Annotated in this window: 51 protein-coding genes (1 of these 51 cut by a window edge); 24 read left to right on the forward strand and 27 right to left on the reverse strand. The window is 74.6% G+C overall.

The features are described 5' to 3' along the window. The first annotated feature begins 151 nt into the window (after positions 1-151). The 3 genes from ABZS80_RS23885 to crtI are packed head-to-tail and all read left to right on the forward strand — an operon-like array spanning position 152 to position 3587. Positions 152-964: a carotenoid biosynthesis protein gene (locus ABZS80_RS23885; protein WP_355059114.1), complete on the forward strand. Its 813-nt coding sequence runs from the start codon at positions 152-154 to the stop codon at positions 962-964. Next, on the forward strand, positions 961-2088 hold the full coding sequence (locus tag ABZS80_RS23890; protein WP_355059116.1) for a glycosyltransferase family A protein: 1128 nt from the start codon (positions 961-963) through the stop codon (positions 2086-2088). The genes ABZS80_RS23885 and ABZS80_RS23890 overlap by 4 nt, the downstream gene beginning before the upstream one ends. 11 nt (positions 2089-2099) lie before the next feature. Further along, a complete protein-coding gene (gene crtI / locus ABZS80_RS23895; RefSeq protein ID WP_355059118.1) occupies positions 2100-3587 on the forward strand; it encodes a phytoene desaturase family protein in 1488 nt (495 codons plus the stop codon). Between the two features lie 36 nt (positions 3588-3623). Here the strand turns inward: crtI and ABZS80_RS23900 are convergent, their stop codons facing one another. Both ABZS80_RS23900 and metF read right to left on the reverse strand, forming a co-directional pair. Continuing rightward, complete coding sequence (locus ABZS80_RS23900; RefSeq protein WP_355059120.1) at positions 3624-4313, reverse strand: CDP-alcohol phosphatidyltransferase family protein; 690 nt, start codon at positions 4311-4313, stop codon at positions 3624-3626. 44 nt (positions 4314-4357) lie between these two features. After that, a complete protein-coding gene (metF, locus tag ABZS80_RS23905; RefSeq protein ID WP_151465600.1) occupies positions 4358-5275 on the reverse strand; it encodes a methylenetetrahydrofolate reductase [NAD(P)H] in 918 nt (305 codons plus the stop codon). A gap of 228 nt (positions 5276-5503) precedes the next feature. On the opposite strand from metF, the gene ABZS80_RS23910 reads away from it, so the two are divergent. Then, positions 5504-5950 carry a helix-turn-helix transcriptional regulator gene (locus tag ABZS80_RS23910; RefSeq protein ID WP_355059122.1) on the forward strand — a complete coding sequence of 149 codons (447 nt, stop codon included), beginning with the start codon at positions 5504-5506 and terminating at the stop codon, positions 5948-5950. Beyond that, the gene (locus ABZS80_RS23915) at positions 5947-7029 is read left to right on the forward strand and encodes a polyprenyl synthetase family protein (RefSeq protein ID WP_151465861.1); all 1083 of its coding nucleotides are present in this window, start codon (positions 5947-5949) and stop codon (positions 7027-7029) included. Before ABZS80_RS23910 ends, ABZS80_RS23915 begins: the two co-directional genes overlap by 4 nt. Before the next feature lie 39 nt (positions 7030-7068). Here ABZS80_RS23915 and ABZS80_RS23920 read toward each other — a convergent pair whose 3' ends face one another. Next, on the reverse strand, positions 7069-7416 hold the full coding sequence (locus ABZS80_RS23920; RefSeq protein WP_355059255.1) for an Rv2175c family DNA-binding protein: 348 nt from the start codon (positions 7414-7416) through the stop codon (positions 7069-7071). 188 nt (positions 7417-7604) lie between these two features. Here ABZS80_RS23920 and pknB point away from each other — a divergent pair, with 188 nt between their 5' ends. Both pknB and ABZS80_RS23930 read left to right on the forward strand, forming a co-directional pair. Next, positions 7605-9584, forward strand: coding sequence for a Stk1 family PASTA domain-containing Ser/Thr kinase (gene pknB / locus ABZS80_RS23925; RefSeq protein ID WP_355059125.1), 1980 nt, complete (start codon positions 7605-7607; stop codon positions 9582-9584). Beyond that, entirely contained in the window at positions 9581-10465 is an 885-nt protein-coding gene (locus ABZS80_RS23930) for a deoxyribonuclease IV (RefSeq protein ID WP_355059127.1), read from the forward strand. The genes pknB and ABZS80_RS23930 overlap by 4 nt, the downstream gene beginning before the upstream one ends. 123 nt (positions 10466-10588) lie before the next feature. On the opposite strand, the gene ABZS80_RS23935 is transcribed toward ABZS80_RS23930, so the two are convergent. The 3 genes from ABZS80_RS23935 to ABZS80_RS23945 form a co-directional block, all read right to left on the reverse strand. Further along, entirely contained in the window at positions 10589-11563 is a 975-nt protein-coding gene (locus ABZS80_RS23935; RefSeq protein WP_355059257.1) for a GntG family PLP-dependent aldolase, read from the reverse strand. Between the two features lie 104 nt (positions 11564-11667). Beyond that, positions 11668-13074, reverse strand: a complete 1407-nt coding sequence (locus ABZS80_RS23940; RefSeq protein WP_151465666.1) for a class II 3-deoxy-7-phosphoheptulonate synthase — start codon at positions 13072-13074, stop codon at positions 11668-11670. Between the two features lie 114 nt (positions 13075-13188). Beyond that, positions 13189-13683, reverse strand: a complete 495-nt coding sequence (locus ABZS80_RS23945; protein ID WP_355059129.1) for a hypothetical protein — start codon at positions 13681-13683, stop codon at positions 13189-13191. Positions 13684-13752: 69 nt separating this feature from the next. Between ABZS80_RS23945 and ABZS80_RS23950 the strand changes: the two genes are divergently transcribed. Continuing rightward, positions 13753-14910 carry a helix-turn-helix domain-containing protein gene (locus tag ABZS80_RS23950; RefSeq protein WP_355059131.1) on the forward strand — a complete coding sequence of 386 codons (1158 nt, stop codon included), beginning with the start codon at positions 13753-13755 and terminating at the stop codon, positions 14908-14910. 69 nt (positions 14911-14979) lie between these two features. On the opposite strand, the gene ABZS80_RS23955 is transcribed toward ABZS80_RS23950, so the two are convergent. Further along, positions 14980-16620, reverse strand: a complete 1641-nt coding sequence (locus tag ABZS80_RS23955) for a glycosyl hydrolase family 18 protein (protein WP_355059133.1) — start codon at positions 16618-16620, stop codon at positions 14980-14982. Between the two features lie 143 nt (positions 16621-16763). Between ABZS80_RS23955 and ABZS80_RS23960 the strand changes: the two genes are divergently transcribed. Next, entirely contained in the window at positions 16764-17255 is a 492-nt protein-coding gene (locus ABZS80_RS23960; RefSeq protein ID WP_355059135.1) for a glutathione peroxidase, read from the forward strand. An 81-nt stretch (positions 17256-17336) separates the two neighbouring features. Beyond that, a complete protein-coding gene (locus ABZS80_RS23965; protein ID WP_355059137.1) occupies positions 17337-18629 on the forward strand; it encodes a DUF1343 domain-containing protein in 1293 nt (430 codons plus the stop codon). Positions 18630-18675: 46 nt separating this feature from the next. On the opposite strand, the gene ABZS80_RS23970 is transcribed toward ABZS80_RS23965, so the two are convergent. Next, positions 18676-19479 (reverse strand): SGNH/GDSL hydrolase family protein, encoded by an 804-nt coding sequence (locus ABZS80_RS23970; protein ID WP_355059139.1) that lies wholly within the window; start codon positions 19477-19479, stop codon positions 18676-18678. A gap of 205 nt (positions 19480-19684) precedes the next feature. Between ABZS80_RS23970 and ABZS80_RS23975 the strand changes: the two genes are divergently transcribed. Both ABZS80_RS23975 and ABZS80_RS23980 read left to right on the forward strand, forming a co-directional pair. Beyond that, the gene (locus tag ABZS80_RS23975; protein ID WP_355059140.1) at positions 19685-20398 is read left to right on the forward strand and encodes an HAD-IA family hydrolase; all 714 of its coding nucleotides are present in this window, start codon (positions 19685-19687) and stop codon (positions 20396-20398) included. A gap of 23 nt (positions 20399-20421) precedes the next feature. Then, on the forward strand, positions 20422-21369 hold the full coding sequence (locus ABZS80_RS23980; protein WP_355059141.1) for a threonine/serine dehydratase: 948 nt from the start codon (positions 20422-20424) through the stop codon (positions 21367-21369). Between the two features lie 34 nt (positions 21370-21403). Here the strand turns inward: ABZS80_RS23980 and ABZS80_RS23985 are convergent, their stop codons facing one another. The 5 genes from ABZS80_RS23985 to ABZS80_RS24005 all read right to left on the reverse strand — a co-directional run bounded on the left by ABZS80_RS23985 (position 21404) and on the right by ABZS80_RS24005 (position 24982). Further along, positions 21404-21754 (reverse strand): DUF2203 domain-containing protein, encoded by a 351-nt coding sequence (locus tag ABZS80_RS23985; RefSeq protein ID WP_151461223.1) that lies wholly within the window; start codon positions 21752-21754, stop codon positions 21404-21406. A 55-nt stretch (positions 21755-21809) separates the two neighbouring features. Then, a complete protein-coding gene (gene proC, locus ABZS80_RS23990) occupies positions 21810-22628 on the reverse strand; it encodes a pyrroline-5-carboxylate reductase (protein WP_355059143.1) in 819 nt (272 codons plus the stop codon). 75 nt (positions 22629-22703) lie between these two features. After that, the gene (locus tag ABZS80_RS23995) at positions 22704-23732 is read right to left on the reverse strand and encodes a 6-phosphofructokinase (RefSeq protein WP_355059259.1); all 1029 of its coding nucleotides are present in this window, start codon (positions 23730-23732) and stop codon (positions 22704-22706) included. Positions 23733-23910: 178 nt separating this feature from the next. After that, the gene (locus ABZS80_RS24000; RefSeq protein ID WP_355059145.1) at positions 23911-24414 is read right to left on the reverse strand and encodes a pyridoxamine 5'-phosphate oxidase family protein; all 504 of its coding nucleotides are present in this window, start codon (positions 24412-24414) and stop codon (positions 23911-23913) included. Positions 24415-24484: 70 nt separating this feature from the next. Continuing rightward, entirely contained in the window at positions 24485-24982 is a 498-nt protein-coding gene (locus ABZS80_RS24005) for a polyadenylate-specific 3'-exoribonuclease AS (RefSeq protein ID WP_355059261.1), read from the reverse strand. 244 nt (positions 24983-25226) lie between these two features. Between ABZS80_RS24005 and ABZS80_RS24010 the strand changes: the two genes are divergently transcribed. Next, entirely contained in the window at positions 25227-25919 is a 693-nt protein-coding gene (locus ABZS80_RS24010; RefSeq protein ID WP_091268212.1) for a Crp/Fnr family transcriptional regulator, read from the forward strand. A 60-nt stretch (positions 25920-25979) separates the two neighbouring features. Here the strand turns inward: ABZS80_RS24010 and ABZS80_RS24015 are convergent, their stop codons facing one another. Next, positions 25980-26213: a hypothetical protein gene (locus ABZS80_RS24015; protein ID WP_151461220.1), complete on the reverse strand. Its 234-nt coding sequence runs from the start codon at positions 26211-26213 to the stop codon at positions 25980-25982. Positions 26214-26352: 139 nt separating this feature from the next. On the opposite strand from ABZS80_RS24015, the gene ABZS80_RS24020 reads away from it, so the two are divergent. After that, the gene (locus ABZS80_RS24020) at positions 26353-29829 is read left to right on the forward strand and encodes an adenylate/guanylate cyclase domain-containing protein (RefSeq protein ID WP_355059263.1); all 3477 of its coding nucleotides are present in this window, start codon (positions 26353-26355) and stop codon (positions 29827-29829) included. Positions 29830-29831: 2 nt separating this feature from the next. Here the strand turns inward: ABZS80_RS24020 and ABZS80_RS24025 are convergent, their stop codons facing one another. Continuing rightward, the gene (locus tag ABZS80_RS24025; RefSeq protein WP_355059147.1) at positions 29832-30524 is read right to left on the reverse strand and encodes a lysophospholipid acyltransferase family protein; all 693 of its coding nucleotides are present in this window, start codon (positions 30522-30524) and stop codon (positions 29832-29834) included. Positions 30525-30720: 196 nt separating this feature from the next. Here ABZS80_RS24025 and ABZS80_RS24030 point away from each other — a divergent pair, with 196 nt between their 5' ends. Both ABZS80_RS24030 and ABZS80_RS24035 read left to right on the forward strand, forming a co-directional pair. Next, positions 30721-31566 carry a DUF308 domain-containing protein gene (locus ABZS80_RS24030; protein WP_355059149.1) on the forward strand — a complete coding sequence of 282 codons (846 nt, stop codon included), beginning with the start codon at positions 30721-30723 and terminating at the stop codon, positions 31564-31566. A gap of 174 nt (positions 31567-31740) precedes the next feature. Continuing rightward, the gene (locus ABZS80_RS24035; RefSeq protein WP_355059151.1) at positions 31741-33156 is read left to right on the forward strand and encodes a trehalose-6-phosphate synthase; all 1416 of its coding nucleotides are present in this window, start codon (positions 31741-31743) and stop codon (positions 33154-33156) included. A gap of 8 nt (positions 33157-33164) precedes the next feature. On the opposite strand, the gene ABZS80_RS24040 is transcribed toward ABZS80_RS24035, so the two are convergent. From ABZS80_RS24040 to ABZS80_RS24065, 6 genes are all read right to left on the reverse strand, one after another. After that, positions 33165-33989 carry an alpha/beta fold hydrolase gene (locus ABZS80_RS24040; protein WP_355059152.1) on the reverse strand — a complete coding sequence of 275 codons (825 nt, stop codon included), beginning with the start codon at positions 33987-33989 and terminating at the stop codon, positions 33165-33167. Continuing rightward, positions 33986-35389 (reverse strand): NAD(P)-binding domain-containing protein, encoded by a 1404-nt coding sequence (locus ABZS80_RS24045; protein WP_355059154.1) that lies wholly within the window; start codon positions 35387-35389, stop codon positions 33986-33988. Before ABZS80_RS24045 ends, ABZS80_RS24040 begins: the two co-directional genes overlap by 4 nt. 254 nt (positions 35390-35643) lie before the next feature. Further along, positions 35644-36345, reverse strand: a complete 702-nt coding sequence (locus ABZS80_RS24050; RefSeq protein WP_151461213.1) for an endonuclease/exonuclease/phosphatase family protein — start codon at positions 36343-36345, stop codon at positions 35644-35646. 1 nt (position 36346) lies between these two features. After that, positions 36347-37294: an ROK family glucokinase gene (locus ABZS80_RS24055; protein WP_151461212.1), complete on the reverse strand. Its 948-nt coding sequence runs from the start codon at positions 37292-37294 to the stop codon at positions 36347-36349. Positions 37295-37365: 71 nt separating this feature from the next. After that, positions 37366-38079 carry a hypothetical protein gene (locus ABZS80_RS24060; RefSeq protein WP_355059157.1) on the reverse strand — a complete coding sequence of 238 codons (714 nt, stop codon included), beginning with the start codon at positions 38077-38079 and terminating at the stop codon, positions 37366-37368. 41 nt (positions 38080-38120) lie between these two features. Then, entirely contained in the window at positions 38121-38576 is a 456-nt protein-coding gene (locus ABZS80_RS24065) for an SRPBCC family protein (protein WP_355059159.1), read from the reverse strand. Positions 38577-38765: 189 nt separating this feature from the next. On the opposite strand from ABZS80_RS24065, the gene ABZS80_RS24070 reads away from it, so the two are divergent. From ABZS80_RS24070 to ABZS80_RS24090, 5 genes are all read left to right on the forward strand, one after another. Then, a complete protein-coding gene (locus tag ABZS80_RS24070) occupies positions 38766-40571 on the forward strand; it encodes an AMP-dependent synthetase/ligase (RefSeq protein WP_355059161.1) in 1806 nt (601 codons plus the stop codon). A gap of 14 nt (positions 40572-40585) precedes the next feature. Further along, positions 40586-42277 (forward strand): GAF domain-containing sensor histidine kinase, encoded by a 1692-nt coding sequence (locus tag ABZS80_RS24075; protein ID WP_355059163.1) that lies wholly within the window; start codon positions 40586-40588, stop codon positions 42275-42277. 7 nt (positions 42278-42284) lie between these two features. Beyond that, positions 42285-42953 carry a response regulator transcription factor gene (locus tag ABZS80_RS24080; protein ID WP_007072219.1) on the forward strand — a complete coding sequence of 223 codons (669 nt, stop codon included), beginning with the start codon at positions 42285-42287 and terminating at the stop codon, positions 42951-42953. Positions 42954-43164: 211 nt separating this feature from the next. Next, positions 43165-43977, forward strand: a complete 813-nt coding sequence (locus tag ABZS80_RS24085; protein ID WP_355059165.1) for an SAM-dependent methyltransferase — start codon at positions 43165-43167, stop codon at positions 43975-43977. Continuing rightward, on the forward strand, positions 43970-45760 hold the full coding sequence (locus ABZS80_RS24090; RefSeq protein ID WP_355059167.1) for a bifunctional diguanylate cyclase/phosphodiesterase: 1791 nt from the start codon (positions 43970-43972) through the stop codon (positions 45758-45760). Before ABZS80_RS24085 ends, ABZS80_RS24090 begins: the two co-directional genes overlap by 8 nt. Before the next feature lie 6 nt (positions 45761-45766). Here the strand turns inward: ABZS80_RS24090 and ABZS80_RS24095 are convergent, their stop codons facing one another. Then, a complete protein-coding gene (locus ABZS80_RS24095) occupies positions 45767-46441 on the reverse strand; it encodes a response regulator transcription factor (protein WP_355059169.1) in 675 nt (224 codons plus the stop codon). After that, positions 46393-47691 carry a sensor domain-containing protein gene (locus ABZS80_RS24100; RefSeq protein WP_355059171.1) on the reverse strand — a complete coding sequence of 433 codons (1299 nt, stop codon included), beginning with the start codon at positions 47689-47691 and terminating at the stop codon, positions 46393-46395. Before ABZS80_RS24100 ends, ABZS80_RS24095 begins: the two co-directional genes overlap by 49 nt. 154 nt (positions 47692-47845) lie before the next feature. On the opposite strand from ABZS80_RS24100, the gene ABZS80_RS24105 reads away from it, so the two are divergent. Beyond that, positions 47846-49954 (forward strand): MMPL family transporter, encoded by a 2109-nt coding sequence (locus tag ABZS80_RS24105; protein WP_355059173.1) that lies wholly within the window; start codon positions 47846-47848, stop codon positions 49952-49954. Positions 49955-49996: 42 nt separating this feature from the next. Here the strand turns inward: ABZS80_RS24105 and ABZS80_RS24110 are convergent, their stop codons facing one another. The 4 genes from ABZS80_RS24110 to ABZS80_RS24125 form a co-directional block, all read right to left on the reverse strand. Next, on the reverse strand, positions 49997-51121 hold the full coding sequence (locus ABZS80_RS24110) for a glycosyltransferase family 4 protein (RefSeq protein ID WP_355059175.1): 1125 nt from the start codon (positions 51119-51121) through the stop codon (positions 49997-49999). After that, positions 51118-52377 carry a M48 family metallopeptidase gene (locus ABZS80_RS24115; RefSeq protein ID WP_355059177.1) on the reverse strand — a complete coding sequence of 420 codons (1260 nt, stop codon included), beginning with the start codon at positions 52375-52377 and terminating at the stop codon, positions 51118-51120. Before ABZS80_RS24115 ends, ABZS80_RS24110 begins: the two co-directional genes overlap by 4 nt. 108 nt (positions 52378-52485) lie before the next feature. Then, entirely contained in the window at positions 52486-52695 is a 210-nt protein-coding gene (locus tag ABZS80_RS24120) for a hypothetical protein (protein ID WP_262282588.1), read from the reverse strand. A gap of 132 nt (positions 52696-52827) precedes the next feature. Beyond that, positions 52828-54228, reverse strand: a complete 1401-nt coding sequence (locus ABZS80_RS24125; protein ID WP_355059179.1) for an NYN domain-containing protein — start codon at positions 54226-54228, stop codon at positions 52828-52830. Between the two features lie 127 nt (positions 54229-54355). On the opposite strand from ABZS80_RS24125, the gene ABZS80_RS24130 reads away from it, so the two are divergent. Continuing rightward, entirely contained in the window at positions 54356-56113 is a 1758-nt protein-coding gene (locus tag ABZS80_RS24130) for a DEDD exonuclease domain-containing protein (protein WP_355059181.1), read from the forward strand. Between the two features lie 129 nt (positions 56114-56242). Next, positions 56243-57190, forward strand: partial view of a RelA/SpoT family protein gene (locus tag ABZS80_RS24135; RefSeq protein ID WP_355059265.1) — the 5' portion only. The gene runs 843 nt beyond the window's last position; the window shows 948 of its 1791 coding nt (coding positions 1-948); its start codon is at positions 56243-56245; the stop codon falls past the right edge of the window.

Consider the following 57190-nt stretch of genomic DNA (forward strand, 5'->3'; position numbering starts at 1 on the left):
GCGAGCCCCGCAGTCGCGACCCGAGGGGACGCCGTGAGCGCGAGGAGTGAGCCGGGCTTGCGAGCCCCGCAGTCGCGAACCGAGGGGACGCCGTGAGCGCGAGGAGTGAGCCGGGCTTGCGAGCCCCGCAGTCGCGAACCGAGGGGACGCCGTGACGTGGGGCCGGCTGCCCTGGGCGCTGCTGGCCGTCCTGGTCCTGGCCCAGATCTGCTACCCGCTCACCGGCGGCGCCACCCGGGCCGGGCTCACCGTGGCCACGGTCGGGCTCGGCTGGCTGCTCTCCGTCGGCCACGCCCTGCTCACCCGGGGCACACGCACCGCGCTGGCGCTGGTCGCCGTGGCCACCGGCGGCGGCTTCGCGATCGAGGCGCTCGGCGTGGCCACCGGCTTCCCGTTCGGCAGCTACGACTACTCCGGCGAGCTGGGCCCGAAGCTGGCGGGGGTGCCGCTGGTCATCCCGCTGGCGTGGACCTGGATGGCCTGGCCGGCCTGGCTCGCCGCGGTCCGGCTCACCCGCTCCCGCCCGGCCCGGGTCGCCCTCGCCGCGGTCGGGCTGGCCTCCTGGGACCTCTTCCTCGACCCGCAGATGGTGGCCGAGGGCTACTGGCGCTGGCGGGACGCCGTCCCGGCCCTGCCCGGCCTGCCCGGCATCCCGGTCAGCAACTACCTCGGCTGGCTGCTCTTCGCGGTGCTGCTGACGGCCGCGCTGCGCCCCCTCGCCGGGCCGGCCGTCGACCGCACCGACGCGCGGGACGCGCCGATGTTCGCGCTCTACCTGTGGACGTACGCCTCCAGCGTGCTGGCGCACGCGGTCTTCCTCCGGCTGCCCGCCTCGGCGGCCTGGGGCGCGGCCGGGATGGCGGTGGCCGCCGTGCCGCTGGCGGTGACGCTGCTGCGCGCCCGCCGGCGCCGCGCCGGTGACGGGGTGGCGGAGCCGACCCCCCGGGTCGACGCGCCGGCATGATCCCCGCGCTGGTCCTGGCCGCGGCGGTCGCCGTGCTCACCGCGCACACCGTCGTCAACGCCACCGCCTGGCTGCGCCGCCCCGACGCCGGCCCGGTCGAGGTCACCGAGGCGGTGGCGGTGCTGCTGCCACTGCGCGACGAGGCCGACCGGGTCACCCCGTGCCTGCGCGCGCTGCTCGCCCAGCGCGGCGTGCCGGAGCTGCGGATCGTGGTGCTCGACGACGGCTCGACCGACGGCACCGCCGACGTGGTCCGCGCGGTGGCCGGCGACGACCCGCGGGTCACCCTGCTCACCGGGGTCGCCCCGCCGCCCGGCTGGCTGGGCAAGCCGCACGCCTGCTGGCAGCTCGCCACCCGCACCGGCCCGGCCCCGACCGTGCTGGCCTTCGTCGACGCCGACGTGGTGCTCAGCCCGTACGCGGTCGCCCGGGCGGTGACCGGGCTGCGCGCGGCGGGCGTGGCGCTGCTGTCGCCGTACCCCCGGATCCTGGTGCGGACGGCGGCCGACCGGCTGGTGCAGCCGCTGCTGCAGTGGTTGTGGCTCACCTTCCTGCCGCTGCGCGCCATGGAACGCTCGCCGCGGCCGTCGCTCGCGGCGGCGGGCGGGCAGTTCCTGGTCGTGGACCGGGCCGGCTACCTGCGGGCCGGCGGGCACGCCGCGGTCGCCGACCGGGTCCTGGAGGACATCGAGCTGGCCCGGGCCGTGAAGCGGTCCGGCGGCCGGATCGCCCTGGCCGACGGCTCCCGGCTGGCCGCCTGCCGAATGTACGACAGTTGGCCGCAGCTGCGCGACGGCTACAGCAAGTCGCTCTGGGCCTCCTTCGGGCACCCGGCCGCCGCCGCGGTGGTGGTGGCCCTGCTGCTCCTGCTCTACACCGCTCCCCCGCTGGTCGCGCTCGGTGCCCTGGCGGCCGGCGCGCCGGTCACGGCCGGGCTCGCGCTGGCCGCCTGGCTGCTCGGCGTCGCCGGCCGGGCGGTCAGCGCCCGGGCCACCGGCGGGCGGGCGTGGCCCGACGCGCTGGCACACCCCGTGTCGGTCGTGGTCCTCGGTTGGCTGACCTTCCGGTCGTACCATCTGCGGAAGCGACGCCGGCTCACCTGGCGGGGTCGCCCGGTCGGCTAGGAGGGGGCGGCATGGCGCGGATCGTGGTCATCGGCGCCGGCGTGGGCGGCCTGGCCGCCGCCGCCCGGCTGGCGGTCACCGGGCACGAGGTCACCGTCCTCGAACGGGCCGACACGGTCGGCGGCAAGCTCGGCCGGCACCGGCACGACACCCCCGAGGGGTCGTGGCACTTCGACACCGGGCCGAGCCTGGTCACCCTGCCGCAGGTGTTCCACGACCTGTTCGAGGCGACCGGCGCGAAGCTCGACGAATACCTGGACCTGGTGCCGCTGGACCCGATCGTCCGGCACGTCTTCCCCGGCGGCGGACCCGCCCTGGACTCCTGCGCCGACCCGGCCGAGTTCACCGCCCGCGTCGGCGCGGCGTTCGGCGACCGGGCCGCCGCCGACTGGCAGCGGCTCTGGCGGCGGGCCGGCCGGGTGTGGGCGGCCTCGCACCGGGACGTGCTGCGCCGCACCGTCGACTCCCCCCGGGACCTGGCCGGGCTGGCCTGGCGGCTGGGCGACCTCGCCGCCATCGGCCCCGGCCGCAGCCTGCGCGGGCTGGGCCGCCGGCACCTGTCCGACCCGCGGCTGCGGATGCTGCTCGACCGCTACGCCACCTACACCGGCGCCGACCCGCGCCGCGCCCCGGCCGCGCTGGTCGCCGTCCCCTACGCCGAACTGGCGTACGGCGGCTGGTACCTGCGTGGCGGGCTGGCCACCCTGGCCGACGCGCTGCTGGCGCGCTGCCTGGACCTCGGCGTCGTGGTGCGCACCGGCGCCACGGTCACCCGGATCGACTCGGCCGGCGGCCGGGTCCACGGCGTACGCCTCGCCGGGGTCGCCGCCCCCGTCCCCGCCGACGTGGTGGTGGCCAACGTCGACGCGCTGACCGTCTACCGGGACCTGCTGCCCACCCCGCGCCGGCTGGCCGCGCTCACCGACCGCAGCCTGGCCGGATTCGTGCTGCTGCTCGGCGTCCGCGGCGACTCCGGGCTGGCCCACCACACCGTCTTCTTCCCCCGCGACCACGACGCCGAGTTCGACGCGGTCTTCGGCGACCCGGGGCGGGGGGTCCGTGCCCGGCCCGCGCCCGACCCGACCGTCTTCGTCACCGTGGCCGACGACCCGGCGGTCCGCCCGGCCGGGCACGAGGCGTGGTTCGTGCTGGTCAACGCGGCCCGCCACGGCACCGCCGCGGGCGCGGTCGACTGGCGGCGGCCGGGGCTGGCCGAGGCGTACGCCGACCGGATCCTCGACGTGCTCGCCGAGCGGGGCGTGGACGTGCGGGACCGGCTGGTGTTCCGGGAGATCCGCACCCCGGCCGACCTCGACGCGGCGACCGGCGCGCCGGGCGGGGCCATCTACGGCACCGCGGGCGGCCTGCTCCGCCCGGCCAACCGGGGCCCGGTGGCCGGGCTCTGGCTGGTCGGCGGCTCCAGCCACCCCGGCGGCGGCCTGCCCATGGTCACCCTGTCGGCGGAGATCGTCGCCGACGCCATCGGCCCGGCCTGGTAGGGCGCGGCCGTCGGGCCGGCGTGGATCGGACCGGGGTCAGTCGGCGTCGACCAGGGCGCGGCGGACGGCGGAGAGCAACTGGCCGAGGCCGAAACCGGCCAGCAGCACCCAGACCGTGGTGGCCATGGTGATGGTGCCCGAGGTCAGATCGGTGTCGATCAGCCCGGTGAGCCCGGCGACCACCAGCCCGACCAGGGCCACACACACCCGGGTGGGGCGTTCCCCCACGGTCACCGCCCCGATCTCCCGCATCCCGGCCGACACCGCCCGGGCGCGCACGTACTCGTGCAGCCAGGACAGCCCCCCGGCCGCGGCAACCAGCGCGCCGGGGGCGCCGAGCAGCCAGAACGCGGTCAGCCAGGCGGCCTCGCCGAGCCGGTCGGCCACCGAGTCGTAGACGTAGCCGAGCCGGGTGGTGCGGTTGGTGGCCACCGCCACCGCGCCGTCGACGCTGTCCGCCACCGCCGCGAGCAGCACGAACAGCGCGCCCAGGAACGGCCCGTCGCCGGCCCGCCCCACCAGCAGGGGTACGCAGAGGCAGAGCAGCACCCCGACCACGGTCACCGGGGTGGGGCCGACCCGCAGCCGGCCCAGGATGTAACCCACGTGGTAGGCGAAGCGCAGCCAGGCGCGGACCACCGGCGCGGCCACCCGGGGGTCGAAGCCGCCGTGCAGGCGCGCCCACGCGGTCGCGTACTGGTCCCAGTTCAGCTGTGTGCCCACCACGGATCAACCGTAGAAGGGCCGTGGCGGTGTCGTGGGCCGGGTGCTCACACCCACGCGTCGGCGCGCAGGCGCTGCCAGACCTCCCGCGTGGCGGTGGACCGGTTGAGGGTGATGAAGTGGATGCCGGGCACGCCCTCGTCCAGCAGCTTCGCGCACATCTCGCTCGCCTGCTCGATGCCCAGCCGGCGGACCGCCTCCGGGTCGTCGGCCACCGCGGCGAACCGCTCCGCGAGGGCCGGCGGGAAGGGCGCGCCGGAGAGCTGCACGGACCGCTCGATGGTGCCCAGCTGGGTCACCGGCATCACCCCGGCCAGGATCGGGGTGTCGCAGCCGGCGGCGGCCACCCGGTCCCGCAGCCGCAGGTAGTCGTCGGCGTCGAAGAACATCTGGGTGATCGCGAACTCGGCGCCGGCCCGGCACTTGCGGACGAAGTGCGCGGTGTCGCTGGCCACGTCGGGCGAGCGGGGGTGCTTGTAGGGGAACGCGGCCACCCCGACGCTGAAGTCGCCGGCGTCGCGCACCAGCCGGACCAGCTCCTCGGCGTACCGCACGCCCTCCGGATGCTTGATCCACTCGCCGCCCGGGTTGCCGGGCGGGTCGCCGCGCACGGCCAGCACGTTGCGCACCCCCACCGAGGCCAGCCGGCCGATGACGTGCCGCAGCTCGGCGACCGAGTGGTCGACCGCGGTGAGGTGCGCCATCGGCAGCAGGGTGGTCTCGGTGGCGATCCGCTCGGTCACCGCGACCGTGGTGTCCCGGGTCGAGCCGCCCGCGCCGTAGGTGATCGAGACGAACGAGGGACGCAACGACTCCAGCTCGCGGATGGCCTGCCAGAGCAGGCGCTCCCCCTGCGGGGTCTTCGGCGGGAAGAACTCGAAGGAGAAGGTGGGCCGGGCGTCACGGATCAGCTCCCCGATGGCCGGCTGGGGGTTGGGGAGGACCGAGGGAAGACCGAGCGCCACGGACCGACTGTAACCGGCCGGTCCGGGCCGACCCAGGATCTTCCCAGCCCGCGAGCACGAGGGCGGCGGAGCGTCGTACCCCGGGGGTAGAACGGGGGCAGCGCGGTGGGGCCGGCCGGTGGCCGGTCCCGGGGGGCCCGCGCGGGGGTCGCCACGATCGGCGACGCACGGTCCGGCACCGCCGGGCGTCCGCGTCGCCACCCCCGCCGTCGCCCCCGGGAGGACCCGATGACCCCGTCCCCGCCACCCGGCCCGCGCCTGCTCGGGCCGCTCCTGGCCGAGCTGCGGGCCGCTCGCGGCTGGAGCCAGCAGCGGGTCGCCGCCGAGCTGTGCGCCGCCGCCGGCGTGCCGACCCTGACCCGCCACGAGGTGTCCCGGTGGGAGCGGCAGCGCCGGCTCCCCGGCGACTTCTGGTCCGGCTGGCTGGCGGTGGTCCTCGGGGTGCCGGGCGAACTGCTCGCCGAGGCCGCCGCGCGCAGCCGCCGCCTCCCCCGGCCCGCGGGCGCGGCTGCCGCGCCGGGTGGCCCGCGCCGGCCGGTCCCGCGCCGCCGGGCGGGCGTGACCGCCGCACCGGGTGGCCCGCACCGGCCGCCGGCCCGGCCCAACGTCACGCGCGGCACGCCGGGACGGGGGTCGGGCGTGAGCGGCGGGGACCGGCTAGCGTCGTCGGCGTGACCCACGCTGCTCCCGTGTCCCCCGTCGACCGCGCCGGCCTGCGCCAGCGGATCGACAAGGCCCTCACCGAGTTCCTCGCCGGCCAGCGCGGCTGGCTGACCACCCTCGACGACGGCCTGGTGCCGGTCGCCGAGGCCATCGAGGCGTTCGTGCTGGGCGGTGGGAAGCGACTGCGCCCGGCGTTCGGCTACTGGGGCTACCGGGGCGCCGGCGGGGTCGACTCCGACCAGGTGGTCGCGGCCCTGGCCGCGCTGGAGTTCGTGCAGGCCAGCGCGCTGATCCACGACGACCTCATGGACCGGTCGGACACCCGCCGGGGCGAGCCGGCGGTGCACCGGCGGTTCGCCGCCCGGCACCGCGCGGCCGGCTGGAGCGGCGACCCGGACGGGTTCGGCGACGCGGCGGCCATCCTGCTGGGCGACCTCTGCCTCGTGTGGTCCGACGAGCTGCTGCACTCCGCCGGTCTGGACCCGCGCACGGTGGCCCGGGCCCGGCCGGTCTTCGACGAGATGCGCACCGAGGTGACCGTCGGGCAGTACCTGGACGTGCTCACGCAGGCCACCGGCGACACCTCGCTCGAACGGGCCGGCAAGGTGGCCCGCTACAAGTCGGCGAAGTACACCGTCGAGCGTCCGCTGCTGCTCGGCGCCGCGCTGGCCGACGCGCCGGCCGAGGTGCACGCGGCCTACTCGGCGTACGGGCTGCCGCTGGGCGAGGCGTTCCAGCTCCGCGACGACGTGCTGGGGGTGTTCGGCGACCCGGAGCGCACCGGCAAGCCGGCCGGCGACGACCTGCGCGAGGGCAAGCGGACCTACCTGGTGGCCGCGGCCCTCGAGGCGCTCGACGACGCCGGCCGGGAGCTGCTGCTCGGCGGGCTCGGCGATCCCGGGCTGGACGCCACCGGGGTGGCCCGCCTGCGCGAGCTGATCACGGCGAGCGGCGCGCTGGAGCGCACCGAGCGGCGCATCACGGCCCTCACCGAGAGCGCCCTGGCCGCCCTGACGACGGTGGACCTGGACACCGAGGCCCGCCAGTCCCTGGTCGACCTGGCGATCGCCGCCACCCGCCGCACCGACTGACCCCGACCCGCCCCCCGGGCCCCGGGGGGCGGGTGGGGGTCAGAAGCCCAGGGCCTGGGCGCGGCGCTTGACCTCGCGGGCCTGGTCGCCGGCGAGGGTGGCGGCCGGGGTGGTGCCGGCGAGGGTCGGGTCGGGCTCGTAGAGCCAGCGCAGCGCCTCCTCGTCGTCGTACCCGGCGTCGGCGAGCAGGTTGAGCACGCCGGGCAGGTGCTTGAGCACGGTGTGGTTGGCCACCAGGTCGGCCGGGATCCGGCGGACGCCGTCGCGGCGCACCGCGAGCAGCTCCCGGTCGCGGATCATCTGGTGCACCTTGCTGATCGACAGGTCGAGGCGCTCGGCCACGTCCGGCAGGGTCAGCCAGCCGGCCGGGTCGGTCGGTCCGGGCAGGTCGGCCCCGGTGGTGGCGCTCTCGGCGGGTACGGAATCGGTCACCCGACCACCCTGCCACGTGCCCGGCGGGGCCGGTCGGCGGCACCCCGTACCCCGCCGGACGCGTGCGCCGGTGCCGCCGGGTCGCATGCCGGCTGTAGCATCCTGTTCAACCTTCACCCTCCCGACACATAGACTGCCTGCCGATGGACACACAGGTCGCCGACACGTTGCTGGGCTCGCTGATCGACGGGCGCTACCGCATTCGCGGTCGCGTGGCCCGTGGCGGCATGGCGACCGTGTACACCGCCACCGACGAGCGCCTGGAGCGCACCGTGGCGGTCAAGATCATTCACCCGACCCAGGCGCCCGAGGCCCGGGCCCGGATGGCCGGCTTCGTCGAGCGCTTCACCGACGAGGCGAAGACCATCGCCCGGCTCACCCACCCCAACGTGGTGGCGGTCTACGACCAGGGCAGCCACGCCGGCCTCCCCTACCTGGTGATGGAGTACGTGCGTGGCCGCACGCTGCGCGACGTGCTCGCCGAGCGGCGCCGCCTCAACCCCGACGAGACGCTGGCCATCGCCGAGCAGATGCTCGCCGCGATCGCCGCCGCGCACCGGGCCGGCCTGGTCCACCGCGACGTCAAGCCGGAGAACGTGCTGGTCGCCGAGCCGCCCACCGGCGGCACCACCACCCTGGTGGACAGCGTGGTCAAGGTGGCCGACTTCGGGCTGGCCCGCGCGGTCGAGGCGAGCGCCGAGGAGGAGAACGGCAACCAGCTCATGGCCACCGTGGCCTACGTGGCGCCGGAGCTGGTCACCCAGGGCCACGCGGACCCGCGCACCGACGTCTACTCCGCCGGCATCGTGCTGTTCGAGATGCTCACCGGCCGGGTGCCCTACGACGGCGACCGCCCCGTGGAGGTGGCCTGGCAGCACGTCGACCGGGACGTGCCGGCCCCGTCGACCCTGGTGCCGGCGCTGCCCCCGGTCCTCGACCGGCTGGTCGCCCGGGCCACCCGGCGCGACCCCGCCGCCCGCCCGGCCGACGCCGGCGCGCTGCTCACCGAGGTGCAGGCCGCGCGGGACGAACTGGGCAACGGCACGCACACCGCGGTGCTGCGGCCGGTGGGCGACGAGACGAGCGTGCTCTCGCAGCCCACCATGGTGGTGGCGGCGGTCCGCCCGGCCGAGCGCCCCGCCTGGGCCCGGCTGCCCGAGGGCGGCGCCCAGCGCCCGCACCGCCGCCGCGCCGTCGAGGACGAGGGCCTGGGCGCCCGGCTGGGCGAGCTGCGTACCCGGGTGATGGGCTCGCCGCGCGGCCGGCTGGCGGTCGCCGCGGCGGCCGTGGTGCTCGGCCTGGTGGCCGCCGTCGGCGGCTGGTGGTTCGGGGTGGGCCGCTACACGGTCGCCCCGCAGCTCGTGAGCCTGACCAAGGTTGACGCGGAGGCGCAGGCCACCCGGGGCGGCTTCATCCTGCGCTACGCCGAGCCCCGCTACGACGAGAAGATCCCCAAGGACACGGTGCTGGGCCAGGACCCGGTCTCCGCCACCCGGATCGTCAAGGGCGGCACGATCACCCTGACCCTGTCGCTCGGTCCGGAGCGGCTGCCGGTGCCGGACGTGGTGGGCAAGGACTTCGCGCTGGCCCAGGCCGAGCTGAGCGACGCGAAGCTGGTGCCGGTCAAGGGCGGCTCCCGCTACGACGACGCGCTGCCGGCCGGGGTGGTGCTGGCCACCGACCCGAAGGTCGGCGCGGTGGTCAAACCGGGCGCGAAGGTGACGGTAGTCCTGAGCAAGGGCCGCGCGCCGGCGACCGTGCCGAACCTGGTGGGCAAGAATCTCGGCGAGGCCCGCGCCATCCTCGGCCGGCTGGGGCTGACCCCGGTCGAGACGTACAAGGACTCCGACAAGCCGAAGGACGAGGTCCTCGGCCAGAGCCCGGCCGACGGCACCGGCGTGGAGAAGGGCGCCCAGGTCAAGCTGGACGTCAGCAAGGGCCCCGCCCAGGTGCCCGTCCCCCGGGTGGTCGACCTGCCGTGCCAGCAGGCCAAGCAGGTGCTGGAGAGCCAGGGCTTCCCGGTCAACATCCAGCTCAACCCCAACGGGGTGGCCCGCTTCCAGAACCCGGGCGAGAACACCCCGGTGCCACCGGGCACCCCGGTCACGGTGACCTGCCTGTGAGCGAGCGACCCGTGGGGCTCAGCGGCACGCGACGGCGGGTCGGCTCGCACACCCCCACCTCCGGCGGCCTGGCCAAGGCGGCGCTGCCCTACGCCGACGCGGCCGCCTCCGAGGCCGTGCAGGTCTACGTCTCCAACTCGCGGGGCTGGGCGCTGCCGGCGGGCGACCCGAAGCAGGACGTGCTGTTCCGGGACGGCTGCGGCGAGCGCGGCCTGCCGGTCTTCATCCACGCCTCGCTGCTGGTCAACCTCGGCTCCCCCACCCCGGCCACGGTCGAGCGGTCGGCGGAGACCCTGGCCCACGCGCTGCGCCGGGGCCGGGCCATCGGCGCCGAGGCCGTGGTGTTCCACGCCGGCAGCGCCGTCGACGCGGGTCACGCCGAGGCGGCCATGCGGCAGGTCCGGGAGGCCCTGCTCCCGCTGCTCGACGAGGCCGCGGCGACCGGCGGGCCGATGCTGCTGGTCGAGCCGAGCGCCGGGGGTGGCCGGTCACTGGCCTCCCGGGTCGAGCACCTGGGCCCCTACCTGGACGCGGTGGACCGCCACCCGATGCTGGGCGTCTGCTTCGACACCTGCCACGCCTGGGCGGCCGGGCACGACCTGGCCGCCGAGGGCGGGATGACCGCCACGCTGGACGCGCTGGTCACCGCGGTGGGCGCGGACCGGCTGAAGCTGGTGCACGCGAACGACTCGAAGGACCTGTGCGGCTCCACCCGGGACCGGCACGAGAGCATCGGCAAGGGCACCATCGGCGAGCCGGCGTTCGCGGAGCTGATGCGCCACCCCGCCACCGCCGGCGTCCCCGTCCTGGTGGAAACCCCCACCGAGAAGCACGTGGGCCACGCCGCCGACATAGCAACCCTGAAGCGCCTCCACCCCTGACCCCACCAACCCCGCGCACGGCGCACGCCCACCCGCCCACGCCCGGGTTGATCAAGAAGTTCGCGTCGGGATCCGCGTCGCGGGCGACGCAAACTCCTTGATCAACAAGCCGTCGGGCGTGGGTCAGGCGCGGAGGAGGGTCGTCAGGATCTCGGCGGCCTGGTCGATCTGGCCGTCGGTGACGTCCAGGTGGGTGACCAGGCGGGCGGTACGCGGGCCGAGCACCGAGATCAGCAGGCCCCGCTCCCGGGCGGCGGCCGCCAGGGCGGGCGCGTCGAGCGGATGCTTGGCCAGGTCGAGCGGGACGATGTTGGTCCGCACCACGGTCGCGAGCACCCCGTACGGGGCGACGGCCTCGGCCAGCCGGGCGGCCTTGGCGTGGTCCTCGGCGAGCCGCTCGACGTGGTGGGCCAGCGCGTACCGGCCGGCGGCCGCGAGGATGCCGACCTGCCGCATGCCGCCACCCATCCGCTTGCGGACGAACCGCGCCCGGGCGATCTTCTCGGCGCTGCCGACCACCAGCGAGCCGACCGGGGCGCCGAGGCCCTTGGAGAGGCAGACCGAGAGGGTGTCGAACAGCGCGCCGTACCCGGCCAGCGGCACCCCGTCGGCGACGTGCGCGTGCCAGATCCGGGCGCCGTCGCAGTGCAGGGCGAGACTGTGGTCGTCGGCGACCCGGCGCAGCTCCCGCAGGGTCGCGAGGGGGATCACCCCGCCGCCGCCCCGGTTGTGGGTCTGCTCGACGGCGATGGCCCGGGTCGGCACCGCGAAGTAGCCGTCGGGCCGGACCATCCCGGCGACCACCTCGGGGTCGACCTCCGCGCCCACGGCCGGCCAGGTCCGCGAGGAGATCCCGCCGTACGCCGCCGCGGCGCCGATCTCGTAGGTGACCACGTGCGCGTCGGCGTCGCAGAGCAACTCGTCCCCGGGTGGGACGACGAGCTGCAGGGCGATCTGGTTGGCCATCGAGCCGCTCGGGGCGAACAGCGCCGCCTCGTGTCCGAAGAGCGCCGCGACCTCGGCCTCCAGGGCGGCGACGGTCGGGTCCTCCCCGTAGACGTCGTCGCCGACCTCGGCGGTCGCCATGGCCTCGCGCATCCCGGCGGTGGGCCGGGTCACGGTGTCCGAACGAAGATCAATGAACTCAGCCACAGTTGTCCTTTCGGCTGCCGACTGCGGGGCTCGCAAGCTCACTCCTCGCGTCAGCCACGGAGCATCTCCGCAACCAGAAAGGCCAGCTCCAGCGACTGCTGGGTGTTCAGTCGCGGGTCGCAGGCGGTTTCGTACCGGTCGGGCAGATCGAGGTCCTCGATGCCCTGGGCGCCGCCCAGGCACTCGGTGACGTCCTCGCCGGTCAGCTCGACGTGCAGGCCGCCCGGGTGGGTCTCCAGGCCGCGGTGCACCTCGAAGTAGCCGAGCACCTCGTCGACGATCCGGTCGAAGTGCCGGGTCTTGTAGCCGTTGGAGGACTCGTGGGTGTTGCCGTGCATCGGGTCGCACTGCCAGACGACCTTGGCGCCGGCGGCGGTGACCTTGGCGACGATCGGCGGCAGGGCGTCCCGGACCCGGTGGTTGCCCATCCGGCTGATCAGGGTGAGCCGGCCGGGGATGTTGTCCGGGTTGAGCTTCTCGCACAGCTCGATGGCCTCGTCCGGGGTGGTGGTCGGGCCGAGCTTGACGCCGATCGGGTTGGCGATCCGGGAGATGAAGTCGAGGTGCGCGCCGTCGAGCTGCCGGGTCCGCTCGCCGACCCAGAGGAAGTGCCCGGACAGCCCGTACGCCCGGTTGCCGGAGATCCGGGTGAGCGCCCGGTCGTACTCCAGCGCCAGCGCCTCGTGGGAGCAGTAGAGGGTGACGGTGCGCAGCGCCTCGTCGTCGGTCATCCCGCAGGCCCGGATGAAGGCCAGCGCCCGGTCGATCTCCCGGGCGATCGCCTCGTAGCGTTCACCGGCCGGGGACTGCTTCACGAAGCCCTTGTTCCAGTCGTGCACCGCGTGCAGGTCGGCCAGCCCGCCCGCCAGGTACGCCCGGAGCATGTTCATGGCGGCGGCGGAGTTCGCGTACGCCCGGATCATGCGCTGCGGGTCGGCGACCCGCGCCTCCGGCGTGGCCTCCAGCGAGTTGATCATGTCGCCGCGGTAGGCCGGGAGGCCGCGCGCGTCGGTGGGCAGCGAGCGGGGCTTGGTGTACTGGCCGGCGACCCGGGCCACCTTGACCACCGGCAGCGACGCGCCGTAGGTCAGCACGATGGCCATCTGGAGCAGGGTGCGGGCGTTGGCCAGCAGGTGGCTCTCGGTGTTGTCGGCGAAGGTCTCCGCGCAGTCGCCGCCCTGGAGCAGGAACGCCTTGCCCTCGCAGACCAGCGCCAGCCGCTGCCGGAGCTGGTCGACCTCGTAGGGGGCGACCACGGAGGGCACGGTGTCCAGCACCTTGCAGACCTCGGCGACCTGCTCCTGGTCCGGCCAGGGCGGGGTCTGCGCGCGCGGCAGCTCCCGCCAGCGGTCCAGGCCGAGGGCCGCGTCCTCGGCGGAGTCGGCGGTCGGGCGACTGGTCTGGAGCCCCGGGCTGCCCACGGCGGGGTGACTCAGCTGATGCCACTCATGGCGCATGGGAGAAAGCGTACGGCGACGGCCGGGGCCGCCCGCCGCCGAGGGGGACGGTTCCGGTGGTTGGGAGATCAGCGACACATCCCGGGGCCGCCGCAGGTCGGGGCGGCTGCGGGGTCAGGGGGTGACGCCGGGCGCCGGGGTGTTGCCGCCCGGCGCCTCGCCGGAGATGCACCAGTCGGCGCCGGTGCGGGTGACCGTGAACAGCAGCGAGCGGGTGGCCTTGCGGGATCCGACGGCCACGCTCACCGACGTGGTCACCTCCTCGCCGTGCGGGCCGGACCGGACGTCGGTGATGGTGGCCTGCGGGACCGTGAAGTGGTCGGCGAAGTCGCCGTTCGGCCCGGTGGCGGCGCCGTCGAAGGCGGTCTGCATGGGCGCGCAGAGCTGGCTGCGGCCCGCGTCGACGTCCTTGGCCGCCATCGCGTCGAGGTACGCCTGGACCCGCTCCCGGCTCTTGGCCGCCGCCTCCTCGGCCGGCGCCCGCTGGGACTGGCTGGCCGGGCCGCCCGGGGCGTCGTCCCCGTCGCCGAGGCCGCAGCCGGCCAGCGTGACCGGCAGGAGCGCGAGCAGGGCCACGCCGGCCACCGCCCTCGGGTGCGTCAGGCCCATCGGTCTCCTTCCATCGGCGCGGACATCGGGACATGCCGAGCGGCGAGTCTGTCACATCGACGTCGCCGGATGCCGGCCCGCGGGGGCGTCGATGGCCGCCGCCACCGGATCCTCGACGATCCTGCCATCCTCGCCCGGATCGTCCCGGCCGGCCAGAGCGGCACGCGGACCGGCCTCACCCGGGGGGCCGTGGACGCCGGGCGGGCCGGCGCCGACAATGGCGTACCCCCCAAGGAGGTGACGGTCATCCTCGCCGTGGCATCGGTCGACACCGCCAGGTTGCCCCCGGCCGAGCGGTTCGACTTCTGGCAGGACGTCGTGGCCCGCGAGTCGGTGGCCGCCCGGATCAGCAGCGCGCACGCGGCCGACTTCGCCGCCTCGGCCCGGGCCGTCGACCTGGGCGTGGTCCGGCTCGGCGCCTGGCGGTACCCGTCGCTGGAGCTGGCCCGCACCCCACGGCTGATCCGCAGCTCGGACCCGGAGCTCTACCAGCTCGCCCTGCCGCTGAACGGCCACGGCGTGGTGTCGCAGCAGCGGCGGTCGGGCCGGCTCGGCCCGTCCGGCTTCGCCCTCATCGACACCGTCCGCCCGCACGGCTCCCGGCACGCGCCGGACCGCACCGCGGGGCCGCTGGAGACGCTGACCGTGCTGGTGCCGCACCGGGCGCTGCCGCTGCCCCCGCACCGGGCGGCGGCGCTGCTCGCCGCGGAGATCCCCGCCGACACCGGGATGGGCGCCCTGTTGGCCGCCTTCCTGCGCCGGCTGGTGGCCCACCCCGAGCAGTACGACGCCTCGGACGCGCCGCGGCTCGACCGGATCGCCCTGGACCTGATCGCCGGCACCCTGGCCGGACATCTGGAGGCGGAACGGGAACTCCCGGTGGAGGTACGGGTCACCGGCCTGCGGGCCCGGGTGGAGGCGTGGATCCGGGAGCACCTGGCTGACCCCGGGCTCACCCCGACCGTCGTGGCGGAGGCGCACCACCTCTCGGTGCGTTCACTGCACCGGCTCTTCGACGACGCCGGCACGAGCGTGGGGGCCCTGATCCGCACGGCCCGGCTGGACGGTTGCTTCCGGGATTTGGCCGACCCGGGGCTCCGGCACCTCGCCGTCCACCAGGTCGCCGCCCGCTGGGGCTTCCGGGATCGGGCGCACTTCAGCCGGGCGTTCCGTGCCGCGTACGGGCTCTCACCCCGGGAGCACCGCGCCCGCAGCATCCGTACCTGAACGAAAACCGTGCGGGAAGGGGCCGGTGCGGCCCCTCCCCGCCGGGTGGGTGGTGCGTCGGCCTCCGGCTCAGCCGAGACCGCCCTTGATGGCGCCGATGAGCTCACCGTTGCTGGTGTCTCCGGAGAGCTCCCAGAAGAACGCGCCACCGAGGCCCTGGTTCTTCGCGTACGTCATCTTGCCGCCGATGGTCGCCGGGGTGTCGTAGCTCCACCAGTTGCTGCCGCACTTGGCGTAGGCGGTGCCGCCGACCGTGCCGGTGGCCGGGCAGCTGTTCTTGAGCACCTTGTAGTCCTCGATGCCCTGCTCGTAGGTGCCGGGCGCCGGGCCGGTGGCGGTGCCGCCGGGGGCGCTCTGGGTCACGCCGGTCCAGCCCCGGCCGTAGAAGCCGACGCCGAGCAGCAGCTTGTCCGAGGGCACTCCCTTGGACTTGAGCTTCTGGATGGCCGCGTCGGACCAGAAGCCCTGCTGCGGGATCCCGGTGTACGAGTAGAGCGGCGAGTGCGGCGCGGTCGGCCCCTGCGCGTTGAAGGCGCCGAAGTAGTCGTATGTCATCGGCATGAGCCAGTTGAGGTACGGCGCCGCGCCGGCGTAGTCGGCCGCGTCGATCTTGCCGCCGTTGCTGCCGTCCGCGGTGATCGCCGAGGTGACCAGGAAGCTGCTGCCGAACTTGCTCCGCAGCGCGCTGACCACGTTCTTGAACGCGTTCGGGCCGCTGCTGTCGCACTGGAGGCCGCAGGCGTTCGGGTACTCCCAGTCGACGTCGATGCCGTCGAAGACGTCCGCCCAGCGCGGGTCCTTGACCAGGGCGTAGCAGGAGTCCGCGAACGCGGCCGGGTTCTGCGCGGCCTGGGTGAAGCCGGCCGACCAGGTCCAGCCGCCGAAGGACCAGAGGACCTTCAGGTTCGGGTACATCTTCTTGAGCTTGCGCAGCTGGTTGAAGCTGCCGCGCAGCGGCTGGTCCCAGGTGTCGGCCACGCCGTCGACGCTGTCCGCCGCGGTGTACGCCTTGTCGTAGTCGGCGTAGCTGTCACCGATGCTGCACCGGCCGCCGGTGGTGTTGCCGAAGGCGTACAGGATGTGGGTGAGCTTGGCCGCGGACCCGCTGGTGTGGATGTTCTTCACGTGGTAGTTCCGGCCGTAGACGCCCCACTCGGCGAAGTAGCCGACCACCTTCTTGCCCCCGGTCGGCGGGGTGGTGGTGGGCGGCGTCGTGGTCGGCGGGGTGGTGGTCGGCGGCGTCGTGGTGGGCGGGGTGGTGGTCGGCGGCGTCGTGGTGGGCGGGGTCGTCGTCGGAGGAGTGCCGCCGCCGGAGCAGGACGCGCCGTTGACCGTGCAGGTCAGCGGCGCCTTGTACGCCCCGACGCCGTTGTAGCCCCAGCTGAAGCTGGCGCCCGGGGCGAGCGGCCCGGCCCAGCTCTTCTTGACCGCCACGTAGTGGTTGCCGCTGCTGGTGACGTCGGCGTCCCAGGAGCTGCTGATGGTGGTGCCGGCGGGCAGGTCGAACTCGACGCGCCAGGTGGCGACGCTGGCGCTCGTGCCGTTGGTGACGGTCACCCGCGCTTCGTGACCGGTCCCCCAGTCCTGCACCTTGGTGAATGTGGCGGTGACGCTGCCCGCGGCGGAGGCGGTCGCCATCGGCACCGCCGCGACCGCGAGCGCAACCACGGCGCCGGTGGCCCACAGGGCCCGGCGGAGCGATCTCTTCATACGGCGTCTCCCCAAACAGTTAGGAAACTTTCCAGATTGGATGCTGAGACGCTACTCAGGCGTCACCACTTCGTCAAGATGTAGATGCATCGATTCCTCGGGTCCGGTGTCGACCGAGGCCCGCGGCCCCGTAGCCTCGTGCCATGACCGTTTTCGACGTGCAGATCGACGCCCTCGCCGGCGGCCCGGCCGACCTCGGGCGCTACCGCGGCCGCGCCCTGCTGGTGGTCAATGTGGCCTCCCGCTGCGGCCTCACCCCGCAGTACGCCGGCCTCCAGGCCCTCGCCGACGAGTACGCGGACCGGGGCCTGACCGTGCTCGGCGTGCCGTGCAACCAGTTCGCCGGCCAGGAGCCGGGCAGCGCCGCCGAGATCGAGGAGTTCTGCCAGGTCAACTACGGCGTGACGTTCCCGCTGACGGAGAAGGTCGACGTCAACGGACCGCACCGGCACCCGCTCTACGCCGGGCTGGTGTCCACTCCGGATGCCGAGGGGCACACCGGTGACGTGCGGTGGAACTTCGAGAAGTTCCTCGTCGCGCCGGACGGCACGGTGGCGGCCCGGTTCGCCCCGACGGTGACCCCGGACGCCCCCGAGCTGCGCGCCGCCGTCGAGAAGGTGCTGCCGGTCGGCTGACGCCGCCTTGTAGGGAACCTTCCTTGACCGCCCATCGAGCTGTAGCTAAGTTTCAATGACTTCCGGGACGAGGAGGTCATGATGGAGCGCAGAAGGTTCCTGGCCGGCGCCGGTGCGGTCACCGCGGGCGCGGTGGTCGCGACGGGCCCGGGCACGCCGGGGCAGGCGGTGCCCGGCATCCGCCGGGTGGCGACCGGCCTGGACGTGCTTGTCGGTTCCGATTTCGCGGCACTGGCCGGCCAGCGGGTGGGGGTGGTGTCCAACCCCACGGGCGTGGACTCGGCCTACCGCCATCTGGTCGACCTCATGCACGAGTCCGGCGGCGTGCAGGTCGTGGCGGCGTTCGGCCCCGAACACGGTTTCCGCGGGTCGGCCCAGGCCGGCGGCAGCGAGGGCACCGGGACGGACGCCCGCACCGGCATCACGGTCTACGACGCGTACGGCGCCAGCCAGGCCAAGTGGGAGAGCCTGTTCACGTCCGCCGGCGTGGACACGGTCGTCTTCGACATCCAGGACGTGGGCGCCCGCTTCTACACGTACATCTGGACGATGTACACGTCGATGGTCGCGGCGGCCCGGGTCGGCAAGCGGTACGTCGTGCTGGACCGGCCCAACCCGGTCGGCGGGCGGGCACGCGGGCCGATGATGACGCCCGCCTTCACCTCGGGCGTGGGGCTGAAGGAGATCGTCCAGCAGCACGGCATGACCGTCGGCGAGCTGGCCCGGTTCTTCAACACGGAGTTCCTGCCCGCCGACGCCGGAGGCCCGGTCGAGCTGGAGGTGGTGCGGTGCCGGAACTGGAAGCGTGACCGGCTCGCCGCCGACACCGACCTGCCGTGGGTGATGCCCAGCCCGAACATGCCGACGCCGGACACGGCGCTGGTCTACCCCGGCACCTGCCTGTTCGAGGGCGTCGCCTCGATCACCGAGGGCCGGGGCACCTGCCGCCCGTTCGAGCTGATCGGCGGGCTCGCCGACGACTTCGACCACCACTGGGGAGATCGGCTCAACGCCCGGAACCTGCCGGGTGTCGAGTTCCGGGAGGCGTACTTCTCCCCGACCGCGGCGGGGCAGAAGCCGGCCCTGCTGAACAAGCTGTGCGCCGGCGTCGAGGTCAAGGTCGTCGACCGGGCGGTCTACGACCCGATCCGCACGGCGGTGGCCATGCTGGTGGAGGCGCACAAGTACCCGGCGTTCGCCTGGCGGTTCGACTCGTACGACGCCGTCCGGCCGTACTGGGTGGACAAGCTGACCGGCTCGCCCCGGCTGCGCACCATGATCGACGCCGGAGCCGACGTGGACGACGTGGTCGGCGCCTGGGCCGCCGAGCTGGCGGCCTTCGAGCGGAAGCGGCGCCCGTACCTGCTCTACTGAGCCGACGACGGGCCCGGGGTGCCCCGCACCCCGGGCCCCACGCCGGTCAGCCCGCGGCGGAGCGGAAGACCGGGTAGTAGCCGCCGGACTGTCCCGCGGCCGTCGGGTGGTACGAGACCGTGAGGTTCAGGACGTTCAACGCGTGCAGCCACTTCGTGCCGTAGCTGCACAGCTGGTGGCCCACGAAGATCGAGCGGACGTCGGCGAACGTGAAGCCGGCCGAGGTGGCCGCCGTGCGGGTGATGTCGTCGACCAGGTTGATCCCCTCGTTGATCTTCGCCCGCGAGGTGGCGCTCAGCCCGACGCAGACCGTCCCGAGCTGGTAGAAGACCGGGTAGCCGACCACCACGACCCGGGCGGAGGGCGCCCGGCTCCGGATGCCGTTGTAGACGGTCGCCAGCTTGCCGGGAAGCTGCGTGCGGGCCTTGTCCTCGGCGGCCTGGATCGCCGCCACGCACTGGGCCTCACCCTGGAGCACGCAGGTGCTCATGATGCTGGCGAAGCCGACGTCGTTGCCGCCGATGGTGACGCTGACCAGCGTGGTGGTCGAGGAGAGCGCGGAGAGCTGGTTGTTGATGACGTCCGTGGTGGTCGCGCCGGAGCAGGCGACCGAACGGTACGAGGCCGGCCTGATGTTGGTGTTGTAGAGCGCCGGGTAGGCGTTGTTGCTGCGCAGGCAGGACCCGCTCTCGGAGGTGTAGCTGTCGGCACCGACGCCGGAGGCGTACGAGTCACCGAGAGCGACGTAGCGGTCGGCCGGGGCCGCCTGGGCGGGGGCGGCCAGGGTCAGCGTGATGCCGAACGAGGTGGCGAGGGTCAGGGCGAGGGTGGCAAGACGGGATCTCCGCACGTCGCACTCCTGGGGGTGGGAAGTGGTGGTGAGAGATAGATATCAATGAATCGGATCCCGGCGGAAGATCAACATTTCGCGCCCGCTGCCCATAGACCCTTATCACTACAAACCATTGCCGAGATGCTGAGCATGACTGAAGATTTTCGCCACGGGGCGACGGCGGCGCACCTCGCGCCGGACGTGAGAGTTATAGGCTGAGCCGGTGATTCGGGCTGTGATCGTGGACGTTGACGACACCCTGTGCCTCACACAGGCCGCTTCGTTCGCGTTGGAGAACGAAGTTCTGGCGGAGCTGGGCCGGCCTCCGATGCCCCGGCACGTGCATCTGTCCACCTGGGGCGAGCCACTGCTGGACGCCATGCCCAAAAGGTCGCCCGGCCTCGACCTGCCCCGTTTCTCGGCGCTCTATCGGCGCGCGCTGGAACGGCACATCGCCGACGGTCGTCTGGATCTCATCCCGCCGGAGAACCTTCGCGCGCTGGACGAGTTCGTGCGGCATGGTCGGGCGGTGTTCCTGCTGACGTCGCGGACCGAGGACGAGGTCCGGCACATGTTGGAGGCCGACCACGTCCTGGCTGAACGAGTCAGCGGCATCTACCATGCCGGCAACACGCGTTTCCGCAAGCCGGATCCGCGGGCCTTCGACGAATTACTGGCTGCGACGGGAATACCGCCACGCCAATGCGTCTATGTGGGGGATTCACCGGGCGACGCACTGGCCGCCGGCGGTGCGGGCCTACATTTCGTCGGCTGCCTGCAGAGCGGCGTCCGGAAACCGGCGGACTTCGACTCCCGTTACGTCGACGCCTTCATCGATGCCTTTTCCGACATCGTCGGTGTGGTCCAACAACTCGACCAGTTCACTGCCGACGCCGGCCCGGTGGCCGACGAGCAGGTGACGCAGCAAGCCGGATGACGTCTGCGTACTAGGCTCGGCGGGTGCGGTTGATCACCGGTCACGACATGACGGCGGCCGAGCGGCGCCTCGACGGGCGGCTGGTCCGCACCCCGCTGCTGGACGCGCCGGTCCTCGGCGCCGACCTGGGCCTCCGGCTCGCCGTGAAGGCCGAGAACCTCCAGCACACCGGGAGCTTCAAGGTCCGCGGCGCCACCAACGCCCTGCTCGCCCACGCCGAACGCCACGGCACACCGGCCGGGCTGGTGGCGTTCTCCGCCGGCAACCACGCGATCGCCGTGGCCCACGTGGCCCGCGCGGCCGGGCTGCCCGCGGTGGTCTGCATGCCGCCGCACGCGGTGCCCGGCAAGCTGGCCACGGTCCGCCGGCTCGGCGCCGAGGCGGTGCTCACCGACGACCTGCTGGCCACCGCGGAGGCGGTCGCCGCCGAGCGCGGCTTCCACCTGCTCGCACCCTTCGACGACCCGGACGTGATCGCCGGTCAGGCCACCGTCGGGCGGGAGATCCTGGCCGACGGCCCGCCCCCGGACCTCGTGCTCGTGCCGGTGGGTGGCGGAGGGCTGATCAGCGGGATCGCCGCGGCGATCCGGGCCGGGTCACCGGGGACGCGGATCGTCGGGGTGGAGCCGGACGGGGCCAACGCCATGTCGTACGCGCTGCGGACCGGGGTCCGCACCTTGCCGGCCCGGCCCGCCTCGGTCGCCGACGGCCTCGCCGCCCCGTTCGCCGGGCGGCACACCCTGGCGCACGTCCGGGCGCTGGTCGACGCGGTGGTCGAGGTGCCGGAGGCGGCCGTGCTGCCCGCCTGGGCCGAACTGGTGGAGGCCACGAAGCTGCTGGTGGAGCCGGCCGCCGCGGTCACCCTGGCGGCGCTGCGGGTGGGGCTGGTCGAGGTGGCGCCCGGCGAGCGGACCGTCCTGGTGCTCAGCGGCGGCAACGTCGCGCCGGCCGTGCTGGCCACCCTGGGCTGACAGGTCGGACCGTGCGGCGACGGCCCCCGCCCGTTCAGACCGGGCGGCGGCCGGCGAAGCCGCACTCCACCCGGTGGTACCAGCGGATGTCGGGGTCCCCCTCCAGCCAGCACCAGAGGACCGCCCGGCCCTCCCGCTCGCCGGGGAAGTCGAGCAGCACCGGGGCGATCCCCTTGACCTGGATGCCGTGCTGGTGGAACTCCTCCACGAGGGCGTGCAGCCGGGCCTCCAGGGCCTTCACCTCGGCGAGCCCACCGAGGACGCTGGCCCCGTGGTCGGCCAGGTCCATCCGCAGTTCGGCCAGGTCGGCGCGGAGCCGGATCAGCTCGTTGACGCGCGGCCGCAGGGTGGCCACCAGGTGTCGCGCCTGGGCGAGAGTGAACACCGCGCCAGTATGGGGCACGCCGGGACATCCCCTCCGGGTCGCCGTGCCGGCGGGGTCAGTCGGCCTGGGCGGCGAGTTCGCGGGCCCGGTCGCGGGCCGCTTCGAGGGCCGCCAGCATGGCCGCGCGGACGCCGTGGTTCTCCAGCTCCCGGATCGCGGAGATGGTGGTGCCGGCCGGCGAGGTGACCGCCTCGCGGAGCTTCACCGGGTGCTCGCCGGAGTCGCGCAGCATCACCGCCGAGCCGATGGCGGTCTGCACGATCAGCTCGTGCGCCACCTGCCGGGGCAGGCCGAGCAGGATGCCCGCGTCGACCATGGCCTCGACGAGCAGGTAGAAGTACGCCGGGCCGGAGCCGGAGAGGGCGGTCACCGCGTCCTGCTGGGACTCGGGCACCCGGAGGGTGGCGCCGAGCGGCTTGAACATCTCCTCGGCCAGGGCCAGGTGCGCGCCGGTGGCGTGCGCGCCCGGCGAGATCGCGGTCATCGCCTCGTCGACCAGGGCCGGGGTGTTGGTCATCACCCGCACCACCGGGGTGCCCTCGGGCAGCCGGCGGTTGAAGAAGGCGGTGGGCAGGCCGGCGCAGAGCGAGATGACCAGCTTGTCGGCGGGCACCTTCGGGCCGATCTCGTCCAGCAGCGCCGCCGCGTCCTGCGGCTTGACCGAGATGGCGAGCACCTCGGCCTCGTCCACCGCGGCCAGGTTGTCCACCACCCGGACGCCGTACCGGGCGGCCAGTTCCTCGGCGCGGGCGGGTCGCCGGGCGGTGGCGAGCAGCCGCTCGACCGGCCAGCCGGAGCGGAGCAGCCCGGAGAGCATCAGCTCACCGATCTTGCCCGCGCCGATCACCGCGACCGTGTGCACCTCCGGTGCCATGAGCCGTACCCCTCTCGGTGGAGGTGCGGCGCGGCGGGGCCTCGCCGGAGGACCCGCCGCGCCGCCCGCCGTCGGTCAGCTGCCGAAGAAGACCTCGGCCTCGGCGTACCGCTCCAGCGGCACGGTCTTCAGCTCCCGGGTGGCCTCGGCCAGGGGGACGCGGACGATGTCCGTGCTCTGCATCGCGACCATCTTGCCCCAGTCGCCCTCGTTCGCGGCGTCGATGGCGTGCAGGCCGAGCCGGGTGGCGAGCACCCGGTCGAACGCGGTCGGGGTGCCGCCGCGCTGGATGTGGCCGAGGACCACGGTGCGGGCCTCCTTGCCGGTCTTCGCCTCCAGCTGCTCGGCGAGCCACTGGCCGATGCCGCCGAGGCGGACGTGGCCGAACGCGTCGAGCTCCTGGTTGTGCAGCACCATCTGGCCGTCCAGCGGCTGGGCGCCCTCGGCGACCACGACGATCGGGGCGTACTGGTGCTGGAAGCGCTTCTCGACGTAGCCGGCGACCTGCTCGACGTCGAACTGCCGCTCGGGCAGCAGGATCACGTTGGCGCCGCCGGCGAGGCCGGCGTGCAGGGCGATCCAGCCGGCGTGCCGGCCCATCACCTCGACGACCAGCGTGCGGTGGTGGCTCTCCGCCGTGGTGTGCAGCCGGTCGATCGCCTCCATGGCGATGTTCACGGCGGTGTCGAAGCCGAAGGTGTAGTCGGTGGCGCCGAGGTCGTTGTCGATGGTCTTCGGCACGCCGATGACGTGGACGCCCAGCTCGTGGAGCTTGGTGGCGACCCCGAGGGTGTCCTCGCCGCCGATCGCGATGAGCGCGTCCACGCCCTGCGCGCCGAGGTTGTCCTTGATCCGCTCCACGCCGCCGTCGATCTTGAACGGGTTGGTCCGGGACGAGCCGAGGATGGTGCCGCCGCGCGGCAGGATGCCACGGACGTCCGCGATGCCCAGCGGCCTGGACAGGCCCTCCAGCGGACCCTTCCAGCCGTCCCGGAAGCCCACGAACTCGTGACCGTAGGTGGCGACGCCCTTGCGGACCACCGCCCGAATCACCGCATTGAGACCTGGGCAGTCGCCGCCGCCGGTGAGCACGCCGATACGCATGATCTGCTCATCCTCCTGGAGCATCAGGTGAAGCCCGGATAAGCCCCAGGATATGTGTCAGATCAGACCATCGGCGCCGTTGCCGGCCCGGGGCGGGCCGTCACTGCGCACTGTAGTCGGCGTGGGTGTCCGCCGACACCGCGCCCCGGCCCGTCCCGGCCCCCGGATCGGCTACCGGTCAGTAGCTGACCTCGTGGTTCTCCCCCGCCTCCGGCGGCTGCCCGGTGACCGCGGCCCGGGCCAGGCCGAGCAGGTTCACCACGGTGCTGCCCGGGGCGTCCCAGTACTCGGCCGAGCCGGCGTGCACCCGGATCAGCGTGATGCCCGGGGTGTCCAGCCCGTCCGGGAACCAGGCCTTCAGCAGCGGGTTCCACAGCCGCTCGGCCCGGGCCCGGTCCCACTGCTCGACGGCCGTGCCGGCCACCGACACCCAGGCGTGGTGCCGCTGGTCGGAGAATCCGACGTTGACCTGCGGGTTGACCCGGATCTGGCGGACCTTCGCGGAGTCCGCGTACGCGAAGAACCACAGGTCGCCGTCGAACTCCGCCTCCTGGAGCCCCATCGGGCGGCTGACCAGCCGCCCGTCGACTGCGGTGGTGGTCAGCAGGCAGATTCGCGCGTCCCGGATCAGCTCGGTGACCCGGCGGCGGCCGTCCTCGGCGCTGGTCGGCTGCTGGCTCATGCGCCCTCCCTCGGCGATCGGTTCGAGGCGAACCGTGCCCGGGACAGAAACGGTCAAACCTGCCGACAGGTCACCGGTTGGTCATGGCCCGCCAACGGGCCAGGTTGTGCCGGGCGTCGACCAACGCGTCGTGCCGGTCCGCGTCGGCGTCCGGCAGCCGCGGCCGGCCCCGGTCGTCCCAGAGCTGGCGCAGCTCCTTGGTGAACCGGGGGATCTCCCGGGGCAGCGCCGGCATCGCCCCCCAGAGCTGGGCCAGCACGACGTGGTCGTACGCCGCGTACCAGGCCCAGAGCTCCAGCTGCTCCCCCGGCCGGTCCCGGATCGGCGCCATGAGGAACTCGTGGAGGTCGTCGCGGATCCGCTCCCGGGACCGCCAGGCCCGGTCGGCCGGCGAGGGGAGCTTGTCCAGCACGTTGCGGCGCACCCACGGCACGGCCCGGGAGTCGTCGAACTCGGTAGAGACCGCGTAGAACTCGCGGCCGTACTCGTCGACGACGCCGATCGACACCAGGTCGACGATCCGGCCGTCCTCGATGAATTCGCAGTCGTAGAAGTAGCGGTAGACCATCGGCACCATCCTCGCCCACCGCCGTCACCCGCCGGTCGCCGGGGCCGCCGCCGAGCTGGGACGGCAGGCCACGGCAGCTGGGGACGGTCACGGAAGTGTCTCCAGGGGTGTACAGCACGCGACGGGACCGTCATGATCTGATGTGTACCGCTACCGGACGCCGAACCGGTTGAGATGCCTTGTGCCGGGGATGACAGGTTCACCCGGTGTGGGTTGTGGTCCTTGACCGGGGAGGGGTTGGGCCGTGGAGATGCGCCTGCCGGAGCCGGGTGACGCGCTCACGGGCGTCGAGATGTTCGCCGGGCTGGAGCCGGAGGTGCGGCAGCGGGTGATCGCCGCGGCGGTGCCCCGCACCTACCGCAAGGGCCAGCTGCTGTTCGTCGAGAACGACCCCGGCGAGTCGCTGATCGTGCTGCGCCGCGGCGCGGTCGCCGTGTTCCGCACCGCCCCGACCGGCGAGCGCGCGGTGCTGTCGGTGATCCGGCCGCCGGACGTGCTGGGCGAGGTCTCCCTGTTGGACGCCTCCACCCGGTCGGCGTCGGCCGAAGCGATCGAGGACTGCGCCGCGCTGGCGCTGTCCCGCCCGGCCTTCATGGAGCTGGTGCACTCCAACCCGCGCATCCTCGACGCCGTGATGCGCTCCCTGGGCCAGCTGATCCGGCGGCTCACCGAGCAGAACGCCGACCACGTCTTCCTCGACCTGCCCGGCCGGGTGGCCAAGACGCTGGTCCGGCTGGCCGGCGAGAGCCAGGCCCCGATGATCACCATCGAGCTCAACCAGAGCCAGCTCGCCGAGATGGCCGGCGGCTCGCGACAGAGCGTCAACCAGGCCATCGGCTCCTTCGCCAGCCGCGGCTGGCTGCGCACTGAGGGCCGCCGGATCGTGGTCACCGACGTGGCCGCGCTCCGCCGCCGCGCGGGCATGAACGACCGCTGAGCACCGCCCGGTGACGGGCCGGTGGGGCCGGCGGGTCCACCGCCGGCCCCACCGTCGGCGTCACTTCCCCGTTGTGTCGGCCGGCGGCGCGCTCGGGCCGGGGCCGATCTTCTTCGGGTCGGTCTCCTTGGTCGGGGTGGTCGTCGTGGTCTCGGTCGATCCCGTGCCCGGCTGCTCTACCATGCCCTTTTCCTCCAGTTCGGCGAGGGTGACGGCGTCGACGTCGACCGTGTCTCCCGGCGTCCACACCGTCCCTCGTGGATCGGTCCAGGAGGCGGACAGCCGGACGTGCACGGCACTCTCCCTGTCGACGGAACTTCCTGGTACGGAAGACTAGACCCGGCCGATCAGCCGTGATGTCCCGCCGACCCGTCGGGTACCCGACTGCGCGGTCGCGCGGGACGATGGGGACCTCACGCGTACGGAGCTGGACATCGACCTCACCTGTGGACACTGCTCCCGGACCGCCGGACCGGACGACCGTTACTGCGGTGGTTGCGGCCGGCCCCTCGCGGCGACCTGCCCGGGCTGCGGTCACGCCAACAACGCCGAGGCGAACTTCTGCACCAACTGCGGGCAGCCGCTGCGCGACCACGCCGTCTCGGTGCAGGAGGACCGCCGGCAGGTCAGCGTGCTCTTCATCGACATCGTGGACTTCACCGCCTACGCGGAACGCGCCGACCCGGAGCAGGCTCGCGGGCTCCAGCAGGTGTACTTCGGCACGGTGCGCCGGCTGGTGCACCAGTACGGCGGCGTGGTGGAGAAGTACATCGGCGACGCGGTGATGGCGCTGTTCGGGGCGCCGGTGGCGACGGACAACGACGCGCTGCGCTGCGTACGGGCGGCGCTGGAGCTGCAACGGAGCCTGGCCCGCCAGCCGGCCGGTCCGCACCCGCCGCTCGGCTTCCGGGTCGGCATCGCCACCGGCGAGGCCCTGGTCGACCTCGCGGCCGCCCGCGACGGCGGCCAGGCGTTCGTCACCGGCGACGTGGTCAACACCGCGTCCCGGTTGCAGGGGCTGGCCCCCGCCGGCGGCGTCGTGGTCGACGAGAGCACCTGGGCGGCCACCCGGCACGAGATGGAGTACGCCGACCAACCCCCCGTGACGCTGCGGGGGCGGTCGGCGGTCACCCGGCTCTGGCTGGCCGTGCGCGCCCGGCCCCGCCGCGACGGGCAGACCGCCGAGCTGACCCCGATGGTCGACCGGGACCACGAGCGGGGCCTGCTGGTCAGCGCGCTGCACCGCACCGTCACCGAACGCACCTCCCAGCTGCTGACCGTCTTCGGGCCGGCCGGGGTGGGCAAGAGCCGGCTGCTGCGCGAGCTGGCCCGGCACGCGGCGAACCTGCCCGGCGCGCGGGTGACCTGGCTGATCGGCCACTGCCCGCCGTTCGGGGAGAACGTCACCTACGCCGCCCTGGCCGACATCGTCCGGAGCTGGATCGGGCTGCCCGACTCCGACGATCCCGCCGCCATGCGCGAGCGCCTGCGGGACCGGCTGGGCCGGCTGGCCGACCCGCACGCGGTGCGGCTGGCCGAGGCGTTGGGCCCGCTGGTCGGCGTGCCCGGCGAACGGCTCACCTCCGCCGAGACGGAGGCGGCCTGGCGGCGGTTCCTGCTCACGCTGGCCACCACCGGTCCGACGGTGCTCGTCTTCGAGGACATGCACTGGGCCGACGAGACGATGCTCTCCTTCGTCGAGCAGCTCGGCGCGGCCGCCCGCAACGTGCCGCTGCTGGTGATCGCCACCGCTCGCCCGGAGCTGCGGGAGCGGCACCCGGCGTGGACGGGCACGATCAGCGGCGCGATGTCCATCTCGGTGCCGCCCATGCACGACGGGGACATCGACACCCTCTACTCGCTGCTGCTCGGCCACGCCACGCTGCCGGCGGAGGCCCGCGGGCCGCTGCTCGAGTTCGCCGACGGCAATCCGCTGTACGCCCAGGAGTACGCGCGGATGCTGCTCGACGGCGGGCTCGTCGACCGGACGACCGCCCTCCCCCCGCTGGACCCGATGGGTGGCACGGGGATGCCGCGGACCGTCCAGGCGGTCATCGCCAACCGGCTGGACCTGCTCGACGCGGCCGACCGGGCGGTCCTGCAGGCCGCCTCGGTGGTGGGCGTGCAGTTCTGGGCGGCGCCGGTGGCCCTGGCCCTGGGCCGGCCCGCGGAGTGGGTGGAGCGGGCGCTGCACCGCCTCCAGCGCCGCGACCTGGTCTACGAGCTGCCCGCCTCGACCATGCCGGGCCAGCCCGAGTACCGGTTCCGGCACATCCTGGTGCGCGACGTCTGCTACCAGCGGCTGCCCCGGGCGGAACGGGTCACCCGGCACCAGCGCACCGCCGACTGGCTCGAACAGCTCGCCGACGGACGGCAGCACGACCTGGCCGAGGTGCTGGCCAACCACCGGTGGGCGGCGCACGAGATCGCCCGCACGGTCGGCCTCGACCCGGCCCCGTACGCCCGGGCCACCCGGACGGCGCTGCACCGGGCCGCCCGGCGGGCGTACGCGCTGCACGCGCTGGACACCGCGGCCACGCTGGTGGGCCGCGCGCTGGCGGTGGAGTGCGGACCGGACCCGTCGCTGGAGCTGTTCGAGGCGGAGCTGGCGTTCTACCGGGACCAGGACGGGTTCCTGGTCGACGGGGGCACCGACTCCCTCACCTCACTCGCGGACCGGCTGGCGGGGGCGGGCGACCTGCCGGGCGCGGCGAAGGCGTGGCGGTTGCTGGCCACCGCGGCGTGGGCCCGGGCGGACCGGTCGGAGACGCTGCGCTGCCTGGACCGGGCGATCCGGCTGCACGCCGAGCTGCCGGACAGCGAGGACAAGGTCGGCGCGCTGCTGGAGCTGGCCCGGATGCACATGCTCGACGCGGAGGCCGAGCCCGCGTGCGTCGCCGCCCGGGCCGCCGCCGAACTGGCCGAGCGGCTGGAGCTGCGTGAGGCGCGGGCGAACGCCCGGATCACCCTGGCGGTGGCGCGCTACCAGGCCGGCGTCGACGGGGCGTACGCCGAACTCGCCGAGGTGACCGAGGAGTGCCGGGTGGAGCGGCTGACCAGCCGCCGGCGCGCCGTGCACAACCTGGCCTGGGCGCTGCAGGAGGAGGGCGACCTGACCGGCTCGGCCCGCCTGGTCGACGAGCAGCGCTCGCTGGACCTGGCCGGCGAGCACGGCCTCACGGTCAGCTTCGCCGACCAGTGGACCCGGTCGTACTACAGCGGCGACTGGACGGCGGCGTTGCGGATGGCCGAGGGGTCGACCCGGCGCCCGACCGACGAATGGGACCTGCACATCGTGGCGGTCTCCGGCTGGATCCGCGCCCTCGGCGACGCGCCCGCCGGTGACGGCACGGACGGCGCCGGCGCCGACCTGGTGGACCAGGCGCTGGTCGCCGCCCGGCGCAGCGGCTTCCTGCGGGTGCTGCGGTCCACCGTGGCGCACGCCGCGCTGTGCCGGGCGGTGCAGGGCCGCCGGGACGAGGCGCTGGAGCTGCTCGCCGAACTCGACGCCGACTGGCGGCGGACCCAGATGATCCCGTTCGCGGAGTGGGTGCCGGCGGTCGGGCACGTGGCGGGGGTGCTCGGTGGGGAGGCGGCACTCCTGGTCCGGGACCTGCTGGCCCGGGCTCCCCGGACGACGCGCTGGGCGCGGGCGGCCGGCCGCTCCGCCGATGCGGCGCTGGCCCGGCGGGACGGCGACACCCGGAGGGCCGCCGGCCTGTTCAGCTCGGCGGCGGAGAGCTACGCCGACATGACCGACGTCACCGACCACGTCATCGCGTCCGCCCTCGCGGTGCGGCCGCTGGCCGAGGTGGATCCGGCGGCCGCGGCGGAGATGCTCGCCCGGGTGCGCGCCTTCGCCGAACGGCACGCCGCCGGCGGCCTGCTCCGGATCGCCGGGGTCGGCTGACGTCAGGCGGGCACCGGCTCCGGGGGCCGGGCCTTCGCCTTCTGCGCGTACATGTCCACGTACTCGCGGCCGGAGAGTTCCATGAGCTCGTACATGATCTCGTCGGTGACGGCGCGCTCGACGAACCGGTCGCCGGACATCCCGGCGTAGCGGGTGAAGTCCAGCGGGGCGCCGAAGCGGATCCGCACCCGGCCCAGGTTGGGGACGATCTGACCGGTCGGCTGGATGGCGTCGGAGTTGAGCATGGCCATCGGCACGACGGGGGCGCCGCTCTCCAGGGCGAGCCGGGCCACCCCGGTCTTGCCCCGGTAGAGGCGGCCGTCGGGCGAGCGGGTGCCCTCCGGATAGATGCCCGCGATGCCGCCGGAGCGCAGCACCGTGAGCTGGGTGTCCAGCGCGGCGCGGGCCGCCCGGCCGCCGGAGCGGTCCACCGGGATGGTGCCGGAGCCGACGAAGAACATCTTGGTCAGCCAGCCCTTGAGGCCCCTACCGGTGAAATATTCGGCTTTCGCGATGAATGTGACTTTTCGCTTGACGATCAGCGGGGTGAAGATCGAGTCCGAGAACGAGAGGTGGTTGCTGGCCAGGATCACCGGGCCGTCCTCCGGGACGTTCTCCAGCCCCTCCACCTGCGGGCGGAAGATCAACCTCAGCAGCGGGCCGAGGATGATGTACTTCAGCAGCCAGTACAGCACCGGGGTCCTTCCAGGCGGGAGCGGTGACGGGCCACGATCGCCGGGGCCGCCGGGACCGTGCCCGGGGCGCCGTCGGCGAGCGGGACTGTCGGGGAAGAGCGTACGAAGAGGGAGCGGCACGCCACAACGCACTCCCGGAACCGGGTCCCGACGTGTCAGGATTCAGGGCACGACGATGCGGCGAAGGGGGTGTCCGGTGTCAGGGGGTGGGCCCCGTCGGGGACGGCGGGACAACGGGCTCGACGCGGCCGAGTACGCGGTCGCGGGCGACGTCGATCCGCGCGTAGGTGAGCACCTGCTCGACGTGCTCGCCGCGGGCGGGATCGCCGCCTACCTCCAGCCCTCGGCCGACCTCAACCCGGTGACCCGCACCACCACGGTCCCGTCCCGCCCGATCGACCGGCTCTACGTCGACCGCTCGCACCTGACCACCGCCCGCGACTACCTCACGCAGCTCAGCGACGAGGAGGGCCGCGAGCCGGCCCGCGACGACGAGCCGGACATCGAGGCCGAGTGGGCGAAGATCGTCGCCGGTTTCCACACCGCGCCGAGCGCCGGGAGCCACCCCTGGCCGGCCGCGGAGGACGTCGACGAGCCGGTGGACCCGACCACCCCGGCCGGCGGCGCACCGGGCCGTGCCGAGGAGACCGCCGGTCCGACCGCCACCGACGTGCGCCGGCTGCCCTACGCGGCGGACGTCTCCGGCATCTCGCTGAGCCGCGGGCGGCAGGACGAGCCCTCGCTCCTGGACGGCCTGGACACCTTCGGCGCCGACCTGCCCGGCGGCGAGGACGAGGAGCATTTCACCCCGCCACCGCCGCCCCCGCTGCCGCGCTTCTCGAAGTACGCGGTGCTGGGCGTGCTCTGCATCGTGGTCGGGTTCCTGCTGTTCCTGTCGCCGACCGTGCTGTCGGTGGTCGACCCGTCGGTGGTGACCCTGCTCGGCTTCACCGGCATCCTGGCCGGCTTCGTGATGCTGATCTGGCGGCTGCGCCCCGGCGACTCCGACGAGCACGACCCGGACGACGGCGCAGTCGTCTGACCCCGCTCGGCACCGGCCGCCCGGATGGCGGGACACGCGCGTCCCGGGCCGACCGTGTAACAGGGGTGTAACTTACTGTCAGTAGGAATACCGCTGAACGTCACTTCGCGCACCGGCTGTCCGGGTTGTGCGCCTCCTCCGGTGGTCGGTCCTCTGCTGATCGGAATGCCCGAGATGCGACAGAGTCCCCTCGTGGTGGTCGCCAACCGCCTCCCCATCGACGACAGTGTGGCGCCGGACGGCGCCTTCGAGTGGCGCCGCAGCCCCGGCGGCCTCATGAACGCCCTGCACCCCCTGCTCCGGCACACCCCGGCGACCTGGGTGGGCTGGGCCGGCGGCACCGGCCCGGCCCCGCAGCTGCCCGACGTGGACGGGGTCCGGATGCGCGCCGTCGCGCTCAACGGCGAGGACTTCCGCGACCACTACGAGGGCTTCGCCAACGCCACCCTCTGGCCGCTCTACCACGACGCGGTCGAGCAACCCGAATATCACCGGCGCTGGTGGGAGGCGTACCAGCGGGTCAACCAGCGGTTCGCGGAGGCCGCCGCCGAGGTGGCCGAGCCCGGCGGGCTGGTCTGGGTGCAGGACTACCACCTCCAGCTCGTGCCGGGGCTGCTCCGCGACCTCCGCCCCGACCTGCGGATCGGCTTCTTCCTGCACGTGCCGTTCCCGCCGCCGGAGCTGTTCATGCAGCTCCCCCGCCGCGCCGAGCTGCTGCGCGGGATGCTCGGCGCCGACCTGATCGGCTTCCAGCGGGCCCAGGCCGCGCACAACTTCGCCCAGCTCGCGGCGAAGGTGCTCGACCTGCCCGCCACCGACCGGCGGATCGGCGTCGGCGACCGGGTGGTCCGCATCGGCGCCTTCCCGGTCTCCATCGACACCGCCGAGATGGGCGCGCTCGCCGCCCGGCCCGACGTCGCCGACCGGGCCCGGCGGCTGCGCCAGGATCTCGGCGACCCGGAGCGGGTCATCCTCAGCGTCGACCGGATGGACTACACCAAAGGCATCGAGCAGCGGCTCAAGGCCTACCACGAGCTGCTGACCAGCGGGGACGTCAAGGTCCGGGACACCGTGCTGGTGCAGGTGGTGGTGCCCAGCCGGGACCGGGTGGCCCAGTACCAGGTCCTCCGCGACCGGGTGGAGCACCAGGTCGGCCGGATCAACGGCGAGTTCGGCCGGGTGGGCGAGCCGGCCATCCACTACCTGAGCCAGCCCTTCGACCGCACCGAACTGGTCGCCCTCTACCGGATCGCCGACGTGATGGCGGTGACCCCGCTGCGGGACGGGATGAACCTGGTGGCCAAGGAGTACGTGGCCGCCCGGGTCGACGGCACCGGCGCGCTGCTGCTCAGCGAGTTCGCCGGGGCGGCCGCCGAGCTGGCGCAGGCGTACCTGGTCAATCCGCACGACCTGGACGGGCTCAAGGCCGCGCTGCTGGCCGCCCTGCGGGCCGCGCCGGAGGATGTCGCGGCCCGGATGCGGGCCATGCGGGAGCACCTGAGCCGCAACGACATCCACACCTGGGCGGGCTCCTACCTGAGCGCGCTGGAGGAAACGGCCCTGGTCACCCGGCGCACCAGGGCCGGCTGACCCCGCACTCAGCCGAGGGCGGGCGCCGGGTCCTTCTCCAGCCAGTCGAGGATCGCGTCGACCGGTTCCCGCCAGCGGGCGTCGAGCATCAGGTCGTGCCCCATGCCGGGAAACAGCAGCGGGGCCGAGGCGTAGCGGCGGGCGGCCCGGGTCAGCGCGGCCGCCGGCACCACCCGGTCGTCGGGGCTGCCCAGCACGAGCACCGGCGGGCGGCCCACCGCCGGCTCCGGCTGCCGCCCGGTGAGCAGCTGCCACTGCGCCCGGCGGCCGGCCCGGCCCAGCCGGGCGAGGTGCCGGCGGGCGTCGGCGTCGGGCAGTTCCCGGCTGAACAGCTGCCGGCGGTTCAGGCGCAGGCCGGCGCCGAACACCGCGGGCACCGTGCCGGCCGGGTTGCGGCGCAGCGCCGTGCCGAGGGTGCCCCAGCCGCCGAGCACCGGCGCCACCAGCACCGCCGCCCGGGCCGGGTAGCGGGCCAGGGCGTGCGCGACCACCCGGGCGCCGGCACCGTGCCCCACCAGCACCGCCTGCCGCGGCAGGCTCGCCGCCACCTGGACCACGTCATGGGTGTACGACCGCAGCGTCGCCCCCGGCGCCGCCTCGCTGCCGCCGTGCCCGCGCAGGCTCAGCGCGTACGCCGGGAAGCCGCGCCCGGCGGCGTGCCCCAGCCAGTGCTCGGCGAACGCCCACGCCCCGTGCCCGAACCCGGGCACGAACAGCAGGGGCGGCTTCGCCTGGTCCAGCTCGGGCACCGCCGCGACGACCTCGCGGCGGGCCGGCCGCTCCGGACGGGCCCACTCCCAGCCCCGGACGACCCGCACCCGCTCGGCAGTCACTTGTCCTCCAGGTCTCGGAGCGCCCGCTGGAGCGCGCGCAGGTAGTCGGCGTGCCCGACCTCGAACCAGTGCCGGGTGCTGTCCTTCACCCGGCCCGAGTACCGCTCGCCGAGACCGGCCGCGACCCGCTGGCCGAACGCGGCGGCCCGGTCCGGGCGGGTGGCGCGCAGGGTGAGCAGCCGGGCGAAGAGCACGCTCTGCCAGTGCGAGATGGGGAAGATACCGGAGTCCGGCTGCACCAGGCCCACCACGGCCAGGGTGGGGTGCCCGGCGGCGAACGCGTTCAGCCAGAGCCGGGGCCGGCCCGAGCCGTCCGCGTCGCCGAGCACCCGGCCCTCCAGGAACTCGAAGCGCGGCAGGTAGCCGGTGGCGAACACGACCAGCTCGGGGTCGATCTCCCGGCCGTCGGCCAGCACGACCGTGCGGTCGCCGAACCGCGCGACGTCCGGCACCGGGCTGATCTCGCCGTGGCCCACGTAGTAGACGAGCTGGCTGTTGGCGATCGGGTGGGTCTCGTAGACCCGGTGGTCGGGCCGGGGCAGGCCGAACCGGGTGAGGTCGCCGACGGTGAGCCGCAGCGTCCAGTGGTAGAGCCACTGCCGCACCCGCAGCGGCACCCGCAACGCGAGCAGCGTGTCGTTGACCTGGTCGGCGGGGCGGCCGAGGACGTACTTCGGGGCGTACCAGTAGCCGCGGCGGGTGGAGTGCCAGCAACGGGACGCCTGCTGGGCCGCCTCGACCGCGATGTCGCAGCCGGTGTTGCCGGCGCCGACCACCAGCACCCGCTTGCCGCGCAGCTGCGCCGGGTCCTTGTAGGACGAGGCGTGCATGACCTCGCCGCGGAACTGCTCCAGCCCCTCGTAGCGGGGCAGCTTCGGCGACCAGTTGTGCCCGTTGGCGAGCACCACGCCGGCGTAGCGCGAGGTGCGCTCCGGGCCGTAGCCGCCGGTGCTGCGGGTCGTGACATCCCAGCGGTCCCCCTCGACCGGCTCCACCCGGACCACCTCGGTGCCGAACCAGACATGCTGGCGCAGGTCGAAGTGGTCGGCGTAGCGCTCGAAGTAGGACAGCAACTGGGCGTGGTGCGGGTAGTCCGGCCAGTCGTCCGGCATCGGGAAGTCGGGGAACTGGGTGAACGGCCGGGACGAGATGAGGTGCGTGCTGGCGTAGACCGGGCTGCGGTCGTGCCGCCAGTTCCACGCCCCGCCGACGCCGGTCTCCCGCTCGTAGCAGTCCACGCCGAAGCCGGCCTCGCGGAGGTTCTTCACGGCGGTCAGGCCGCTGGCCCCGGCGCCGATGACGCAGACGGTGTCGCCCCGGTCGGAGACCGGGCGGCCGTCCCGGGTCGGGGCGACCGTCGGGTCCGGATCGGGACGGCCGAGCTCGGTGGAGGAGGACACCGGGGAATCTCCTTTTGTGCGGCACGAGTGCCGGGTCGGTGCGAAATCCTGCCGACAATGCCCGCCGTTGTCCAGCCGCCGCAGGGTGGAGTGTTGCGGCGACCCGTTTCCGTGGCGCTGCGTGACGAGCCGAGCGATCACTCAGCGTGTGGCCTGGCCACCGCTCCCCGTCACACGGCCATCGGCGCGCCACCGGCCGGCGCCGGACCGTGGCACGACGCGGGCAGGTGGCCGTGCGGTGAGCGCGCGGGGCGTCAGGCGCCGGCGGGCAGCAGCAGGTCCACGAGGACCGGGAAGTGGTCGCTGGCCTGCCGCGTCCGCGGGGTGTCCACCACGTCGTAGTCGACCACACTGATCCGGGGGTCGACGAACAGGGCGTCGATCCGCCGGCGGGGGTTCGCGCAGGAGTAGGTGAGCCGGTCGGCCCGGTCCATCGCGACGGCCGCGTCGGTCAGTCCGTCCGCGACGGCCCGCCAGGCCGCCCCGTCCGGCCCCTCGTTCAGGTCTGCGCCGGCCACCACGGGCAGCGTCGCGGCGGCCAGTTCCCGCTTGAACGCGGCCGCCTGGGCGGGCCGCTCCGCCGGGTCGGTGGAGAGGTGGGAGCCGGCCAGCAGGAACCGCGTGCCGCCCACGAGGCACTCGGCGTACGCGGCGCCGCGCAGGTGCCGCCCCGGTGTCAGCGGGTAGCGCTGGCAGCGGGTGGCCGTCGCCCGCACGCGCAGGCTGGTGAGCAGCACGTTGCCCAGCGACGGCAGGCCGCCGGCCGCGACGACCAGCCCGAACGAGTCGGCCAGCGTGGCGCACTTCTGCCGCCACCGGAACCGCCGTGGCCCCTCCTGGACGATCACCACGTCCGGCGCGGCCTCCCGGACCACCTCGGCCAGCGCCGCGGTGTCGTCCCGCTGGCTGTGGATGTTGTAGGAGACGACCCGCAGCGGCACGCCTGCGTCGGCCACGTCAGATCCGCCGGGCCAGGTCGGCGGCGCCGATGACGCCCGCGGTGTTGCCCAGCTCGGCCGGGCGCACCTCGGCGACGGGCAGGCGGCTGCGCTGGGCCAGGGCGTCGGTGAACGACCGGCGGGTCGGGCCGAGCAGCAGGTCACCGGCGTCGATCACGCCACCGCCGACCACCAGCACCTGCGGGTCGAGGATCTGCGCCATGTCGGCGAGGCTGGTGCCGAGCCAGCGGCCGACCTGCGCGAACGCCTCGGTGGAGACCGGGTCCCCGCCCTTCGCGGCGGCGGTCACCATCGGCCCGCTGATCCCCTCGGCCTCACCGCCGGCCAGCTCCAGCAGGGCGGCGGCCCGGTGCGGCTCCTGGCGGGCGGCGGCGCGGGCGAAGCGGACCAGGGCGCTGCCGCTGGCGTACTGCTCGATGCAGCCGAGCCGGCCGCAGCCGCACTGGTGGCCGTCCGGCACGGTGAGCATGTGCCCCAGCTCGGCCGCGATGCCGTGGGCGCCGCGGACCAGCTCGCCGCCGAGCACGATTCCGCCGCCCACCCCGGTGCCGATGGTGAACATGACCATCGAGTCGTCGGCGTCCCGGGCCGCGCCGTAGCGGAACTCGGCCCAGGCCGCGACGTTGCCGTCGTTCTCCACGATCACCGGCAGGCCGGTGGCGTTGCTGACGTACTCGCGCAGCGGCTCGTCCCGCCAGGCGAGGTTGGGGGCGAAGAGCACGGTGGAGCGGGAGGCGTCGATCCAGCCGGCCGCGCCGATGCCGACCGCGTCGACGGTCCGGCCGGTGGCCAGCTCGCTGACCAGCTCGGTGATGACGTCGCGGGTCTTGGCCACGTCGTCGGCGGGGGTGTCCCGGCGGGCCTGCACAAGAACCCTGCCGGTGTCGTCCACGACACCGCCGGCCACCTTCGTGCCACCGACGTCGACTCCGATGGTCAGCGTCACCGCTGCCACTCCCCTCTGCTGTGCTGCCCGGCGCGGCCGAACCGGCCGTGCGATCCCGGGATGTCCGGTGGTCAGGCCCCGTCGCCTGGTGCGTCCTCGCCCACCTCGCCGGACGCCCGCGAGGCGGGCACCACAGGCCGGCCGGCCGGCGGCCGGCTCGGCGCCGGAACGTCCGGCCCGGCGGCATCGGCGGGCGGCTCCGACAACTCCAGCTCGGCGCGGCTGGCGCCACGCCACGACCTGGAGCCGTCGACGGCACCCTCCTCGGCCGCGCCCTCCCCCCGGGTGGCGGCGGACCACACGTCCTGCTCGGGTGCCGGCTGAGAATCATGCCCGCTGCGGGTCGCCTCGCGCCACACGTGGTCCCCCGCCCCGGTCGGAGCGGCCGCCCCGTCGGACCCGCCCGGCGTCGTGGGGCCACCCGGACCGGCCGGCTCGGGCGGGGTGAACGCCCGCAGCAGGCTGGCCACGCCGGCGGCCAGGTCGCCGGCACCCGTCGCGAGCCGCTCGGCGAATTCCGGACTCGGATCGCGCAACGCCGCGATACCCCGGCAGACCGGGCAGACACAGCACTCGGGCGAGCCGGTGGCGAACCGCGCACCTGCGCCGGACGCGGTGGACGACTCGCCACCCGGGGTGTGACCGAGGACACCGGAGAGGATCCCGCCCAGCGGGCCCCAGGGGCCGGAACCGGGCGTGGCGGCGGCCAGCTTCGCGCTGGCCAGCAGCATGGCGACGAGGCGCTCGGCCTCTTCCCGGGCCGAACCCGGATCAGTGGTGCCCATGGTTCGGCTCCTTCACCGTGACAACCGGGACGACGGTCGGGTCAGTGGGCCGCACCGAGTGCTTCTACCCGGCGCTTGAGCTGCTTCAACGCCGCATCCATGATCATCTTCTCGGCCTTGCGGCGAAACATGCCGAGCATCCCCACGGACAGCTCCACCTCGAGGGTGTAGGTCACCGTGGTCGTTCCGTCCGGGTTGTCGACGAGGTCGTACGACCCGCGCTGCGACTTCTGCATCTTCGAGGGCGCCACGAGGTGCCACTCGATCCGGGAGATGTCCTCGGCGTACTCGTAGGCCAGCACGTACTCGTCGGCCATCACGCCCGCGTCGATGGTGAACCGGACCTGGCTGGCGTAGCCGTCCTCGTACTCCTCGATCACCTCGGCCCGCCGCACCGCCTCGGCCCACTCCGGGTAGCGGGGGAAGTCACAGATGACCGCGGCCACCCGGTCCGGTGACGCGCCGACGAGGATCGACTGGGTGGAGGAGTCCGCCATGGGGGGAGGCTACCCGGCGGCCGGCCGGCCCGTGCCGCTCCACCCCCGCCCGTCGCGGCGCGCAACGGCGCGGTCCTGTCCCACCAGCCGGGCGGGCAACCTCCCTACCTCCTCCCCGGAGGCGGCCGGGTAGGTTTCGACAGAGCCGACCACGGCCGGGCCGGCCAGTGCGAGCACGAGGGAGTGCAGGTGCGCGAGTTCTCCGTTCCGCCGATCGTCACCGTCGGCGACGCGGCCAACCTGACCGACCCGGTCTGGGACAACGCCGAGGTCGCCCCCGACGCCGTGCAGTTCGTCCGGCGCACCGAGGGCACCGTCGGCGCCTGGGTCGACGTGACCTGCCGGCAGTTCCGCGACGAGGTCGTCGCGGTGGCCCGCGGCCTGGTCGCGGCCGGTGTGACCCCCGGTGACCGGGTCGGGCTCATGAGCCGCACCCGCTACGAGTGGACCCTGTTCGACTACGCGATCTGGGCCGCCGGCGCGGTCACCGTGCCGATCTACGAGACGTCCAGCGCCGAGCAGGCCGCCTGGATCCTCGCCGACTCCGGCGCGGTCGCCGTGGTGGTGGAGAGCACCGCGCACGCCACCCTGGTCGCCGGCGTCCGCGACCGACTGCCCGAACTGCGCGAGGTCTGGCAGATCGAGCTGGGCGCGGTGGACGAGCTGGTCGCCGCCGGCGCGGCGGTCGACCCGGCCGATGTCGAGGTACGCCGCTCGACGCTGAAGGCCGACGACGTCGCCACCATCATCTACACCAGCGGCACCACGGGCCGCCCCAAGGGCTGCGTGCTGACCCACCGCAACATCTACGCCGACATCGCCAACGCGGTCCCGGTGCTGCCGAACCTGTTCCGCCAGGGCGCCTCCACCCTGCTCTTCCTGCCGCTGGCGCACGCCTTCGCCCGGCTCATCCAGGTCGGTGTGGTGCAGGCCCGGGCCACCATGGCGCACTGCTCGGACACCAAGAACCTGGTCGGCGAGCTCCAGGAGTTCAAGCCGACCTTCGTGCTCTCCGTACCCCGGGTCTTCGAGAAGGTCTACAACGGCGCGCGGCAGAAGGCCGAGGCCGACGGCAAGGGCAAGATCTTCGACCGGGCCGAGAAGGTCGCCATCGCCTACAGCGAGGCGCTGGAGACCCCCGACGGGCCGGGGCTGGGGCTGCGCGCCCAGCAGGCGCTCTTCGACAAGCTGGTCTACCGCAAGCTGCGCGCCGCGATGGGCGGCCGCTGCCGGGACGCCATCTCCGGCGGCGCCCCGCTCGGCTCCCGGCTCGGGCACTTCTTCCGCGGCATCGGGGTGACGATCTGCGAGGGCTACGGCCTCACCGAGACGGCGCCGGCCGCCGCCGCGAACCTGCCCGGGCACACCCGGATCGGCTCGGTCGGCCGGCCGCTGCCCGGCGTCACCATCCGGATCGACGACGACGGCGAGGTCCTGATCGCCGGCGAGATCGTCTTCCAGGGCTACTGGCACAACGAGGCGGCCACCGCCGAGGCGCTGAGCGCCGACGGCTGGTTCCGCACCGGCGACCTGGGGCAGCTCGACGAGGACGGCTACCTCTGCATCACCGGCCGCAAGAAGGAGATCATCGTGACGGCCGGCGGCAAGAACGTCGCCCCGGCCGTCCTGGAGGACCAGGTGCGCGCGCACCCGCTGATCAGCCAGTGCCTCGTGGTCGGCGACCGGCAGCCGTTCATCGCGGCGCTGGTCACCATCGACGAGGAGGCGCTGCCGAAGTGGCTGGCCGCGCACGGCCTCCCGGAGGACACCAGCGTCGCGGAGCTGCGCGGGAACGAGGCGCTGCGGGCCGAGGTGCAGACCGCGATCGACCAGGCCAACCAGTCGGTCTCCAAGGCCGAGGCCATCAAGGTGTTCCGCATCCTGCCGCAGGACTTCACCGAGGCGACCGGCGAGCTGACCCCCTCGCTCAAGGTCAAGCGGCAGGTCGTCCACAAGACGTACGCGGCGGAGATCGCGGACATCTACCGAGGCTGACTACCATCCGTCACGTGCCCGCCTCCACACCCAGCCCACCGCAGACGCAGCCCCTCGCGGCCGCGGCGCGCGCGGTCCTGCTCGCGCTGGTCGCCGCCCTGACCCTGTTCGCCACCCGCGACGCCACCCAGCTGTGGTGGATCGCCCTGCTCGGCGTCGCCGGGCTGCCCGCCGTGCTGGCGCCGCAGCACCGCCTGCTCGCCCCGATCAGCCGCTTCGCCGAGGTGGTGGTCCTCGGCCTGGCCGCCAGCCAGGTCGCCGCCGACACCCACCTCACCGGGGTCACCGGCGGGCTGGGCGCCTCGGCCGTGCTGCCGTACCTCGCCGTGCCGGTCACCGTGACCGCGCTGCGCCGCCGGTTCCGCGAGGGTGCGGCGCTGCTCGTGGTGTCGGCGGCCACCCTGCTGGTCAGCGCGGCCTTCACCGAGGTCGGCGGCCAGCCGCAGCTCGGCCAGCTCGGCTACCTGACGGTCTGCGCGCAGTGGCTGATCCTGGCCGGCCTCGGCCTCTACACCGCCGGCATGCTGCAGCGGGTGATGCGGGTGCGCGGCGAGGGCAAACCCCAGCCGTACGCGGAGGCCACCCGGCTGCTCACCCAGCTGCGCACGGTCGCCCGCCAGCTCCCCGGCGCCACCCTGGACCCGGGCGGCATCTCCGAGCACCTGCTGGAGGAGCTGCGGGTGGTGGCGAAGACCGACCGGGGCGCGGTGCTGTCGGCCAGCGGCGGCGGAAGGCTCGTGGTGCTCGCCCAGATCGGCGCGGACCGGGTGGACTGGGAGACCACGCTCGACGCGGACTCGGCCATCGCCGACGCCTGGGCCAGCCAGCAGCCGACCACCTCGGCCCGCTCGCAGGCCCGCTCCCGGCAGTCCGGCGAGGTCTCGGCGCTCATCGTGCCGCTGGTCGCGGGCGTGCGCACGGTCGGCCTGGTGGTCATCGAGGCGGACGCCGCGCACGCGTACCCGCCGCCGGTGGTCTCCCGGGTGACCGCGCTGACCGGCCCGGCGGCGCTGCGCCTGGAGGCCGCGCTGCTGTTCGACGAGGTGCGCTCGCTGGCCACCAACGAGGAGCGGCAGCGGCTGGCCCGGGAGATCCACGACGGGGTCGCCCAGGAGCTGGTGATGGTCGGGTACGGCATCGACAACGCCCTCGCCACCGTGCACGACGACGCCGAGGAGACCGCCGACTCGCTGCGCACGCTGCGGCAGGAGGTCACCCGGGTGATCACCGAGCTGCGGCTCAGCCTGTTCGAGCTGCGCAGCGAGGTGGACCGGCACGGCGGCCTGGCCGCCGCCATCGCCGAGTACGCCCGCACCGTCGGCGCCTCGGGCGGCCTGCGGGTGCACCTGTCCCTGGACGAGTCCACCGCCCGCCTGCCCGCCGCCACGGAGGCCGAGTTGCTGCGCATCGCGCAGGAGGCGGTGACCAACGCGCGCAAGCACGCCGGGGCGGCGAATTTGTGGGTCACCTGCGAGGTGGACCCCCCGTACGCGCAAATTGAAGTGTCGGATGACGGTCACGGCATCGGTGACCAGCGCCCCGACGGGCACTACGGTCTTGCGATCATGGCCGAGAGGGCGGAACGTATCCGGGGCCGGTTGGAGATCAGGCCGCGGCAACCCAGCGGCACGACCGTGGCGGTGGTACTCGGCTCCTCGCCCCGGCGCGATAGGGTGCGCGGCAGCGCAGCAGCAGAAGGGGAGTAACCCGAGGATGACCACTAGCCCGACACCGGCCACCCGGACCAAGGTTCTCCTTGTCGACGATCACGATCTGATCCGTAAGGGTCTGCGGCACGCCTTCGAGCGGGACCGGCAGTTCGAGGTCGTAGGCGAGGCCGCCACGGCCGCGGAGGGCGTGCGCCAGGCCGGCGCGCTCCAGCCGGACGTCGTGATCATGGACCTGCGGCTGCCCGACGGCAGCGGCCTGGAGGCCACCCGCGCCCTACGCAAGTCCAGCGCGTCGATGGGCATCGTCGTGCTCACGATGTACGCCGGCGACGACCAGCTCTTCGGCGCCCTGGAGGCGGGGGCGAGCGCGTTCGTGCCGAAGACCGCCCCGGCGGACGAGGTGGTGGCCGCCGCGCGGCACGCCGCCTCCTCCCCCAGCGCGTTCACCGCGGCCGACCTGGCCGAGGCGATGAAGCGGCGGCTGGCCCCGTCCGGTCCGCAGCTCTCCCCGCGCGAGGGTCAGGTGCTGCGGCTGCTGGCCGACGGCATGAGCGTCGCCGGCATCGCCAAGCAGCTGTTCGTCAGCGAGTCGACCGCCAAGACGCACATCTCGAAGCTCTACGAGAAGCTCGGCGCCGCCAACCGCGCCCAGGCGCTGATGACCGCGCTGCGGCTGGGGCTGCTGGAGGCCCCGGACGCGCCGAAGTTCTGACGGCGTCCCGCCAGCTCGACGCCGGAGAGGCCCCCGTCCGCACGCCGGACGCGGGCCTCTCCGGCATTCCGGGCACCCCGCGACCGCGTACGGTGAGGGGCCGGACGCGGAGCGACGACGGTCTTTGCACCGGGACGGCGGGCGGGCAGAATACCCGGGTGATCCGCGCGGCGGTGACCCCCGCGCGTCGCCGACACAAAGGGGCAAGCGCATGCAGCGGCCGGACTGGGCACCCGAGACCATCGACATCGAGCGCCCCAGCGTGGCCCGCATGTACGACTACTACCTGGGCGGCTCGCACAACTTCGCGGCCGACCGGGCCGCCGCCCGCGCCATGGTCGAGGCGGTGCCGGAGGCCCCGCTGATGGCCCAGGCCAACCGGGCCTTCCTCCGCCGGGCCGTGCAGTTCCTGGCCGACGCCGGCGTACGCCAGTTCCTCGACATCGGCTCCGGCATCCCGACCGTGGGCAACGTGCACGAGATCGCCCAGCGGATCGACCCGGAGTCCCGGGTGGTCTACGTCGACGTCGATCCGGTCGCGGTGGCGCACAGCCAGGAGATCCTGGCCGGCAACGACCGGGCCGTGGTGGTCCAGGAGGACCTGCGCCGGCCGGAGGCGATCCTCCGCCATCCCGACGTCCTCCGGCTGCTGGACTTCTCCCAGCCGGTCGCCGTGATGATCGTGGCGGTGCTGCACTTCATCCCCGACGCCGACCGCCCGGAGGAGTTCCTGCGGACGCTGCGCGCATCGCTGGCCCCCGGCAGCTACCTGGTCATGTCGCAGGCCAGCGACGACGGCCGGGCCGGCACCGGCGAGCGGGCCGAGGCCGAGCGGGTCTACCGGCGCACCGACAACCAGCTCTTCATCCGCAGCCGCGCCGAGCTGACCGCGCTGTTCGCCGGCTTCGAGCTGGTCGACCCGGGCGTGGTCTGGGTGCCGCAGTGGCGGCCGGACGCCCCGGAGCACGCGGAGAACGCCGCGCAGGCGGTCTTCATGGGTGGCGTCGGGCGGCTCGGTGGGTGACGACGGGGCCACCGCCACCACCCGCTCCCGCTCCCGCCCCGGCGCCTTCGCCCGGGCCTGGGCCAAGGCGGTCTCCGGGACCAGCTACCTGCCGCTGACCCAGGACCAGTTGGAGGCGCTGCTCCAGCGGCTCACCGAGCGGCTGGCGCTGGCCCTGCGCGCCGACCCGTTCGACCTGCGGATCGGCCAGCAGGTCGGCGCCGAGCTGGTGCAGTCGCACATCGCCTCCGCGGAGGGGCTCGGCCGCACCATCGAGGTGATCCAGCTCCGCCTCGTACGGGATCTCGACCTGGCCGTCGACGACGTCGAGGACCGGATGGCCCGCCTGCTCGCCACCGTCGCCACCGGGTACGCCCGCGCCCTGCGCGACCGCACGCTGGACGAGCAGGAGGCCATCCGGCGGGCCGCCATGATGGCCCGGGCCCAGGCCGAACGCGCGCTGCGGGACAGCGAGGCCCGGTTCCGGCACCAGGCCACCCACGACCCGCTGACCAACCTGCCCAACCGCACGCTGTTCACCGAGCGGCTCACCGCCGCCATCACCGCGCCCGGGCGGGGCGCCGACCGGATCGGGGTGTGCTTCCTCGACCTGGACCGGTTCAAAGTGGTCAACGACTCCCTCGGCCACCAGGTCGGCGACGCGCTGCTGGTGTCGGTGGCCCGGCGGCTGCGCCGGGCGCTCGGCGAGCACCTGGTGGCCCGGCTGGGCGGCGACGAGTTCGTCATCCTGGTCGAGCGCACCGGCTGCACCGAGGACGTCGTGAAGGTGGCCGAGGCGGCCCTGGCCGCGGTGAGCGAGCCGGCGCTGGTCGACGGGCACGAGCTGACCGTGTCGGCCAGCATCGGCATCGTGGAGCGGCAGGTGGCCGGCACCTCGCCGCTGGAGCTGATGCGCGCCGCCGACAGCACCCTGCACTGGGCCAAGGCGGCCGGCGGGGCCCGCTGGTCGCTGTTCGACGCCGACCGCAACCGCCGGGACCTGGCCCGCTACGCCCTCTCCGCGGCGATCCCCGCCGCGCTGGACCGGGGCGAGTTCTACCTCGACTACCAGCCGCTGACCGGGCTGCGCGACGGCCGGGTGGTGGGCATGGAGGCGCTGGTCCGGTGGCGTCACCCGGAGCTGGGCGTCCTCCGGCCGGACAGCTTCATCCCGCTGGCCGAGGAGACCGGCCTGATCGTCCAGCTCGGCAGCTGGGTGCTCGCCGAGGCGTGCCGCGAGGCGCGCACCTGGGCGGCCGGGCCGGCCGGCGCGCCGTTCGTCAGCGTCAACCTCGCCGTCCGCCAGCTGCACCGGCCCGGCCTCGTTCAGGAGGTGCAGGGGGTGCTGGGGCACACCGGCCTGCCCGCCGAACGGCTGCAGCTGGAGATCACCGAGAGCACCATGATGAGCACCGTGGCGGAGCCGGTCCGCGCCCTGCGGGTGCTGGCCGACCTGGGCGTCCGGGTGGCCATCGACGACTTCGGCACCGGCTACTGCAACCTGGCGTACCTGCGGGACCTGCCGGTGAGCGAGCTGAAGGTGGCCGGCGAGTTCGTGGCCGGGCTGCGCGCACCGGCCGGCGACCCGCGCAGCCGCACCGACGAGCGCATCCTCGCCTCGCTGGTCTCCCTGGCGCACGCCCTCGGCCTGACCGTCACGGCCGAGGGGGTGGAGACGGCCGACCAGGCCGACCGGCTGCGCGCGATCGGCTGCGACGCCGGGCAGGGCTGGCACTTCGGCCGCCCGGGGCCGGCCGGGCCGCACCTGGACCGCTCCCCCGCCCTGACCGACACCGCCTCCTGAGCCGGGTCAGGCCGGGGTCCGCGGCCGCCGGCCGTCCTCCCCGTGCAGGTAGGCCAGCACGGCCAGCACCCGCCGGTTGTCGTCGCCGGACGGCGGCATCCGCAGCTTGCTGAAGATGTTGTTGATGTGCTTGTTGACCGCCTTCTCGGTGACGAAGAGCCGGGCCGCCACCGCCGCGTTGGACCGGCCCTCGGCCATCAGGCCGAGCACCTCCCGCTCCCGGGCGGTCAGCTCGTCCAGCGGCCCCGCCCCGGACCGGCTGGCCAGCAGCTGGGCCACCACCTCCGGGTCCATGACGGTGCCGCCGGCCGCCACCCGGCGCACCGCGTCGACGAACTGGTCCACGTGGGACACCCGGTCCTTGAGCAGGTAGCCCACCCCACCGAGCCGGTCGGAGAGCAACTCCCGGGCGTAGAGCTGCTCGACGTGCTGGGACAGCACGAGGACCGACAGGCCGGGGATCTCGGCGCGGGCCCGGAGGGCCGCCTGCAACCCCTCGTCGGTGAAGGTGGGCGGCAGGCGGACGTCGAGCACGGCGACGTCCGGGCGGTGCGCGATCAGCGCGGGCAGCACCGACGGTCCGTTGTCGACGGCCGCGACCACCTGGCAGCCGAACGCCTCCAGGATGCGGATCAGCCCGTCCCGGAGGAGGGCGAGATCCTCGGCGATGACAACTCGCACGGCAGCTCCATGCTGATGACGGTGGGCCCACCGGCCGGACTGGTCACCACCATCGTCCCATCGAACGCGGCCAGCCGGCGCCCCATCCCCGCCAGCCCGCTGCCCGCCGCCGGGTCGGCCCCGCCCCGCCCGTCGTCACCGACCACGACGGTCAGCCGCCCGCCGGCGTGGCCGAGCTCGACCCAGGCCCGGGACGCCCCGCTGTGCTTGCTGACGTTCGCCAGCCCCTCGGCCACCGCGAAGTACGCGGCGGACTCCACGGGGGCGGCCGGGCGGCCCGGCAGGTCGACGGTCACCGCCACCGGCAGCGGCACGGCCAGCGCCAGCGCGCGTACCGCGCCCGCCAGGCCGCGCTCGGCGAGCACCGGCGGGTGGATGCCGCGCACCAGCCCGCGCAGCTCGGCCAGGGCCTGCCCGCTGGTCTCCCGCGCCTCGGCGAGCAGCCGCCGCATCGCCTCCGGGTCGTCGCCCACGAGCTGCTCGGCCAGGCCGATGCTCATGCTCAGCGCGACGATCCGGGCCTGCGCCCCGTCGTGCAGGTCCCGCTCGATGCGCCGCAGCTCGGCGGCCTGCGCGTCCACCGTGTCGGCCCGGGTGACGGTGAGCTGGCGGACCCGCAGCGCCAGCTCGGCGGTGCGGGTCGGCGGCAGGAAGAACCGGGCGAAGGCCAGGTGCAGCCAGACCAGCCAGCGCCCGACGGCCAGCCCACCGACCAGGAACAGCGCCCCCAGCGGGATGCAGAGCAGCGCCTCGCCGAGGTTGTCGATCGGCCAGAACGGGCCGTAGCCGAAGCCGACGGTCAGGTGCAGCACCAGCGGGAGCCCGAGCAGCCCCTCCAGGCCGTACAGCGGCAGGGCGAAGGCGGCCAGGCACACCGCGCCGGTGACCGCGCCCGGCAGCAGCCAGGACAGGTCGCGCCAGGTGGCCGGGTCGCTCACCACCCAGCGGAACCGCCGCCAGGTGCCGAACTGCGCCCCCGCCGGAGCCGGCAGGTAGGGACTGGCCATCTCGACCCCGCCCCAGCGGGCCAGCCGGCGGTGCAGGCCGGCGCAGAGCCGGACCAGCGCGATGGCCACCGGGAACAGCGCGAACCCCACGCCGAACACCGGGATCAGCAGCAGCGACACCAGCGACAGCACGAAGAGCGCGACGTGCGTGCTCAACGACAGCAGGGCGATCAGCAGCCCCTGCGCGGCGGTGACCGCGCCGGGCCGGATCCAGGTGCGGAGCAGTCCGCGTACGCCGTCCACGGGCCTCATTCTGCGGCACCGGCCGCCACCGATCGGTGGTGCTGGCACCACCCCGGCCGGCGCGCTGACACCCCTGACCCGCGCGCGGCTGGACCGAAGGATCGAAAGGAGGGGTCACCGGCCCCGCAACCGTGACGACGAAAGGGAACCTCGGATGTCCCCACAACGCCTGGCCGGCCTGCCCGCCGGCCGCCGCGGCAAGTACGCGGTCCTCTTCCTCTGGCTGGCGCTGCTCGTGGCGGCCGGCCCCCTCGCGCTGAAGCTCGGCGAGGTGCAGGACAACTCGACGCTCGGCGCGCTGCCGGCCGGCGCCGAGAGCAGCCGGGCGGTGCAGCGGGCCGAGGCGGCCTTCCCCGAGTCGCGGCACCCCCTGGCCATCGCCGTCTACGTCCGCGACAGCGGCCTCACCCCGGCCGACCGGGCCCGGGTCGAGGCCGACCGGGCCGACTTCGCCCGGTACGCCGACGGCGGCGCGGTGTCCCCGCCGGTGGCCGCCGCCGACGGCCGGGCGCTGCTGCTGTCGGTGCCGGTCAGCCTCGACGAGGAGCGCCGCGCCGAGGCGGTCGGCGCGCTCAAGGACCGGCTGGCCGACCGCGCGCCACCCGGCCTGCGGACCGCGCTCACCGGGGACGCGGCCGCCGAGCACGACGTCTTCGACGCGTTCTCCGGGATGGACGGCGCGCTGCTGCTGGCCACCGCGCTCACCGTCGCCCTGCTCCTGCTGATCACCTACCGCAGCCCGGTGCTGTGGCTGATCCCGCTGGTCGGGGTGGCCGTCGCCAACCAGCTCGCCGGGGCGGTGGTCTACCTGTTGGCCCGGCACGCCGGGCTGGCCGTCGACTTCCAGAGTCAGACCATCCTCACCGTGCTCGTCTTCGGCGTCGGGGTGGACTACGCCCTGCTGCTCATCGCCCGCTACCGCGAGGAACTGCGGCGGCACGCCGACCGGCACGCCGCCATGGCGGCCGCGCTGCGCCGCTCGGCCGGCGCGGTCTGCGCCTCCGCCGCGACCGTCGCGATCGGACTGCTCTGCCCGCTCGCGGCCGACCTGCCGGCCACCCGCGGCCTGGGCCCGGTCGGCGCGGTCGGCATCGCCGCGGCGCTGCTGGCCATGACCACCCTGCTGCCCGCGGTGCTGGTGCTGTGCGGCCGGTGGCTGTTCTGGCCGTTCGTGCCCCGGCACACCCCCGGCGCCGACACCCGCGACCACGCCGCCGACCACGGGGTGTGGCGCCGGATCTCCGGTCTGGTCGCCGGCCGGCCCCGGGCGGTGTGGCTCGGCACTGCCGCCGCGCTGGCCGCGCTGACCCTGGGCATCGGCAACCTCGGCCTGGGCCTGCCCGACGACGAGTCGTTCACCACCGAGGTCGGCTCGGTCGCCGGGCAGCGGCTGATCGCGGCCCACTACCCGGGCGGCGCGGCCGCGCCCGCCGAGATCCTGGCCGCCGCCGGAACGGCGGACCGGGTGGTGGATGCCGCCCGCGCCGTGCCGGGTGTCGCCGAGGTGGGCGCGCCGGAGCGCTCGGCGGACGGCCGGTGGGTTCGGGTGCCGGCCGTGCTCGGCGCCGCACCGGACAGCGACGCCGCCCGGGACGCGGTGACCCGGCTGCGGGCCGCGGTGCACGCGGTGCCCGACGCGCAGGCCCTCGTGGGCGGGCGGACCGCCACCGTGCTGGACGAGGAGCGCACGGTGAACCGCGACAACCGGGTGGTCATCCCGCTGGTGCTCGCGGTTGTCCTGGTCATCCTGGTGCTGCTGCTCCGGTCGCTGGTCGCGCCGCTGCTGCTGATGATCAGCGTGGTCCTCTCGTACGCGGCCGCCATGGGGGCCGCCGGGCTGCTGCTCGACGCCCTGGGCCATCCCCGGCTCTTCGTCGGGGTCCCGCTGCAGGCGTTCCTGTTCCTGGTCGCGCTCGGAGTGGATTACACGATCTTCCTGATGACCCGGGCCCGGGAGGAGGTCGCCCGGATCGGGCACCGGCCCGGCGTGCTGCGCGCGCTGACCGTCACCGGCGGGGTGATCACCAGCGCGGGCGTGGTGCTGGCCGCCACCTTCGGCGCGCTGCTGGTGCTCCCGCTCGTGCCGTCGGTGCAGATGGGCGTCATCGTGGCGGTCGGCATCCTGCTCGACACCCTGCTGGTGCGCAGCCTGCTCATCCCGGCGCTGACCCTGGACCTCGGCGTGCGCACCTGGTGGCCGGGACGGTTGGCCCGCCGGTCGCCGCGGCCGGTCCCGCCCGAGCCGGCCCTGGTCCGCACCTGACCGGTTCACGTTCGCGACCCCGGCCCGGCTCCCGGGCCGGGGTCAGCCGGCGAGCAGCGCGGCCATCCGCTCGGCCTGGGTCTCCCAGCGCCACTCCCGCTCCACCCAGGACCGGCCGGCCGCGCCGAGCTGGCGGGCCAGGTCCCGGTCGGCGAGCAGGGTCGCCACCCGGTCGGCGAGCTGCGGCACGTCCCGGCCGCGGACCACGTAGCCGGTCTCACCCTCGCGGACCGCGTCCGGCGCGCCACCGGAGTCGCCGGCCACCACCGGCAGCCCCGTCGCGCTGGCCTCCAGGTAGACGATCCCCAGGCCCTCGACGTCCAGGCCCCGGTTGCGGGTCCGGCAGGGCATCGCGTAGACGTCGCCGGCCGCGTAGTGGGCGGGCAGCTCGGCCGACGGCACCGAGCCGGTGAACACCACGTCGCGTTCCACCCCGGTCTGCCGGGCGAGCTTCTCCAGCGGGGCCCGGTAGGGGCCACCGCCGACGACCAGCAACGCGGCGTCCGGCACCCGGCGGCGGATCTCCGGCATGGCCCGGATGAGCATGTCCTGACCCTTGCGCGGGACCAGGCGCGAGACGCACACCACCACCGGCCGGTCGGCCAGCCCCAGCCGCAGCCGCACCCGCTCACCGTCGACGTCCGGGTGGTAGGTGTCCACGTCGACGCCCGGGGCGAGCCGGCGCAGCTCGGTCACCCCGTCGAGCACGCGGGCCAGCCGGACCCGGGTGTATTCGCCGAGGTAGGTGGTGACGTCCACGCCCCGGCCGATCCGGCGCAGCGCCGTCCGGGCGCCGGGCAGCGAGGCCCAGCCGGCCTCGTGCCCGTGGGTGAGCGCCACCGCCCGGCGGATCCCGGCCCGCCGGCGCAGCCCGGCCGCGAGCAGCCCCAGCGGGGCCGCCGCGCCGAACCACACCGTGTCGCAGTCGTACGCCCGGGCCAGCCGCGCCGCCCGGCGGGCCACCAGCGGGGTGGGCAGCAGCACCTTGGTCCGCTCCCGGACCACCTCGAACGGCTGGTCGGCGTCGAACTTGGCCGCGCCCCGCCAGCTCGACGCGTAGACCACCACGGAGCCCGGGGGCTGGCGCACCGCCAGGTGGTGCACGAACGACTGGATGCCGCCGGGGCGGGGCGGGAAGTCGTTGGTGATCAGCAAGGTGCGGCTCATCTGCCGGCCTCCCTGGCGTAGGCGCGGGCGGCGGCCATCCGCTCCACGGTGGACGGGTGGGACGCCGACCAGAGGTATTCCCAGCGGGGCGGGTCGGGGTCCGCCAGGTTCACCCCGGCCAGGCGGCGCTGCATCGCCTCGAAGGTGCCCGGGTCGCCGGTGAGCGCCAGCGCGTGCGCGTCGGCCCGCGCCTCCACCCGCCGGGACACCAGCGCCTGCGCCGGCGTGGCCACCAGGCCGGCCACGGTGACCAGCGCGAGCAGCAACGGGAACGCCCGTGGTTGGGCGATCGAGTCGACGCCGGCCAGCCGCAGCAGCGGCGCCCAGGACCCGATCAGGTAGAGGGCGACCACCGCGGCGGCGGCGCCCAGCGCGCCGATCAGGGTGCCGGTCCAGACGTCCCGGTCCTTGGCGTGCCCCAACTCGTGGGCGACCACGCTGGTCACCTCGGCCGGGGCCGCCTCGCGCAGCAGGGTGTCGTAGACGACCACCCGCCGGGTCGGCCCAAGCCCCGAGACGTACGCGTTGACCGCCCGGGTCCGCCGCGAGGCGTCGGCCACCAGCACGTCGCGCACGGGCACCCCGTCCCGGGCCGCCAGGCTGGTCAGCTCGGTGCGCAGCGGGCCGGGCTCCATGGGGGTGAACCGGTTGAACACCGGCTCGACCAGCACGGGCAGCACGAACGACAGCAGCACCACGAGCGCGGCGGCCCCGGCCGCGCCGAACGCCCACCACCAGCGCGGGGAGAGCCGGACCACCGTGTAGAAGCCGAGCAGGACGAGCGCGCCGATGACCGCGCTGACCGCGTACGACTTGAGCAGGTCGACGGCCCAGCCGCCCCAGCCCTGGGTGCTCAGCCCGTAGCGGGTCAGCACGGTCTGCCGCCAGGCGGCGAAGGGCAGGGTGAGCAGGTCGGCGAGGAACATCACGACCAGCCCGCCGAGCACCGCCTGGGCGGCCCAGTGCCCGCCGAAGGGCCGGCCGGCCAGCTCGACCAGACGGCCGCCGAGCGGGGTGAGCCCGAGCAGCAGGGCCACCACGAGGCCGACGGCGAGCGCCGACCAGCCGGCCGGGCGCAACGCGCCGTGGAAGGCGCGGCCCCGGGCCACCTGGTCGACGGGGAGCGCGCGCAGCGCCGCGAGCTGGTCGGCGCGGGGCGCCGGCGGCCGGTGCCACGGGATCAGCAGCGCCCCGGCGACGAGCAGCGCGACGGCCAGCCCGGCCAGGGTCAGCACCGCCCAGCCGCGCGGGGTCACCGCCCCACCCCGTCGCGCCCCACCCGGTTCATGCCCCGCCCCCTCCCGCCGTGAGCGCTCATCCTAAGGCCCGGGGGCGGCGCGGTGGCCGTGGTGGGCCGGGCGGGATCAGGCCACCCGGCGGCCGGACCGACGCCGGGGAGCGGGCGGGGCGGGCAGCACCTGCACCTCGAAGCCGGCCCGGGCGAACACCTCGATCGCCCGGTGCTCGGCGGGGCCCAGGTCGGCCGCCGCGGCACCGGTGTCGAGCAGCGCGGTCACCAGGCAGCCGGAGCACCCGGCGCCCCGGATCCCGCAGGTGTCGCAGTCGATGAGCATCAACGCCTCCTGACGCGTCGCCGGTGGCGGACAGGAGATGAGCCCACCACCGTCGGTCACCACGAGGCTAGGCCGAGGGTGTGACAGAACCGGACAACGAGGCAGCACCCACCCCGAAACCGATCATCGGCGTCAGGACCGGGCGAGCCGCCGCAGCAGCGAGTCGGCGCCGAGCGGGTAGGCGCCGTGCCGGCGTACCCCGTCGGCGACCTCGCGGTCGGAGGAGATCACCACCACCGGCCGCCCGGCCGGCTCGGCGCGGACCAGCCGGCGGATCAGCTCGTCCGCCGTCTCCCCCTTGTGGGAGAAGAGCACCCGCACCCCGCGCGGCGCGGGCGGCAGCCCGTGGATCCGTTCGGCGCCGTCGAAGACCACGGTCACCTCGTCCCCGGTCTGCGCGGCGATCCCGCCCAGCCCGGTGATCAGCCGCTTGCGCTGCTGCTCCAGCGACATCTCGCCGAAGCCGCGCTTGGTGACGTTGTAGCCGTCCACCACGAGGTGCGCCCTGGGCAGGGCGAGCAGCTGGTCGAGACGGGCCGGGTCGTCGGTGTCCCGGGCCCGGGTGGCGGCCCCGGCCGGGGTGGCCCCGGGCTGGTCGGCGAACGCGTCGGCGACGAAGTCGGCGGGCAGCTTGTCCACCGGATCCAGGGCCAGCTCGCGGCGGAGCCCGACGGCGGCCTGCCCGATCGTCTCCAGCAGCAGCCACAGCCTGGCCTCGTCGACCGAGCGGGCCTCCTTGGCGCTGACCCGGGCCACCCCGGCCGCGGCCTCCGCCTCGGCCAGCCGGGCCCGGGCCCGGCGCAGCTCGGCGTCCGCGTCGGCGGCCGCGCGGGCGGCCCGGCCGCGCTCGGTGGCCAGCATCTCGGTGGCCTTGCGCTCCCGGACCTGGGTCTCCCGGAGGGTACGGGTGAGCTGCCGGGCCTCCTCGCGGAGCTGGCCCAGCTCCTCGCGGACCCGGGCGAGCTCGTCGCGGAGCTTCTCCGCCTCGACCCGGGCCACCGCCCGGTCGTGCTCGGCGCGGGTGGCGCGCTGCTCGGCCTCGCGGACCAGCTCGGCGACCACGGCGCTGTCCGCCTCGGCGCGCACGGCGGCGCCGCTGGCCTCGATCAGCTCCCGCCAGCCCCGGGGCCGGGCCAGGTAGGCCAGGGCGGCCACCTCGACCGGGTCGGCCGCCGCCGGGGCGGTGCCCTCCACCACGGCCGCGCCCAGGTCGCCGGCGTCGGCGAGCACCCGGGCGGTGACCCGCTGCCGGAACAGCGGGTCGGCGGTGAGCTGGGCGGCGATGGCCGGGGCGCCGAGCCGGGCGCGCCGGTTGGGGGCGAACTTGGCCACCCGGCGCAGCGGCACCGGCACCTCGTCGGAGGCCAGGCCGGGCAGCACCGCGGCGGTGAGCGCCACGATCCGCTGCCGGACCGGCTCGGGGAGGGTGGGCTCCGGCTCGGGCGGTGTGGCGGGGGTCTCACCGGCGTCCTGCGCGCCGACCACCGGCTCCTCCGCGGAGGAGTGGTCGTCGTGCGGCTCGGTGAGGGGCATGTGGCAAGTCTCCCACCCCGAACGGGCTCACCGCCGGGTGAGTGAGCCGATCTCTCATCCTACCGCCGTGGTAACTCCTGAGGCTCCCGCGACGGGAGTGTCGGACCCCGCCGCTAGCGTGCCGCGGGTGACGCGAGCGGACTACGTCCAGGAGGCCCTGGCCGGCCTGGACCGGGTGGCGGGCACGGGGGTCGACCCCGCGCTGCCGCTCTACGCGACCACCTTCGTGGTGGTCGACCTGGAGACGACCGGCGGCGCGCCGGACGGCGGCGGGATCACCGAGATCGGCGCCGTGAAGGTGCGTGGCGGCGAGGAGCTGGCCGTGCTGGCCACCCTGGTCAACCCGGGGGTGCCGATCCCGCCGTTCATCACCGTGCTGACCGGTATCACCCAGGCCATGCTGCTGCCCGCGCCGCCCATCGAGCAGGTGCTGCCGAGCTTCCTGGAGTTCGTCTCCGACGCCGTCCTGGTCGCCCACAACGCCCCCTACGACGTGGGCTTCCTCAAGGCGGCCTGCGCGAAGCACGGCTACCGCTGGCCCAACCCCCGGGTGCTGGACACCGCCGCGCTGGCCCGCCGGGTGCTCACCCGCGACGAGGTGCCCAACCGCAAGCTGGGCACCCTGGCGGCCTACTTCCGCACCGCCACCCAGCCCACCCACCGGGCGCTGGACGACGCCAAGGCCACCGTCGACGTGCTGCACGGGCTGATCGACCGGCTCGGCGGGCACCGGGTGGACACCATCGGCGAGGCCATCGAGTTCGCGCGGGCGGTCACCCCGACGCAGCGCCGGAAGCGGCACCTCGCCGAGGGGCTGCCGAAGGTGCCCGGCATCTACATCTTCCGGGCCGCCGACGACCGGCCGCTCTACGTCGGCACCTCCGGCGACATCGCCACCCGGGTGCGCAGCTACTTCACGGCCGCCGAGAAGCGGGCCCGGATCTCGGAGATGCTGGCCGCCGCCGAACGGGTCGAGGCGGTCGAGTGCGCCCACTCGCTGGAGGCCGAGGTGCGCGAGCTGCGGCTGATCGCCGCGCACGCGCCGCCGTACAACCGGCGGTCGAAGTACCCGGAGCGCCAGGTCTGGCTGAAACTGACCGACGAGGCGTACCCCCGGTTGTCGATCGTGCGCGCCCTCGCCCCCACCGACTCGGCCTACCTCGGCCCGTTCCGCTCCAAGCAGGCCGCCGAGCTGGCCGCCGCCGGGTTCCACGACGCGGTGCCGCTGCGCCAGTGCACCCACCGGCTGTCCCGGCGCACCACCATGCCGGCCTGCGCGCTGGCCGAGCTGGGTCGCTGCCCGGCGCCCTGCGAGCACCGGATCACCCCCGAGGAGTACGACCACCGCGCCGCCGTCCCGTTCCGCGCCGCCACCCGGGACGACCCGCAGGTGGTGGTGGACGCCCTGCTGGCCCGGATCGAGGTGCTCTCCGCCGCCCAGCGCTACGAGGAGGCCGCGGTGGTGCGCAGCCGGCTCGCCGCGGTGCTGCGCGCGGCGGTCCGGATGCAGCGCCTGGCCGCGCTGACCGGCATCGCCGAGCTGGCCGCCGCCCGGCCGGCCGCCCGGGGCGGCTGGGAGCTCGCCCTGGTGCGTCACGGCCGGCTCGCCGGCGCCGGGGTGTCCCCGCCGGGTGTCCACCCGCGACCGACCATCGCCGCGATCCGGGCCACCGCCGAGACGGTCCTGCCCGGCCACGGCCCGGTGCCGGCGGCCACCGCGGAGGAGACCGAGCGCATCCTGTCCTGGTTGGAGCGACCGGAGACCCGGCTGGTCGAGACGTCGGCCGGTTGGGCCTCGCCGGTCGCCGGCGCGGGCCGGTTCCGCGACCTGCTGACCAAGGCGGAGAACCGCACATCCCACCAACTCTCGACCGAACGCTCATGACCAAGTGTCCGATCGGACTACGTCAACTCCCTTAGGCTGTTGGAGAAGTGCAGTCCTGCCCGATTCGCGGGCCTGCTCCCGGTCGCCGGCCCCGGCGCACCCGGGGGCCGGGGTGAGGAGGTGTCCCAGGTGGACGTCGACGCCGGACACGGCGCCGCCCTGGGCGGCGCCCTTCCGACCCAGCCCGGCGACCTGCCGCTCTCCCGGCGCCTGCGCTCCCTGCTCACCTGGCCCACCACCGACAACGACCCGGTCACCGCGCTGGTCCGCGCCCATCGCGGCATCCATCCCAGCGCCGACGCGTCTGTGCTGCGGCGGGCCTACACGATCGCCGAGAACATGCACCGCGGTCAGTTCCGCAAGAGTGGCGAGCCCTACATCACCCATCCGCTCGCGGTCGCCCAGATCTGCGCGGACCTCGGCATGGACACCACCACCCTGGTCGCCGCGCTGCTGCACGACACCGTGGAGGACACCCGCTACACCCTTCAGGCCCTGCACGAGGACTTCGGCCGCCAGGTGGCCCACCTGGTCGACGGGGTGACCAAGTTCGACAAGGCGTTCTACGGCAAGGCCGCTGAGGCGGAGACCGTCCGCAAGATGATCGTGGCGGCCGGCAAGGACGTCCGGGTGCTGATCATCAAGCTGGCCGACCGGCTGCACAACATGCGCACCCTCGGGGTCCGCTCGGCCGCCTCCCGGGAGCGGATCGCCCGCAAGACCCAGGAGGTGCTCGTCCCGCTCTGCGACCGGCTGGGCATCCAGACCCTCAAACGCGAGCTGGACGACGTGGTGCTCCTGCACCTGCAGCCGGAGGAGCACGCGCGGATCGCCCGGTTCGTGCACGACCGGCCGGGCTGGGACGCCTACCTCGACGACGTGGTCGCGAAGACCCGGGTGGCCCTGCGCCGCAGCCGGGTGGACGCCGAGGTGGGCCCCCGCCCCCGGCACCTCTACTCGATCTGGAAGGACACGGTGGCCGGCGAGCACACCGCGCCCTACGACCTGCCCCGCATCGCCATCGTGGTGGACGGTCCGGCCACCGACTGCTACGCCGCGCTCGGCGCGGTGCACGGG

Source organism: Micromonospora sp. NPDC005305, from assembly GCF_040607315.1.
Classification (GTDB): Bacteria; Actinomycetota; Actinomycetes; order Mycobacteriales; family Micromonosporaceae; genus Micromonospora.

Bases quoted from the DNA above. Each gene is read 5' to 3' on its own strand.
- ABZS80_RS23890 (WP_355059116.1), top strand. From the start codon at position 961: ATGATCCCCGCGCTGGTCCTGGCCGCGGCGGTCGCCGTGCTCACCGCG.
- crtI (WP_355059118.1), top strand. From the start codon at position 2,100: ATGGCGCGGATCGTGGTCATCGGCGCCGGCGTGGGCGGCCTGGCCGCC.
- ABZS80_RS23910 (WP_355059122.1), top strand. From the start codon at position 5,504: ATGACCCCGTCCCCGCCACCCGGCCCGCGCCTGCTCGGGCCGCTCCTG.
- pknB (WP_355059125.1), top strand. From the start codon at position 7,605: ATGGACACACAGGTCGCCGACACGTTGCTGGGCTCGCTGATCGACGGG.
- ABZS80_RS23935 (WP_355059257.1), bottom strand. From the start codon at position 11,563: ATGCGCGAGGCCATGGCGACCGCCGAGGTCGGCGACGACGTCTACGGG.
- ABZS80_RS23940 (WP_151465666.1), bottom strand. From the start codon at position 13,074: ATGCGCCATGAGTGGCATCAGCTGAGTCACCCCGCCGTGGGCAGCCCG.
- ABZS80_RS23945 (WP_355059129.1), bottom strand. From the start codon at position 13,683: ATGGGCCTGACGCACCCGAGGGCGGTGGCCGGCGTGGCCCTGCTCGCG.
- ABZS80_RS23950 (WP_355059131.1), top strand. From the start codon at position 13,753: ATGCCGGCCCGCGGGGGCGTCGATGGCCGCCGCCACCGGATCCTCGAC.
- ABZS80_RS23955 (WP_355059133.1), bottom strand. From the start codon at position 16,620: ATGAAGAGATCGCTCCGCCGGGCCCTGTGGGCCACCGGCGCCGTGGTT.
- ABZS80_RS23960 (WP_355059135.1), top strand. From the start codon at position 16,764: ATGACCGTTTTCGACGTGCAGATCGACGCCCTCGCCGGCGGCCCGGCC.
- ABZS80_RS23965 (WP_355059137.1), top strand. From the start codon at position 17,337: ATGGAGCGCAGAAGGTTCCTGGCCGGCGCCGGTGCGGTCACCGCGGGC.
- proC (WP_355059143.1), bottom strand. From the start codon at position 22,628: ATGGCACCGGAGGTGCACACGGTCGCGGTGATCGGCGCGGGCAAGATC.
- ABZS80_RS23995 (WP_355059259.1), bottom strand. From the start codon at position 23,732: ATGCGTATCGGCGTGCTCACCGGCGGCGGCGACTGCCCAGGTCTCAAT.
- ABZS80_RS24000 (WP_355059145.1), bottom strand. From the start codon at position 24,414: ATGAGCCAGCAGCCGACCAGCGCCGAGGACGGCCGCCGCCGGGTCACC.
- ABZS80_RS24005 (WP_355059261.1), bottom strand. From the start codon at position 24,982: ATGGTCTACCGCTACTTCTACGACTGCGAATTCATCGAGGACGGCCGG.
- ABZS80_RS24035 (WP_355059151.1), top strand. From the start codon at position 31,741: ATGCGACAGAGTCCCCTCGTGGTGGTCGCCAACCGCCTCCCCATCGAC.
- ABZS80_RS24060 (WP_355059157.1), bottom strand. From the start codon at position 38,079: ATGGGCACCACTGATCCGGGTTCGGCCCGGGAAGAGGCCGAGCGCCTC.
- ABZS80_RS24065 (WP_355059159.1), bottom strand. From the start codon at position 38,576: ATGGCGGACTCCTCCACCCAGTCGATCCTCGTCGGCGCGTCACCGGAC.
- ABZS80_RS24080 (WP_007072219.1), top strand. From the start codon at position 42,285: ATGACCACTAGCCCGACACCGGCCACCCGGACCAAGGTTCTCCTTGTC.
- ABZS80_RS24085 (WP_355059165.1), top strand. From the start codon at position 43,165: ATGCAGCGGCCGGACTGGGCACCCGAGACCATCGACATCGAGCGCCCC.
- ABZS80_RS24105 (WP_355059173.1), top strand. From the start codon at position 47,846: ATGTCCCCACAACGCCTGGCCGGCCTGCCCGCCGGCCGCCGCGGCAAG.
- ABZS80_RS24110 (WP_355059175.1), bottom strand. From the start codon at position 51,121: ATGAGCCGCACCTTGCTGATCACCAACGACTTCCCGCCCCGCCCCGGC.
- ABZS80_RS24120 (WP_262282588.1), bottom strand. From the start codon at position 52,695: ATGCTCATCGACTGCGACACCTGCGGGATCCGGGGCGCCGGGTGCTCC.
- ABZS80_RS24125 (WP_355059179.1), bottom strand. From the start codon at position 54,228: ATGCCCCTCACCGAGCCGCACGACGACCACTCCTCCGCGGAGGAGCCG.